Consider the following 55,815-nt stretch of genomic DNA (forward strand, 5'->3'; position numbering starts at 1 on the left):
CCGCCGCTGGCGACTTCGTCGCGGACGCGGCGGCCACTCGGACGCGAGCCGGGCCGCGAACGGCGGATGCTCGGTCTCGCTTCGCTCGAAAGACGGGGTGAGGTTCATCTGGTTGCGCAAGGTCGGCGGCACCGGATCCGTATGTAGGCCACTTTCCCGACCGGCTGCTCGTCGGCGGCCTACCGCAGCCGCTGCGCTCCGCACAGGTCGGCGTCGCGGGCACGCCCGCGGCGGCGGACAACACAGGTTTCGTCTCGCTTCGCTCGAAAGACGGAGCGAGGATTCGGCCGCGCGAGATCCGGACCACCGCGCCGGGGTGGAGGGTCCGCGGGACCTGCACGGCCCGCAGCAGCGCGGTGCTGCCGAATCGGCTGCGCTGGGGAATGATCACCGGATTCGTGTGTTCGCCGCTGATCGACGCGGCGCGGCGGAATGACCGGCGGCAGTGTTCGGCGCGGTGGCGGAACCGGGTTACCCGCTCCCGCTCGCGCATGCCTAGCGCACGCAAGGGCTCACCTCGCGAAGGTCGCGTACCCGCCGACGCGCACCCCTCGTCCCGCGTGGGCGGGAACAAGCGGGCGGCCACGGTCAGCCGCGCTGCTGGAGGCGTTCGACGTACTTGGCGATGACGTCGACTTCCAGGTTGACGGTGGTGCCGACGGTGGCGAAGCCGAGGTTGGTCAGCGAGAGGGTGGTGGGGATGAGGGAGACCTCGAACCAGTCCCTGCTGCCGGTCTCGGCCGGCTCGTCGGAGACGCCGAGGCCGGAGACGGTGAGCGAGATGCCGTCCACCGTGATCGAACCCTTCTCCACGACGTAGCGGGCGATGTTCTCGGGCAGCGAGATCCGTACCACGTCCCAGTTGTCCGACGGCGTGCGCGAGAGCACGGTGCCGGTGCCGTCGACGTGACCTTGGACCAGGTGGCCGCCGAGCCTGCTGTTCAGTGCGGCGGCGCGCTCGAGATTCACCTTGGCGCCGACGTCCAGCTTGCCGATGCTGGAGCGGTTGAGGGTCTCCGCCATGACATCGACGGTGAAGGAGTCGCCGCCGACCACCTCGACGACGGTCAGGCACACGCCGTTCACGGCGATCGAATCACCGTGCCCGGCATCGGAGGTCACCAACTCGCCCTTGATCGTCAGCCGCGCGGCGTCGGTCAGCTGCTCGCTGGCGACGATCTCGCCGAGTTCCTCGACGATGCCTGTGAACATGTGCTGTGACTCCTGTCGCGTCGTTGTCTTCCGGTTGCGCAAACAGCGCGAGACCCGGCCGCTATTCCCGCGCCTCCCCAGCCTAGTGACGCGGCGTGGCCGTAGACAGCCGCGTTCCGGGCTCGGCGAGGGACGCACCCTACGCGGGAACCGACCGCGGGGCGGGCCGAGACAGGCGGAACCGGCCGGTCCCATCGAAAATGGAACAAAAGCTGTCCACACGCGCCGCGATCGACGGGCTCGACGGGTATCGATTTCCCTTGGAAGCCATTAGGCATACCGCGTGAATTGATTAACCCCTCGGGGGTGATTGCCGATTCGTACCCGATACCCGAACGAAACACGGTTATAACGCAGAATCCGCGCTCGAACGGGGCAGGAAGCGATATCGTTACGCGGCCGACTTCTCGCGTTCAACTTTCCCGGCAACGCAGTCCGATGAGACGTTCTACCAGGGAACATGCCGGACGAACGGGGAAGCCTGCCACACGATGTTCACTCCTCGAGAAAACCGGAGAACACAGTGGAAGAAAGCAGGTCGAGCACAGCCGGGGGCGCGGTGTGACCACATTTCTCGATTCGACGCCGGAAATTCGCTGCTCACGGTATCGGCGCGAATTCCAGCTGCCCGCATCGATGGATCCCGGTTCGCACCGCATTCTCCTGCAGATCGGCGTCGACTACGGCGCGGTCACCATGCCCGCCGAACTCGGCGAGCAAGTGCTGCGGCAACTCCTCCAGGACGGAATCGCCGGGCCCGTCGTCGACCATCCGCGTGCCAAGCACTGGACCTTTCTCACCGGCCCCGCCGGACGCGACGACGTCAGCCCGGCGGTCTCGGCCGAATTGTTCCGCCTCTACGCTGCCGTGGCCTGCACGGGCAGCCAGGTGGTGCTGCCCTCACCGGACGACGAGCGCACCGGGTATCGGGTGTGGATCCGGTCACCGGAGGCCGGGGCCCGCCGCCCGCCGATCAACGCGGTGATCGAGACGATCCGCGCGGTCGCCGCGCGCCGGACGAGGACCGGCTAGCTCCGTTCAGCGGGCCCACGCCGAGGCCGCCTGATCGCGCAGCTTCTGCACGGTGGCCCCAGGGTCCGCGGTGCTGTAGACCGCGGACCCGGCGACGAAGCAGTCCACACCCGCTTCCGCGGCCGCCTCGATGGTGTCGGCGTTGATGCCGCCGTCGATCTCGACCAGCAGCCGCAGCTCACCGGCATCGACGAGGTTCCGCACGATGCGCGCCTTCTGCAGCACCTCGGGGATGAAGGACTGACCGCCGAAGCCGGGTTCGACGCTCATCACCAGCAGCGTGTCGAATTCGCGCAGGATCTCCAGGTACGGCTCGATCGGCGTGCCCGGCTTCACCGACAGCCCCGCCTTGGCGCCCGCGGCACGGATGTCGCGAGCCACCGCGATCGGATCGTCGGTCGCCTCCGCGTGGAAGGTCACGTTGTGCGCGCCCGCCTCGGCGTACGGCGGCGCCCAGCGGCCCGGATTCTCGATCATCAGGTGGCAGTCCAAGGGGATCTCGGTGGCCTTCAGCAGGCTCTCCACCACCGGGAGGCCGAGCGTGAGATTCGGCACGAAGTGCGCGTCCATCACGTCCACGTGCAGCCAGTCGGCGCCTGCGACGGCCTGCGCTTCGTCCGCGAGGTGCGCGAAGTCCGCGGACAGGATGGAGGGAGCGATCATCGGAGCGGCCGGACGCGGGTGAATCGGGTTGGACACAACGCCGGAGTCTAACGGTACCCAGGGTTGTCCAGCGCGGGAGTGGGTAGCCTGCATAGGGTGATCAATATTTCGGCGGAACAGGGGCTCTACAGCACCCCGGTGGAGATTCGGGTGGCGGCGTCGGTGACACAACTGCCCATCGTGCGTGGGCTCGCCGAAACTCTCGTCCTACTCAGCGATTTCACGCTGGACGAGGTGGCCGACATCCGGCTCGCCGTCGACGAGGTCTGCTCGACCCTGATCGCGGTCGCGGCCCCGGATACCAGCCTGAACTGCCGTTTCACCGTCGGCGACACCGAGTTGCTGGTCCGGGTCGACGGGCTGGCGGAGAAGCCGGGCCTGCCCGACCAGCGCAGCTTCGGCTGGCATGTGCTACGCACCCTCACCGACGCGGTGGAGGCAACCCAGGATTCGTTCGACCCGACGGTCTCCGGATATCCGACGACGGTCGAGTTCCGTCGGGTCCGGGGGAAGGCGTAGTGGCGGACGAAGACACCGTGTACGACTCCCAGCGCGACGACGACGCCGACACGCTGACCACCGAGGACGACGCCCTGGATGCCACGGAGACCCTGGAAGCCGCGGGCACGGTTCCCGGGTACGACGACGTCGGATTGCTCTTCGAGCAGCTCGCGACCAGTGAGGCGGGCACAGCGCGGCACAGCGCGCTGCGCGCGGAACTGATCAGCCGCTGCATTCCGCTCGCCGACCACATCGCCCGCAAGTTCAGCGGGCGCGGGGAACCCTTCGACGACCTCACCCAGGTCGCGCGGGTCGGGTTGGTGCACGCGGTGGATCGTTTCGACGTCGGGCGCGGCTCCAACTTCCTGTCTTTCGCGGTGCCGACCATCATGGGCGAGGTCCGGCGCTATTTCCGCGACAACACCTGGGCGATGCGGGTGCCGCGGCGGGTCAAGGAGACGCACCTACGCATCGGCGCGGCGATCGACAGTCTCTCCCAGACGCTCGGCCGCTCGCCGACGGCGAAGGAGATCGCCGCGGAGCTGGACGTCGACCCCGACGAGGTGACCCAGGCGGTCATCGCGGGCAACGCCTACCAGCCGAGTTCGATCGACGCGGCCACGCTCGGCCGCGACACCGACGCCTCGCTCCTGGACACCCTCGGCGAGGAGGAGTCCCAGTTCGATCGGGTCGAGGAATACGTCGCGATCCGTCCGCTGCTGGCGGGGTTGCCGGAGCGGGAGCGGCGCATTCTCACCATGCGGTTCTTCGAATCGATGACCCAGACCCAGATCGCCCAGCAGATGGGGATCTCCCAGATGCACGTCTCGCGCATCCTCGCCAAAACCCTTGCCCGCTTGCGGGAGCAATCCAGCCGGGAATGACCGCTTCGAGCGGGCGGCGCATTCGCGCACCTTCGCCGGAGCGGTGAGCCACCACGCGTCCACGTGGACCGGCCACTTGCGGTAGGGCGCTCGGCATCGCGACCACTTCCTGCCAGGTCATCGTCATGCGTCCGAGTGTGCGTCGAAGGCAGGCGCACGACTCGGACGCAGGGAACATCGCGAACCGCTCAGCGCGGTTTACGCAACGCGGCGAGGAACATGGCGTCGGTACCGTGCCGGTGCGGCCACAGCTGTGCCCCCGGTCCGTCCCCGATGTCGGTGACGCCGGGCAGCAGTTCCCGGGTGTCGAGTTGCTCGGCGCCGAGGCGGCGCACGGCGTCGGCGACGACGGACACCGTCTCGGGCAGGTGCGGCGAGCACGTCGAATACAGCACCACTCCGCCCGGGCGCACCAGTTCCCATGCGGCGGCAAGCAATTCGCGCTGCAGCACCACGAGTTCGCGGACGTCCGCCGGAGTGCGCCGCCAACGCGCCTCGGGTCTGCGGCGCAGCGCCCCGAGGCCCGTGCACGGGGCGTCGACGAGGATGCGGTCGTAGCCGGGGGTCAGCCCGCTGGCGCGGCCGTCGGCGACATGGACGTCCACCGGCAGGTCGTGCACGGCCTTGCGCACCAGTTCCGCGCGGTGGGCGGCCGGCTCGACGGCGTCCACCCGGAACCCGTCGATCGCGGCGATCGCGCCGAGCAGCGCGGCCTTGCCGCCCGGTCCGGCGCACAGATCGAGCCAGCGACCGGTGTCCGGGCCGTCGAGCGCGGCGTTGAGCAGCGCCAGCGCCACCAACTGGCTGCCTTCGTCCTGCACCGCCGCCATGCCCTCACGGACCGGCTCCAGCTTGCCCGGATCGCCGCCCTCCAAGTAGACCGCGTACGGCGACCAGCGGCCTTCCTCACCGCCGGTCACCAGCGCGAGTTCCTCCGCGGTGATGTCGCCGGGGCGGGCCACCAAGTGCACCAGCGGGCGGGCGTCGTCGGCGGCGAGCACATCGCGCAGTTCCGTCGCTCGCTCGCCGAGCGCGTCGGCGAAGGCTTGCGCGATCCAGACCGGATGGGCGTATTCGAACGCCAACCGGCCGACGGGATCGGCGGGCGCGAGCGCGTCGACCCACTGCTCGGGGGTCTTCTCCCCCGCGCGCCGGAGCACGGCATTGACGAAACCCGCCTTGCCCGCGCCGAATTCGGCGCGCGTCAGCGCGACGGAGGTGTCCACGGCGGCGTGCGCGCCGATGCGAGTGCGCAACAACTGGTAGACGCCCAGCCGCAGCACGTCCAGCAGAGGTCCGTCGATCTCCTCGATCGGCCGGCCCGCGCCTTCGGCGATCACCGCGTCCAGCAGTCCCAGCGACCGGCACGCGCCGTAGGCGAGTTCGGTGGCCAGTGCGGCGTCTCGACCCGACAATCCCCGTTCGCGCAGCAGGGCGGGCAGAACGAGGTTGGCGTAGGCGTCGCGCTCCCGGACCGCTCGCAGCACATCCCTGGCGACCGTCCGCGGCGGATCGGCGGATTCGCCACGGTGCGGTCGTCCGGCGGCCTTGGCCCCTTGGCGCGGCGCGGTTCGACCGCCGGTGGAACGGTCCGATCGACCCGCCGCGGGGCGTCGGCCGGTGGAACCGCGCCGTTCGTCACGATCGCGCCCGCCCGGCTCGGCGCGTCCGCCGCCGGAACGCCTGCCTGCCGCCTGTGACCGGCCCGCACCGTCGCGATCCTGCTGCTTGCCGCCCTGCGCACGCGCCCGGCCCGCCTCGCCGGAACTATGGCGTTCGTCGTGCCGCCGGTCGCGCGCGTTGCCGTCGCCGGACCGATCGCCGCGGGTCATTCGACCACCGCGCCGGGCTGCAGGCGGGCGCCGCGCGCCCAGTCGAGCGCGGCCATCACCCGCTTACCCTGCGGCTGAACCTGATCGAGCCGCACCGCGGTGGTCGCGGTGCCGACGAACACACCGGACTTGCGGACCTCGATCACCCGCTCCGGCAACTCCTCTTCGACCAACTCGACCGGCCCCAGCTTCAGCCGCGTGCCGCCGACCTCGGTCCACGCCCCGGGCGCGGGGGTGACCGCGCGGATGCGCCTGCTGATGGCCAGCGCGGGCTGATCCCAGCGCACGTGCCCGGCTTCGACACCGACCTTGGGCGCGTACGAGACGCCGTCGGTGGACTGCGGAATCGCCTGCAAGGTGCCGTCCTCCACCCCGTCGAGGGTCGCTTCCAGCAGCCGGGAGCCGCTGTCGGCCAACCGCTGCAGGAGGCTGCCCGCCGTGTCGGTGACGGCGATCTTCTCGGTCACCATGCCGAAGACCGGACCGGTGTCCAGCCCGGCCTCGATCCGGAAGGTGGAGGCGCCGGTGATCTCGTCACCGGCATCGATGGCCGCCTGCACCGGCGCCGCGCCGCGCCAGGCGGGCAACAGCGAGAAATGCAGGTTGATCCAACCGAAGCGCGGGATGTCGAGCACCTGCTGGGGAAGCAGCGCGCCGTAGGCGACGACGGGACAGCAGTCCGGCGCCAATTCGGCCAGCCGCGTGACGAATTCCGGCTCCGAGGGCCGCCGCGGGGTGAGGACCGGGATGCCGTGTTCGTCGGCCAACCGGCCGACCGGCGACCTGGTCACCTTCCGGCCGCGCCCCGCGACCGCGTCCGGCCGCGTCACCACGGCGATCACCTCGTGCCGAGCCGATTCCAGCAGCCGCCGCAGCGACGGAACCGCCGGTTCCGGGGTTCCCGCGAAAACGACGCGCATCAGCGGCCCGCTCCGAACGGGTTGGGCCGGCCCGCGCCGCTCATGGAGCGGGACGGACGCACCGTCACTCCCGCCCCGAACCAATCCGATTCGCGGATCACCCGCATCGCCTCCTTGCGCTGGGCCGGGTCGAGACGGTCGATGAACAGCACCCCGTCGAGATGATCGGTCTCGTGTTGCACGCACCGCGCCAGCAACCCTTCGGCCTCGAAGGCGACCGGCGCCCCGTCGACGTCCACACCGGAGGCCCGCACCCGCAGAGCGCGCCGCGTGTCGTAGCGCACACCGGGAATCGACAGGCAGCCCTCCGGCCCGACCTGCTCCTCGTCGCCGAGGACCTCCCACTGCGGGTTGACCAGGTGCCCCGCCGCCTCACCCGTGTCGTAGACGAAAACGCGCAGCCCGACCCCGATCTGCGGCGCGGCCATCCCGACACCGCCGTCGTCGTGCATCGTCTCGGTCAGATCGGTCACCAGCTGCCGCAGATCACGGTCGAACGCGGTGACCTCCGCGGCGCGGGCACGCAGAATGGGGTCGCCGAACAGGCGAACGGGCTGGATGGTCACGACTGACTCCCGGAAGCGGACGAATACGGTCGCCCCATTCTAGTGAGACGACCGGAAATCCCCGATTCGCCAGCCGGAAGCTGATACAACTCCTATGCGGTCCGGGCGGGGTGTCGATCCCTCCGCCCGGCCGCCCGGAAAACCCCTGGTCAGCGGCATCACGATGAAATCGAGCGCGGGTTGCCGATGACGCGTCACCCGGGCGGCCCGCCGCGACGTGAGGATGGGAAAGCCACCGCGGCGGGCGGACGAAGGCCCCCACTGCCCGGGAGCCGCTCGTCCACCGATACTATTTCGTGCTAGTCGCGTGCACGTCCTCACGCGAACTTCCAAAAGGAGTCGGCGACCTGCCGCGGCGACAGCGGGACATCGCTTCGCCTTTCGTTGTCCCCGAGCGCTGCCCAGTGGTAGAACGCGCGTCTCGTGGAAGATCCGTCGTCGCCGGAACCGACTTCCAGGACCGTGTGTGGGATTCGATTTCCGAACTTGCCTTGCCATAGGCCCTTCCAAGGACCGGCTCATGCAACGCTGGCCAGGCCGCCGCCAGCCGGACCGGCCGCTTCCGCTCAGTGGGACAGTCCTTGCCGGGAGTCCGTCGCTCGCGGCCACGACAATCGATCGACACGCACATGGTCTCCAGACCGAACTGCTTGTCGTGGGTCTGCAGGTTGTCGATCAGCGTGGTGGTGATGCGGGCGCCGGTCATGCCGAACGGGTGGCCCAGGGCGATCGCGCCGCCGGAAACGTTCAGCTTGTCCTCATCGATCTTCAGCTCCCGCGCCGAGCCGAGTACCTGCACCGCGAACGTTTCGTTGATCTCGACCAGGTCGATGTCGTCGATGGTCTTGCCCGCCAGCGCCAGCGCCGCTTGCGAAGCCGATGCGATACCTCGTAACTCAGGTCGACTCGCGGCGTACGACGTCGAAGTCAGGGGTGACCGGGCTCGGAGGCTTCTCGAGGTGGCCCACCCCGTAGAGCGCGAGGTCGGCTACATACCGAGCGAGTGCCCCTATCCCCATCCGCACCGTCGACAGCGCTGGAACGAACGCCCGCCCGAAGTCGGAATCGTCGTGACCGATCACAGCCAGCGGCGCCGGCACCCCGATTTCGGCGCGCAACGCGGCACCGACGACCAGAGCCGCGGTTAGATCGTTGTAGGCGACCACCCCGGTGACGCCGGCATCCCGCCAGTGCCGTACCGCCTCGGCCGCGGTTCCGTCATCGAGCCCCGCCGAGCGCACATCCAAAGACTCCAGCCCCAAGGCTGACGCTGTCCGCTGCGCCATGTCTCGACGAAGGGCTGCCAGGTCGGCCAGTCGGGGGTCGTCCGGCATCGCGTAGGCGAGCCTGCGGTGACCGCGCGAATGCAAATGCCGTACTTGTTGTTCGGCGCCTGGCGCTACGAGGGGCGAATCGGAGACCGACTGCGTGAGAACGATCTTCGCTCCACTGGCCTTCGCCGACAGGGTGTCGGCATCGCTGAGGTCGTCCAGGCCGAGGATGACTTCAGGCCGCAGCGTCTCCCAAAGCGGCTTCGCCCGGTCATCGATGCGACGCGTATAGGTGACCAAGGTATAACCCGCCTGATCGAGGCGGAAGGACACGTCATCGAGGAATTCCGCCCAGCCGGCCTCCATCGGCCATGCCGGAAGCAGCATCATCACCAGGCGGGTACTGCCGCGGCGCAGAGCCTGCGCGGCAGGATTGGGACGGTATCCGAGCCGCTCGGCCTCCGCGAGCACTCGTTGCCTTGTCTTGTCCGGAATCGTCTGACCAGGCGTGTTGTTCAGCACGAATCCGACGGTGGCACGCGAAAGGCCGAGAGATCTGGCCACGTCGGCAGCCGTCACCCGCTGTCCTGTCCCCCGCATCGCGCCACCCACCTCCCGCAGTGATCGCCACCGCACGTCTCGGTCCTGCCGTCAAACTAGCACGTGCCACGACTTGCATCCCGCCATGCTCACTCGCCCTGCGGTCCTAGCCGGCCACAGCACCGCAGCGAGCGGATCGCCCAGGTAGCCGGCGCCATTGCCCCTGCGAGACGAGTTTCCCGCTGTCGTACGTCCGCGGCCGGCGCCGGGGCGTCGTACCGCTGTGGAGTCACCGGGAAAACAGAGCCCGCCGCGCACCCCTTGGCGGCTCAGGCCTCGGTCGTCCGGTCGGTGGATGACCGACCAGAGCCGCGCCCATCCCAGTGAGTGAAATCACTACCCGATCGGCCGCACTGCGACTGCTACAACGAGGGCGCAGCGCAAGCAGCCGTGCATCGCGGCCCAACCAGCTCGCTTGCGTTCTTTCATCCGAGGAGGGTGGACATGAGTCCGGTTCAGCAGGATTCGCAGGAAGTCCGCAATATCGAAGCAGCGGCGGCCCCGACGCGTTTCGCGCGCGGCTGGCACTGTCTCGGACTGATCCGCGATTTCGCCGACGGCAAACCGCATGCCATCGAGGCATTCGGCACCAAGCTCGTGGTTTTCCGCGGCGAGAACGGCGAACTCAACGTTCTCGACGCGTATTGCAGGCATATGGGCGGCGACCTCAGTCAGGGCACCGTCAAGGGCAACGCCGTCGCCTGCCCGTTCCACGACTGGCGCTGGGGCGGCGACGGCCGCTGCAAGGAGATTCCCTATGGCCGCCGGGTGCCGCCGCTGGCCCGGACGCGGACCTGGCACGCGCTCGAGCAGGACGGGATGCTGTTCGTGTGGAACGACCCGGAAGGCAAGAAGCCGACGCCGGATGTCGCCATTCCCCGGATCGACGGCGCGACCAGCGACGAGTGGACCGACTGGCACTGGTACCGCACCGTCGTGAACACCAACTGCCGCGAGATCATCGACAACGTCGTGGACATGGCGCACTTCTTCTACATCCACGGGTCGCTGCCGACCTACTTCAAGAACGTGTTCGAAGGCCACATCGCCACGCAGTACTTCAAGAGCGGGGCGCGCGAGGACCTGCCCGGACCCGAGGGCGCGCCCAAGCTGCTGGGCACTTCGTCGGTCGCGTCGTACTACGGGCCGTCCTTCATGATCGACGACCTGACATACCACTACGAGCAAGGCGATCACCACACGGTCCTGCTCAACTGCCACTACCCGATCGATGCGAACTCTTTCGTGCTGCAGTACGGCATCATCGTCAAAAAGTCGCAGGGTCTTCCCGATGAGCAGGCGATGGCGACGGCGATCGCCCTCGGCGACTGGGTGAAGATCGGGTTCGAGCAGGACGTCGTGATCTGGAAGAACAAAGCGCGCATCGACAATCCACTGCTGTGCGAGGAGGACGGCCCGGTCTACCAGCTGCGCCGCTGGTACGAGCAGTTCTACGTCGACGCCGCCGAGGTGACCCCGGAAATGGTGGACCGCTTCGAATTCGAACTGGACACCACCCGCCCGGTAGAGGCATGGCAGGCCGAGATCCGGGCCGATCTCGCCGCGCGCGCCGATCTGGCCGCCCGGGCCGGCTCCGCCGAGGCTTCTGCCTGATGACGCCGCGCATCGACGAACGGCTGAACGAGGCGCCGATGGCGCCGGTCCAGTGCGACCACTGCGGTGCAGGAGTCCTTGTCCGCAAAGCCAGCTGGCAACAAACCAGCGTTCAGTGGAATGCCGACGCGGCCGTCCGCTGCCCTGAGCTTCGCGACACGGTGGGCAACGACCCTTCGCTACCAGGCTGCGGCCGGCTGCGCGACGCCATCGCCGCGGCAGCCACATCGGGACGACTCAGGATTCCCGCGGAGTGCGGTGCCGTGGAAAGCGATCACGGGCCCCGCCCGTGTGGTGGCGCACCACGAGAAGTCGCGTAGCCCGGCCACCGGGGCGGCGGACGCAATGCGCTGCGAGAACTGACAACCTGATGACGACCCGGCGGCGGGCCCATCGAGTGTCCGGTGACATGGATGCGCCGCGTATCGACGCAGAGGGTGCTCTCCGCGTGCGTGCTCGAGGCGTCCAGCCGAGCGATATCCGGGCTGCCGGGTAGCAGGTTCCGGGCGCCGGGCACTGCCGCCCGCACCGCAACGGTGCGGGCGGCACCCAGCGGCTGCGGCTCATGGATGCGTCCGCGCCGATTTCGCGATGTCGCAGGCCGCGCGATGGGCGAATTCCATCGAGGCACCGATCGGGTTGCCGCCCCCGGGTAGGTGGGTCCGCTGACGGCAGCCATGGAGTTCCCCGCCGCGTAGAGTCCAGCGATAGGAAGCCCCGCGGAGTCGAGGACCCGGCCGTCGATGCCGGTGCGTAGACCGCCCTTGGTGGCGAGCGGAGGTCAGCGCGCCGCCTCCGGAACCGACCACCAGCACTTCGCACTGTTCGTCCCACTACCTGCGGAATCGACCCAGCTCATCGCCCATTACCTCCCGTTCCCGTGGCAACTGGCGTCGCCGGGATGCTGAGGCCAGGCAGCCGCACGTCGACCGGACGGCGCCTTTCCGTTGACCGAGACGAAGCCGGGCACAGACTGCGGCGGCCTGCGGCTTGGTCTCTCGCCGGCAGTCCATTGAGCGGGATGCGGGCGTCCACCGGGCGTGCGAACGAGTCACCATCGAGGACTGGGCGGCGCCGTGTCTCGACGGCTCTGCCGATCATCGAGAGAAGGAGTACGTGCGCATGCCACACCTGCAGCGCTACGACAATCGCCGCGTCCTCGTCACCGGCGGCGGTTCCGGTATCGGCCAGGCCACCGTGCTGCGCCTTCTGGACGAGGGCGGTCGAGTGGCGGCCGCGGACATCAGCGAAGCCGGTTTGAAAGACACACTGGCCAAGGCCGGTGCGCACAGCGAGAACCTGACCACGGTGGTCATGGACATCGGTGAGGAAGCCTCGGTCAAGGCAGGTGTCGCGGAGGCAGTGGCGCACCTCGGTGGTCTCGACACGCTTGTCAACGCGGCGGGAGTGCTGCGGTCGGCGCACTTCGAGCAGACGACCGTCGCCGACTTCGAGCAGGTGCTGCGGATCAATCTGGTGGGCACATTCCTGGTCACCCGGGAGGCCATCTCGGCCTTGCGGGAGGGGACCAGCCCGGCTGTGGTGAACTTCAGCTCCACCTCGGCCGCGTTCGCGCACCCGTACATGTCGGCCTATGCCGCATCCAAGGCGGGCGTCCAGGCGATGACCCACGCACTGGCCATGGAGTTCAGCAAGCAGGGCATCCGGTTCAACGCCGTGCAGCCGGGCTCCATCTCCTCGGGTATGACCGACGGCAGTGGCGAGGCCAAGCAGAGCATCGGGCCGGGCCTGCCGGCCGACGCCGACTTCACGTTGTTCACCAAGGCGTCCCCCTCGCTCCCCCTGCCCGACGGCGCCATCTTCGCCCAGCCGGACGCCGTGGCGGCCGTGGTGGCGATGCTCGGCTCCGCCGACGCGTACTTCGTCACCGGCACCGAAGTGCGGGTCGACGGCGGCTCACATATGTGACACCGCGGTCCGCATCTGCGCGAGATAGACCACACTGATCCCGGCGGAAGCGGGCACCTTCGCTCGCGCGCTTCGACGCGGCTGCGAAAGGTGCCCGCCTCGTTTCGCTACTCGGATATCTCCCGCGCCGCAGCGTGCCGAGCCGCGATGTAACCGAAGACGAGTCCCTGGCCGATGGTCGCGCCTGCGCCGGGATAGGTGGCGCCGAAGGCGTTGGCCGCGGTATTGCCGATGGCATACAGCCCGTCGATGACCGTGCCGTCCTCGCGCAGCACCCGCGCATGCTGGTCGGCCACCACGCCGCCGCAGGTGCCGAGATCGCTGAGGATCATTTTCACCGCGTAGTACGGGGCTTTGGTCAAAGGCGCGAGATTGGGATTCGGCGCGACGGTGGGATCGCCGTAGTAGCGGTCGTATGCGCTCTCGCCGCGCGCGAACTCGGGGTCGGATCCGGCTTCGGCGTAACCGTTGAAGTTGTGGAAGGTCTCGGTGAACGCGGCCTCGGGAACTCCCATCGCGCGTGCCAACGCGGCGGGGTCGTCCGCGCGGTGCGCGATGCCCGCGTCGAACCACTCGCGGGGCAGCGGCTGACGGGGGACGTACTGGCCCGCCATGATGTAGTTGTTGCGGTACCGCTGGTCGAACACCAGCCACATCTGCTCGGCGGCGTCTCCGCGTCGTTCCCGCTCGAGCAACTGCTGCCCGAAGGACATGTAGTCCGTGGCCTCGTTGACGAATCGCCTACCGGTCTGATCGACGACGAACGAACCGGGCAGAGATCGTTCCGCGAGCATGACCAAGGGCGCGGAACCCGGCAGCGGCGCGAACGCGGGGAACCACCAGGCCTGATCCATCAGCGCGATGCCGGCGCCGAGGTCCTGCGCCGCGACGATTCCGTCGCCGGTGTTGCCCTCGCAGCCGAGGCTGGCCCCGGCGGCAAGGCGCGCGGACTGGAACTTGTGCCTGGCCTCCATGTCGTGCTCGAAACCTCCTGCGGCGAGCACCACCCCGCGGCGGACGGTCACGGTGACTTCACGTTCACCCTGACGCACCACGGCGCCCGTGACCCGGTCCGTGTCGTGGATCAGCCGCACCAGGCTGGTCTCGGTCCACACCGGGATGCCGGCTTCGAGCACACCGGCGAACAATCCGGCCGCCAGAGCTTGGCCCCCCGCGAGGTATTCGCGACCGATCAGCATGCCGCCGATTCCCAGAGCCGCGCGCCGCAGTATGCGCGAGAACGCCTTGACCGGTTTGCGCGCGACAAGATTCATCCACTTGTAGTCCGCACCGGTGACCGGCATCGGAACCGGTGCCTCCAGCACGCCCGAACGCAGCCGCGGGCGTTCGGCACCCAGCACCGAGGCGTCGAACGGGCGGCACTCGCAGGTGCGCCCCTCGGCACGCCCGCCCGGCTCCTCCGGGTGATAATCCGAGTACCCCTGCGCCCAGAAGAACCGCATCGGTGTCGTGCGTTCCATCATGGCGACGGTGGCGGCCCCGTTGTCGAGGAACGCCCTTCCCCGCTCGGCTGGAGCCGACTCCCCCACCACCGCCCGGATGTAGGTGTCGGCGTCTGCCAACGCCTCGGGTCCGGAGTCCGGCAGTATCGAGCTTCCCGGGATCCAGAAGGCGCCGCCGGAGCGCGCCGTGGAGCCGCCGACATGGCTGGTCTTCTCGATGATCACGCTCGACAGGCCCAGTTCGTGGGCGGCAAGCGCGGCGGCCATGCCGGTGCCGGATCCGATCACGAGAAGATCGACGGTCACCTCGTGAGCGGCCGCGAGCGGCGGCATCGACTTCTTCACCATGGTTCGGGACTCCACTTCGCACGGGATACAGATGAGGTAAAGGTAGGTTTCGGGAAGCGATCAATCGGCGCGGCTTTCCATTGAGCGGGACGCCTGTCTGTCCTCGGCTTCTGCGATGCGAATTCCACTGAACGGAAACAACTGCTGATCTTTGCGTCAGCTGCTGGTTAGCGTCGGGCCATGAACAACACTTGGAGCAGAGAAGAATTGGAATCGGCGTTTCAGACATGGCGCTCGACCGTGGCCCGAGCTGCCTCGGGTGAGGGCAGCTGGCGCGAATTCGTCGATCTTTTCACGCCGGACGCCGAATACCACGAACAAATGGTCGGCGTACTCAGGGGTCCCGAAGCCATCTGGGCATGGGCTGAGCCGACGCTGGCGAGGTTCCCGGGGTCCGCGATGACGTCGTTCCCCGACTATTGGCACCTGATCGATGACGTCAACGGCGTGATTGTGGTCAAGCTGAACAATCTGATGCGCGATCCCGGCGACGGTTCGCAGATGGGCGCCGACAATATCAGCATCCTCACCTACGCAGGCGATGGGAAGTTCTCCAAAGAGGAGGATGTCTACGACCCCGCCGAATTCGCCCGCTTGATCCCGGCCTGGTGCCGGCGCGCGATGGAACTCGGCACACTCAGCGAGGCCGAACGCGACTGGTGCGAGCAGTCGTTCGCGCAGGGTGCCTCCGAGCCCGCCTGACACCGGCGGCACTCCCCGGCGGCGAGTCACCGAGAACGCGGTGACTCGCCGCTCCTGCACAGGTACCGTCAGGCCGAAGACGCCGCGGCGGCATTCGCACCCAGGTAGGCGCGTTCCACCCGGCCCGGATCATCCCGGAGGGCCGCTGCGGCGGCCTCGTCGGCGATCCGTCCGTGCACCAGCACCGTGGCCTTGTCCGCGATGCCGAGTGCCAGGTGCACGTGCTGTTCCACCAGCAGCAGGCTGAGCCCTTCCTCGGCGGCGAGCTTTTTCAGAACCTCGAGGATCTCGGTGACGATCACCGGGGCCAAACCCATACTCAGCTCATCGATCAGGAGCACCTTCGGGCGTTGTAAGATCGCCCGGCCGATTGCCAGCATCTGCTGCTCGCCGCCGGACAGTCGTCCGGCGGCGACGCCCAGCCGCTTCTCCAACGAGGGAAAATACTCGAGTACCTGGTTCAGGCCCGCGCGGCGCCGGGAGCGGTCCGCTACCGCGAGCATCAGGTTCTGTTTGGTGCTCAGCTGCCGGAACAGGGCGCGATCGTCGGGAACGAGAACCATTCCGGCCCGCACCGCGTCCCGTGGACGGCCACCACGCACCGCCCGCCCTACCACCTCGACCTCTCCCCCTGCGCGAGGAAGCAACCCGGCCAGTGTCATCAGCAGTGTCGTCTTTCCGGCGCCGTTCGGTCCGAGCAGGCAGGTGATCTGCCCGGCTTCGAGCGCGAGGTCCACCTCACGCACACACGGGCGCTCCTTCAGATACCCGGCGGTGAGGCCCCGGCATTCCAGCGTGGTCACAGCGTCGCCTCCTGAGATGTCGCCCGGCGGACGTGCAATTCCGGCACGGCTTCGGCGTCGAGGTCGACGGTGTCCGCCGGTACCCCGAGATATGCCCGCAGTACCTCCGGATGGGTGCGGATCTGCTCGGGTGTTCCGCTGGCGATCACAGTGCCCAAATCCAGCACGATGACCCGATCGCACACCGTGAGCACCAGCTCCATGTCGTGATCGACCAGGAGGACGGCGGTTCCGTCGTCGCGAACAGAACGCAATCTCTCTCCCAGCCAACGGCTTTCGACGGTGTCCAGACCAGCAGCTGGCTCGTCGAGCAGCGCTACGACGGGTTCGGCCGCAAGGACCCGCCCCATCGAGACCAGCTGCCGCTGCCCTTGCGACAGAATTCCGGCCTCCTGATCGGCCAGATCGCTCAGGCCGAGGACTGCCAGCGTCCGGGCCACCCGTTGCGCGACGGGTAGTGGCGACTGTGAGCGGGCCGCGCCCACTCTGACGTTCTCCGCAACGGTGAGGTCGTCGTAGAGCTCCACATCCTGGAAACTGCGGCCGAGGCCGGCGCGGCTGCGTTGGTGCGGTGGCCGTCCGGCGAGCGGTTCGCCGGCCAGGGTCACCGCTCCGGTGGCCGCCGCGAAGCCGGTGATCGCGTCGATGACGGACGTTTTCCCCGCTCCGTTGGGTCCGATGAGGCCGACGATTTCTCCGGAACATACCTCGAAACCGACGTCCGAGACGGCCTTCACGGCACCGTAGCTGACGCTCACTCCTTGCACGCTGAGAATCGGTGTGGCCACATCGCGCGTACGCCCGGCGGCGTCCGAGGACTCGGCAGCTATCGGCGACACCTCGTCGGCGTGACGGGCACGGCGCCGCAGTGCCGGCCACGGAATCCGCGGGAGCTTGCCGGCGAGGCCGTCGGGATTGGTCATGACCGTCACCACGAGCAGCAGACCGCTGAGCACCGCATAGTAGTCACCGATATGCAGGAACCGGTCCACCAGCAGGTAGAGGATGCCACCGGGCGCCATCACACCGGCCAGAATCCCTCCGGTGATGGAGGTGACACCCGCGACATAGACAACGGCGAACAGCGAGATCCCGAGGAACACCGCGAACGGCTCCGGGGTAGCCAAGCTCTGCTGATACCCGAGCAACGCGCCGCCGAGGCCTGCGATGAACGCGCCGATCGCGAAGGTGATCAGCTTCGTCCTGGAGACATCGATGCCCGCTGCCGCCGCCGACCGCTCGTTGGCCCGCACGGCGAGCATGTCGGTACCGAGACTGCTGTGCCGCAGCCACGCGACGCCGAGGCCGACGACGGTGAGCACCGCCAAGCACAGCAGACCGAAGGCGATCCGTGGATATGCCTGGCCCGTACCGATGCCCAATTCGGTCCCGAAGAGCCGGGGGGCGTCGACAGGCGCGCCGTGGACGCCGCCGTTGAGCGACGGGTTGCGGAACCAGAAGGCTTCCACGAACACCGCGAGGGAGAGAGTCACCACTGTCAGCGGCAGCCCGCGCACCCGCAGCGCCGGCAGGCCGACGACCACACCGACCGCGGTGGCGCACAGGGCGGCGAGGATCGGCGCGAAAGGGAAGGGTATGCCGAGGTGCTGGTTCAGCACACTCAGCGCATATGCCGACACTCCCGCGAGGGTGAGCTGCGCCAGCGACACCTGACCGGCGTATCCGGTGACCACTACCTGGGAGAGCCCGAGAACCGCGAAGATGACGCTGCTGACGATCGCGGCACGGTAGCTGCCGGAGGTCGCCGACAATGCGACGACCGCGACGGCAAGGGATGCCAGCATGGGAGCGAGGACGCGGTCGGGACGCGGCGCGCGCCCGAGCGTCCGGCGGATCACCGAACCCCGGTCCGGCAGTGGACGACCCTTGATCACAAGGAAAACCAAGATCAGCAGGAGCGAAATGGCCTCCGCCGTACCGGCTCTCGGCCACCAGCTGTAGAGGCCCTGGAGATTGGTCGCCTCGGCTTGGAGCGCGCCGATGGCGATTCCGGCGGCCACGGTCGACCAGATCGAACTGAAATTGCCGACCAGAGTGGCGGCCAGCGCCGGGACGATGAACAACGAGTACGCCACAGGATTGAGCGCCACCAAAGGTGCGATGAGGATGCCGCCGAGGCCCGCGACCACCGATGACAGCGCCCAGTTGCTGAACGCGATCCGGTCGGGCGAAAGCCCGGTCAGATACGCGCCTTTCTCCGACTCCGCCGCGGCCTCGGTCGCCGCGCCGAACCGGGTGTAGCGGAAGATCAAGGTTGTTACCAAGGCAAGTCCGACGATGGACGCTGCTAGAAGGACTCGATCGGTGGGCACCTTGCGATCACCCAGCGAGAAGGTGTCGAGCGCGAAGATCGGCTTCACCGCGACCAGGTGTGTACCCACCCGCTGAGCGATCAGTGCCTGGACCACAACCATGAGTCCGATCGAGGCGACGGCCTTGGCGATTACCGAGGCGCTGCGCATGGGGCGGAAGACCAACGCGTAACACAGCACCCCGAGAACGGCGGCAGCGACCAGGGAGATCGCCATGGCGGGAACGACACCGAGCGGTCCGCCGAGATCGATGGTCTCGGGCAGTCCCGGTATCGGGACCATCAGCTCGCCCTTGCGCAGCAGGGCATAGGTGTAGGCAGCGTAGAGCGCGACCGCGCCGGTCGCGAAGTTCACCACCCCGGAACTCTTGAAAGTCAATACGAGCGCGAGCCCGAGCGCGGCGTACACCGCCCCGTTGCCGAGGCCGAGCACGAGATACGAAAGATGGTCAGTCATGGCTGATCTCCCTGGCCGAATATCATTGCCGTCCGGGACTATCCGGTCACTTTCAGGTTCACCGGCACACCTTGGTCGTTGATCGGGCCGATCAGCATCTGACGCGAGCAGATCGACGCCATCTGTGGCACGGCGGTGCCGTCACAGGTGAAGGTGACGCCGCCGCCCGCCGGCATCTCGATTCCCTTCGCGGTCCGCAGCGCCTCCTTGATGCTCGCCGGGGTGACCTCGCCCTGAATGCTGCGGGTGGCCAGAGCCAGCGCCGCGACGACCTGGTATCCGGAGGAGGCCGCGCCGGTCACTGTCGCCTCAGGCGCGTAGGTCTGCAGGACCGAGCGGTACAACACCGTGTCGGGACGATCCGACAGGTAGTCGGTCGCGGTGATGCCGGTGCTACCCCGCACCGCGTCCATGCCGATGATTTCGGTGACGTCGGGAGCCAGACAGACCGGGATGTAGACCTTCTGGACTGCGGGGTCGGTGGTCTGAATCGCTTTGTAGACCGAGGTGCAGGTCGCGGCATCGGCGATGACCCCGACCCCGTCCGGCTTGCCCGAGAGTCCGGAAGTGACCAGCGGCGTAGGGTCCGGCACGCCGAGGGGGATCGGCACCACCTTCAAGGTCACGCCCGCACTCTGGAACAGGGGCGCGCCCATGGCGTCGACCAAGGCGCCCAGGCCACCACCGTCACTGGCGAACAGGGTGAACGTGCGCATGCCCTTGTCCTTGGCCGCCGCGGCCATCGCGGTGATGGTGCCGGGCAGGCCGGCCGAGAGTGCCGCAGAGTCGGGGGAGGTCAGCTCCTGCGGGGACACACCGTTGAGGGTGACGTAGGGAATGCCCGCACCGGCGACGATCGGAAGGATGGTGCCGCCCTGGGAGGTGCCGGGGGACAGCACGGCGGCCACCTTCTGCTCGACGAACTGGTTCGCGCATTTCGTCGCCGAAGTCGGCTCTTCCTGCTGCTTGCACACGACCAGGTCGATGGGGTGGCCCGCGATGCCGCCCGCGTTCTTGTTCACGTATGCCACGGCCGCCTCGGCGCCCTGGCGCATCTCCGGCAACGACACCACGGCGCCGCCCTCGGTCGATACGAAGCCGATGCGCACCGGTGTACCCGTGGCCGGCTTGTCGGGCAGCGCCGTGGTCGGCGCACCGGCCACGGCGCTGTTGTTCGACTCGTCATCGCCGGCGCAGCCCGTCGCCGCGAGTGCGGTGATCAGGACTGCGGCGCCGATGCCGGCGATGGCTCGCCGGTGACGACTCAGACCATCAAGTCTCATGATCTGGTTCTCCTTCTCCGAAGGCGAGGCCGCACCGGGTCGTCCCGACGAAAAGGTCCTCGCGTGAGCCACATCACTGCCGATGTGGGCGGAGAATTATGTGCGTATTCCGCCACCGTCTCCGAGGGGCAGTTCCCGGTGACCGGGACAATCGGTGGCGGAAGCGCCGGAAACGCGGATCCGGGTCAGCGAGCGCCGGAACCGCCGAAGCGCCGCAGGTAGCCGACGAGCTTGCGCAGCGGGACAGCGCGCGGCCAGTCGTCGGCCCGGAAGTACGCGTCGCTGCCGCCATCGACGAACACCACGCTCCCGCAGAGGAACCGCGCGGATTCGGACAGCATGAACACGGCCCACTCCGCGAGATCCCGCGCGTCGCCGAATCCGCCGATCGGTACCGGGAAACGGCGGATCACCTCGGCTTCGGCCGGTGTGGCGAGCTGCTGCTCGAGCAAGGGGGTCAGCACGGCGCCGGGAGCCAGCACGTTGAGCCGGATCCCTTCGCCCGCCCACCGGGCGGTCACAGCATGACGCCGCACCCAGCGAGTGACCGCGATCTTCGAGGCCGCGTAGGCGATGCCCGGCGCGTTCTTGCCGAAGATGCGCACCGCTCGTAATGCTTTGGCGACATCGCCGGCCAGCAGCGCCCGTATCGCCCGGCTGGGTACCGCGGGCGTAGTGGTTGTCGCGTTGCTGCCGAAGACGACAACCTTGGCCTCGGCGGCCCCGGCCAGCGCCGACCGCCAGCCCTCGAGCAACTCGATCACGCCACGACAATTCACCTCGTAGATGAGCCGCGGTCGTTCGGCGCCGGGGGCGGGACCGACTCCCGCCGCGAGCACGGCGCCGTCCAAGCGCCCGTCCACCGCGGCGAGTACACCGTCGACGGCCGCGCGCCGCCCCTGCCCGGTGGACAGGTCGGCGATGATCTCGGCGTCTCGAAGATCGACTCCGACGACGGTGTGCCCGCCTTCGCGCAGCTTGTCCACCACGGCTCGCCCCATCCCGGAGGCCGACCCGGTCACGACATAAACACCCACCAGGGCACCTGCTTTCCGCTGTTTCCAGCATTGAGGATCGGATGCGGCGCAATATTGACACACTTCGCCAAAAATGGTGAGCTGTCGCGGTGACCGATCAGATCTCCGCTTCCCGTGGACGCGGCCGACCCTCGGTGCTCGACAGCGCGGCTGTCGCCGAAAGCGCGCTCCGTCTGTGGTCCGAACGCGGATACGCTTCGACGAGCTGGAGCGATCTCGCGCGCGCCACGGGAATCAGCACACGGACCTTGCTGCGTCACTTCTCGTCGCGGTCGGAAATCGCCTGGCTGGGAGTCCAACCGGCGACAGCGCGGCTACAAGACGCCCTCGACAACGCCCCCCGCACCGGCGAGCCGTCGGTCGTCATCCGCTCGGCCATCGTCGAGTCGGTCTCGCATGAGCCACGGGTCCGGCGCGTCGCGCCCGACTGGCTGCGCCTGATCTCCTCCGAGCCCGAACTCGCCGCCACCGCACCGCTCGCCTACCGCCCTTGGATCGAGACGCTGGCGCGCTATATCGCGAGCCGGCTCCCCGACGCTCCCGCAGCCATCTGCCGCGCGCTGGCCACCGCGTACCAGGCGGCGGCATTCGCCGCCCTGATCGAGTGGGCCGACGCCGGCGCCGACGGCGACTGCGCCGACGCGGTCGACGAGATGCTGCGATGGATGGACATCCATGCCCCCGTGACCATCCCGTCCGACCAGCTCGCGCGCCGTACACATCAATCCGCACAAGGAGTTTCGCCATGACCGCAGCGCCCGCCACGCCACCCGCCCGGCCGAATCCCCTCGCACCCGCCTCGCTCGGTCCGGTGCGGTTGCGCAACCGGATCATCAAGTCCGCGACTTTCGAGGGAGTCACGACCGACGCCTTGGTCACCGACGCGCTGATCGACTTCCACGTCGCGGTCGGCGAAGGCGGTGTCGGCATGACGACCGTCGCCTACCTCGCCGTGTCACCCGAAGGGCGCACCGAAAGGGACCAGATCTATTGGCGGCCGGAGGCGTTGCCCGGCCTGCGCAAGCTCACCGACGCCGTACACGCCACGGGCGCCGCGATCTCGGCTCAGATCGGGCACGCCGGGCCGGTTGCCAACTCGCGCTCCACCGGCCTGCCGTCCCTGGCTCCGTCCACCCGGCCCAACCCGCTGTCGATGAGCCTCGATCGGGCCGCCACCGAGGACGACATCCACCGGATCATCGACGCTCACGCCCAAGCGACCCGGCACGCGATCGAGGTGGGATTCGACGCGGTGGAGGTTCATCTCGGGCACAACTACCTCGCCAGCTCGTTCCTCAGCCCGAAGCTCAACCGCCGCAAGGACGATTGGGGCCGTTCGCTCGCCAATAGAGCCCGGTTGGCCCGGCTCATCCTGCAGGCGGTCGGCGAGGCCGCCGACGGGAGGATCGCGGTGCTGGCGAAGATGAACATGGCCGACGGCGTCCCCGGCGGTCTCTGGCTCGACGAGTCGCTCACCGTCGCACAGATGATCGAGCGCGACGGTTACGTCGACGCGCTCGAGCTGACCGGCGGCTCCTCACTGCTGAATCCGATGTACCTGTTCCGGGGTGATGTGCCGGTGCGGGAGATGGCCGAGACCCAGCGCGGTCTGGTCAAACTGGGCATGAAGATGTTCGGGAGCATGGTGTTCCGGCGCTATTCCTACGAACCGCTCTACTTTCGCGACTATGCCCGCCAGTTCCGCGACGAGCTGGATATGCCGCTGGTCCTGCTCGGCGGCGTCACCGATCTCGCGGGCATGAACGCCGCGATGGACGACGGATTCGAATTCGTCGCCATGGCCCGAGCCCTGCTGCGCGAGCCGGATCTGATCAACCGCATCCAGTCCGAGTCGGCGAAGAAATCGCTGTGTATCCACTGCAACCTGTGTGCGGCCAGCATCTTCACCGGCACGCGGTGTCCACTGGCCTCGACCGGCCGACCGGGCAGCGATACGGCACCGCATGCACTAGCCCTTCCTTCGTGATCCGCTTCACATACCGATGGAGATGTGGCACTATTTCCTAATAGAAATAGGCACGTCAGAGCCCTGGTTAGAGTGACAAAGGAGTCAGCGCATGACGATCGCGCAGGACATGCGGCCCGGTGAGGCGACCACCCCCAGCGCCCTTCTCGACCGGCTGTCGCTTGTCCTCGACGCGTTCGACGGGCGCGACAGCCTCGGCCTGACGGAGGTCGTCGCCCGCACCGGCCTGCCGCGCTCCTCCGCCCACCGGATGCTGGACCGGCTGGTCCAGCTACGGTGGCTACGGCGGGAGGGGCGCAATTACAGCCTCGGCATCCGTCTCGTCGAACTCGGCTCGCTCGCAGTGCATCAAGACCGCGTGCACGCGGCCTCCGGCGAGCACCTACAGCATCTCTACCGCGCCACCGGCATGGTCGTGCATCTGGCGGTCCTCGACGGCGACGACGTCGTGTACCTCGACAAGATCGGCGGACGCCTGGCCGCCCACGTCCCGACCCGCGTCGGAGGCAGATTGCCCGCGTCGAAGTCGGCACTCGGCAGGGCCCTGCTCGCCTTCGCGGGCCGAGCGGAGCCGGGCAGCGCGCGGATCCGGGAACTCGGCTATGCCGTCGAGCGCAATGGCGCGCTGCACGGGTTCGGCTGTATCGCCGCACCGATCGGACCGGTCGGCGAGGCGACGACCGCGGTGTCCATTTGCGGACCGCTGAGCCGGATGAGCTTCGACAGCCGAATGACCACCCCGGTCCAGCTGGCCGCACACGCCATCTGGCGCAGTATGACCGCAGGCGGCCGAGTCACTCCCACGCTGCAGCGCCGCAATATCCTGCGATCGCTGCCGACCGCCCCCAGCGTGCTCGCCGAAGGCTGAGCATCGGCAACCGCAGGCGTCGCGGGCCGTGAACTCAGCTGTCCGCGGAATCCTCCCCGACCGTGCGCCAAACCCCGGGATGACGAGGCACCGGGAGATCGTTCTCGTCGCGGACGGCCAGCTCACGATATCGCGCGGCGGCCTCATCAATGTCAGCCAGCAACTGCTCGGCCAACTCGATCTCCGCCTCGAAATGGCGTTGCGACCACCGCAGAGTCATCTCGGTGAACGCCCAGCCGGGCTCCGGCTCGGATCGGTCGGCGTGCAGTGCGGCCCGGCTCGCCTGCTCACGCAGGTTGTCGATGTGGGTACGCACGATCCTCTTCAGGTGCTCGGGATCGTGCAGATGACCCATCCACAGACGCAGCATCACACCGTGTTTCAGCACCGGCATGTCCACCCCGGCGTTCCGGGACCAGTTCCGCAGCGCGCGCAGCCCCGTATCGGTGATGCCGTACAGCCGTCGACCGCGCACCCCTTCGTCGGCCACCAGTCGGGACCGCACCAAAGCGAGTTCCTCGAGTTTCTTCAGCTCGGCGTAGACCTGGCTGACCGAAGGGCTCCAATAGAAAAAGCCGATGCTCCAATCCGCCCACTTCTTCAGGTCGTTGCCGGTCAGTTCCTCACCGAAGGACAGCATGCCCAGCACGGCCCAGCTGGTCGCAGGCAGAGGGGGGTAGGAATCGAGGTCGGCTGCCACGATCGTGCAGCTTACAAGCCCTGCAACGCGATTCGGCGCCAGCGGCTCCCGGCCACCGGGATGACGGGCCGTCGGCTCTCGCGACAGCGCCTACGTTCGATTCATGGACGACCCAACCCTCTACATCATCGACCGAGTCGTGCTCAGATCCGGCAGCGCACGGGCGTTCATCGATGCCTACCTCGACGAGTACGCACCCGCGGCACGGGAACGCGGGTTGACGCTGGAGCAGATCCTGGTGAGCCCGCCGGTCTGGATAGAGGGTGAGACGAACACCGTCACCGCTACCTGGACCGTGTCGGGCACGGCCGGTTGGTGGGCGGCGGCGGTCCGGGCGCGACACGACCCCGCGCCGGCGCGATGGTGGGAATCGATGGAACCGATGATCGTCGAACGCACCAGGTCGATGGCGAGCCGTTCCGCGGACGTGGAAGGACTCTGCGATGTATAAGGTGACCCGTTTGCTGCACCTGACGGACCCGGGCGAGGAGATGATCGCAGACGTGACGATCAAGCGCATCGCCGCCGCGGCGGAATCGGCCGGCGCAAAACAGTCACTGGTCGCTCGCACCTTGCCGGGTGTACGCAACGGCGGAGATGTGCTCGCCCACTTCCACTTCCGGTCCGAAGACGAGTGGTGCCGCAGCCGGGCCGCGATCGATGAGGCGACTTCCGTGCCCGCGATCGGGCACGTCGACGCGGTGGAGTACCTGGCAGCGTCGCCCGCGGATGCGCGCGGTGGACGGCGGTGGACCTCGCGCCCACCCCGGGTGTACCGGACGCTGCTGCTGCGTGTGGACGCAGCGGCCGACTCCGCGCAGGTCCGCCGGTTCGAGCACGCCACGCTGCAGATGCCGCGGCACATCCAGGCCATCCTGGCTTGGCAGCTGAGTCCGGTCCGGCACGCCGCCGGGACGTCGCAGTGGACGCACGTGTGGGAGCAGGAGTTCGCCGATGTCGAGGCCCTGCTCGGGCCGTATATGAATCACCCGATCCACTGGGGGCATGTGGACCGGTGGTTCGATCCGGAATGCCCGGAGCGGATCATCAAGGACCGGGTCTGCCACAGTTTCTGCGCGATCCCGGCGCCGGTCATCGACGCGGCGCCGGTGATGCCGCCGGCCGAGGGCGAAGGTTAACGACCGAGGAAGGCCAGGACGGTGGCCTCCCATGCCTGCTTCTGCTCGATCATCACCCAGTGCCCGCAGTTGGGGAAGATGTGCACCTCGCCGTTGCGCAGGGTGCGCATCGGCAGCAGGGACATGTCCACCGGGCTCACCCGGTCGTCCCGGCCCCAGGTGACCAGCACCGGGACCGTGATCTGGCCCAGCTTCGCCCACCCCGGGGTGGTGTCGGCGTTGCGGGCCGCCTCGGCCATCCGCGCCAAGGCGGCCTTGCCGTACATGCGGCGCGAGTTCTCCAAGGTCGCCGGATCGGTCGCCTGCTGCCAGCGCTGCTCGATCAGTTCCTCCGTCACCAGAGCGGAGTTGTACACCATCGAGTGCAGCCAAGCGATCAGCGCCTCGCGAGTGGGGTTCTCGACGAACTCGCTCAGCCGCACGATCCCCTCACCCGGCTGGGCGCTGAAGACGGGTGTTCCGATCCCGCCGATGGTGACCAGCCGATCGACCCGATCGGGGTTCGCGAGGGCGAAATCCGTGGCGACGAAGCCGCCCATGGAGTTTCCGACGACGCGCACGCGGTCCAGGCCCAGCCCGTCCAGGAAGGCGCCGACCGCCTGCTGCGCGGACATCATCGGGTGCGGAGCGCCGAAGTCGTCGCTGACCCCGAAGCCGGGGAACTCCAGCACCAGTGTGCGGTAGTGCTGAGCGAAGACCGGGACGTTGGCTCCGAAGTTGCGCCAGCCCGTCACTCCGGGGCCGGAGCCGTGCAGCAGGAGCAGGGGCGGACCGTCACCGGTCTCGCGGTAACGCAAGACGCCACGCTCGGTGGGCAGTTCACGCAATTCGGGAGCAACGCGGGATTCGACTGAGGTACTCATGGCCCGAGCCTTCCACCGCCGACACCGCCTGTCCGGCAAGCCTCCCGGTGAGCGGTACACCCTTTCGGGCCGTCATGCCCGAGCTCAGTGCAGCCGCGGAATGGCGTCACCGGTGGGGAGCTGTATCCGGGACTCGGGCAGCTCACGAGCACGCACCGCCCGGTCGATGCTGCGGTGCAACGCGTCACACCCGCGCTCCTCGTGACCGACACTCCGGTTCCGGGCCGCGATCACCGGGCAACGGCCTGCGTCGCCGACCCACTGGACCGAAGTGTGCGCGGGGCTGAACTTCTCGATCAGAACGCGCTGGCCGCAGCGCTCACAGTCCAGTGGGCGCATCGTCATCGGGATGCCTCCGCGCTGGGGCCGACGCTGCCGTAACTGCCGCGGAAGAAGATCAGCGGCGCCAGGTCGGAGGCATACAGGTGCCGAACCCGGGAGACCACGATCGTGTGGTCGCCCGCGGCGTGCTCGGCCTCCAGCTCGGCTTCGATCCAGGCCAGGCAATCCGCGATGATCGGCGCCCCCGCCGGCGATGGCCGCCATTCGATGCCCTGGAACTTCTCGACACCGCGGGTGGCCAGCTGCCGGCACACCGGCTCCTGAGCGTCGGACAGGATGTTGACCGCATAGCGGCCCGCCGCCCGCACGCGGGGCCACGAAGTGCTGGTCGCGCCCACGCAGAAGGCGATGAGCGGCGGATCCAGCGACACCGAGGTGAACGAGTTCGCGGCCAGACCCGTCGGCGCCGCGGTCTGTGGATCGATCCCCGTGATCGCGACGACGCCGGTGGCGAAGTGTCCCAGAACAGTGCGCAGCAGAGCCGGATCCAGCTCCGGAAGGTCGGTCCCCGCCGCGTGGCGGGCCGTCTCGCGGTCGATGTCGATGGATGTCATCCCCTGCTCCTCATGAGTCGATGGACACACGCCGTGAAGGTGTCGGCGGCGCTATACCGAGGCGGGGCCTCGGTGCGGGAGGAAAGTCAGATCCTCGGGATGCGGCTCGCGCAGCATCGTCCAGTAGTCGACGAGACGCCATGGGCACGGCACGATCGCCCGGCCGGAGCTGTTGCGGTAGTACCCGTTGACCTGCGCACCCGGATGCACCCACACGGTTTCGTCGAGCGCTTCGTCGACGCGGCGGTTGTACTCGTCCAGCGCTCCCTGTTGGACGTCCATGGCGGCGTGGTCGTTCTCCAACAGGTACTGCAAGCACTCGATGATGTAGTGCACCTGTTCCTCGCCGGTGATGTTGTGCCCGGCGCCGTGGTTCGGCGCGGCGTTTGGCCCGGCGGTGACGAACAGATTCGGGAACCCCGACACCTGCACGCCCAGGTAGGCGCGCGGGTCCTCGCCGCCCTTCCACACCTCCGCCAGTGTCCGGCCGTCCCGGCCGGTGATGTCGATCGTGGTGGTGAACTGGAGTTCGAACCCGGTGGCGAGAATGATCACCTCGGCGGGGATGAACTCGCCCTCCGTAGTGACCACGCCTTCGGGCGTCACCCGCTGGAACGAGGCGCGGTGCAGGGTCACGTGCTCGCGGTTGAGTGCCGCGAAGAAGCCGGGGTCCTTCACGATTCGTTTGGCGTAGGGCCGGAAGTCCGGTGTCAGCTTCTCGATCAGGTCGGGACGGTCCGGGAAGCTCTTGTCCAAGTACTCCAGCGCGGTGCGCAGCACCATGTCGTTGGCGGGGGACGCGGACAGGTGGGTGGCCGCCCACTCCTTATCGATGCGCGGCAGCGGGTAGAGATTGTCCGAGGCGAACCAGTAGGTGCGCAGCCGGAACCATTTGTCGTAGAAGGGGAGATTCGCCATCGCCCACTTCTCGCCCGCGGGCACCTCCCCTCCGACGGTCTTCTCGGGCACCAGCCAGTGCGGGCTGCGAACCACGACATCGAGCGTGTCGACCTCGTCGACGATGCTCGCCACCACTTGCACCGACGTGCAGCCGGTGCCCAGCACCACGACCCGCTTGCCACGCAGGTCGATGCCGGTGTCCCAGTTCGCGGTGTGCACGACGGTGCCCGCGAAGGTCTCCATACCCGGCACCTCGGGAATGTTGGGCGCATTGAGCATGCCCAGCGCGGTGACCACGGCGCGGGCGCGGTGACGGGTGACCACGCCGTCGCGGTCCTCGGTCACCACCTCCCAGCGATTCTCCCCCGCCAGCCAGGTCGCGGACCGCACCCGCGTGCCGAACCGGATGTGCTCGCGCAACCGGTACTTCTCGACCACACCGAGCAGGTAGCTCTGGTATTCCGGCCCGGTCGGATAGTAACGCGACCAGTTCGGGTTGAGCTCGAACGAGTAGGAGTAGTAATGGCTCGGGGTATCCACCGCCGCACCGGGATAGGTATTGCGGTGCCAGGTGCCGCCGATATCATCGCGTTCCTCGAAGATGGTGAAGGGGAAACCCGCCTCCCCCAGCTTGATTCCCGCGTTGATGCCGACGATGCCCGCACCGATCACGATCACTTCGAAGTCGGCCGGCGGTGTCACGGTCACCGGGACGTGGCGTCGGTCCTTGGTGAATCCGGCCTGCTCCAGCAGGATCGGCACGAACTCCGCATCGACCCGCTCAGCGGTGCAGAGGGTCGCCATGCGGCGGAACAGCTCGTCGTCGGGGACACCGAGCGCGGCAACGGAATCCGGGGTGAGCACCTCGCGGGCGCGGGCGCGGATGTCGGCGGCGACGTCGTCGGGGTAGGTGCCGGGCGGTACCGTCGGGCGTGTGCCGGTGCGGTAATGGTTACCCGGCTCCTCGATCGACAGGCGCGCGCCGAACTCGTCGAGCAGTCCGAGATCACCGGTCACGTGCACCATCGACATCAGAAGCGGCGCCGCCTCGCATTCCGCGATCGCCTGATGGAGCGCGGCTTCTCGATCTGCGGCGGAGACGCCGGCGACGATGGTCTCGGTCATGAGCTACCTTCCGGGAGTGGCACGCCCATCCGGGCGAGCATGTCTCGTGGGTTGGAGGGCGGGCTGAGCGACAGCAGTTGCTCACCGCGCCGGGTCGCCGAGGCGGTGCACATGGCGTCGTCGGAGAAGACCCAGAAGTCGCCGCGGGCGATCTGTTCGACCATGTGCTCGGCGGCCTCGAGCGGGTCGAGCCCCTTCTCCACGTTGTCCCGCTGCATCGCGGCGAACACCGCGTTGGCGGTCGGGTCGGTGGTGGGCGCGTCGCGCTGAGCCGCGAGGAAGATCTCGCTGCGGATCGAATGCGGTACCACGGCGCTGACCTGTATCGGAGCGCCGACGACCGCCAGGTCCTGCCACAGGCACTCGGTCATCGCCTGCACCGCGAACTTGCTGACGATGTAGGGCGACTGCACGGCGACGGTGTTCAGACCCCCGACCGAGGACAGGTTGGCGATGCAGGCCGGGGTACCCGCCTCGATCATGCGCGGCACGAAGGACTTCAAGCAGTAGAAGACCCCGTCCACGTTGATCTGCATGAGTCGGCGCCACCGGGCGGGATCTATTTCCCACAGCAGTCCCGCCGACTCGACTCCCGCGTTGTTGATCAGTAGTTCGACGCTGCCGTGCCGGGCGAAGATCGTCGCGGCCATGTCCTCGACCGCGCCCGCGTCGGCGACATCGACCCCGAAGCCATGGGCGTTGCCGCCGTGCTCGATGATCTCCGCGGCCACACCGGCGGCGCGGTCCTCGTCGATGTCGGCGACGACGACGGTCATGCCGAGGACGCCGAGGTGGCGAGCCAGGCCGCGGCCGATTCCTGCCGCCGCACCGGTGACGACCGCAGTGCCGTCGGAGAACCGTTCTCGTGCGGTCGTGGCCATCACACTCCCTCCGGGAGGATGTGCGGGTTGGCCCATGCCGGTGGTTGTCGCCGTGGCAGTTCGGTGCGCCCGTCGAGCGACATCACCGGGGTGTTCGTCGCCCACGGGAAGTGCAAGCTGAAAGCCACCAGGCCGGTGCGGTGGACGGCGGGCATCGTGCACATCTCCAGCACTGTTTGCGCGAGGTATTCGACCGGCTCGGTGTCGTAACCCTCCGGAAGCAGCGTCGCCGCTCCCGGAGTCATGATGGCGGTCGAGGGTCCCACGGCGTTGACCGCGATACCCTCGTCGACCAACTCCGCGGCCAGCCCCTGGGTGAAGCGGTGCAGCGCGGCCTTGACCGAGGCGTACACGACGTCGCCGGAGGTTTTGTTGTACTCGCGGAACGGCCGGATGGGGCTCAGACCGGTCGACGATCCGATATTGACGATCCAGCCGCTGCCCTGCTTGCGCAGGTGCGGAATCGCGGCACGGCAGAGCGCGAACGGCACCTCGAGGTAGTGCTGGACGGTCCGGTGGAACGTCGCGTCGCTCATCTTCTCGATCACGCTGTAGTCCGCGAAACCCGCGTTGTTGACCAGGATGTCGATGCCGCCGAGTTCCTCGACGACCTTCTCGACCAAGCCGGCGCGTTGTTCGGCGTCCTCGAGATCGGCCGGGACGGCGATCGCCCGACCGCCCGCGGCTTCGATCAACTGCACGGTCTCCCCGAGGGAGCCGGACAGCACATGCGTGGCGCCGTCGCGAATCGACGGTGTCGGGGAGTTCGACCGGGCCGTGACGACGACGGTCGCGCCTTCTGCGGCCAAACGCTGCGCGATGGCCCGGCCTATCCCCCGGCTGCTGCCGGTGACCAGGGCGATCTTGGTCGTGAGTCGCTGTGTCATGACACCTCCAGCACGTCGCGCATCAGCTGCCAGAGCACCTCACGCGCCGGCCCGGTCAGCGACAGGCTCGGGAAGGTCAGGAATCCGTGGAACAGCCCGTCGAAGCGGTGCGCGGTGACCGGGACGCCCGCCTCCGCGAGCCGCCGGGCGTAGTCCTCCCCCGCCGAGCACGGCGGATCCAGCTCGGCGGTCGCCACCACCGCCGCGGGTAGCCCGGCCAGCGAGTCGGCCCGGCTCGGCACCAGATACGGGTTGTCGGTGCCGTGCGGCGCGTACTGCTGCCAATACCAGCGCATGGCCTTGGTGGTGTTGTAGTAGCCCTCGCCGTAGAGCCGGTAGGACTCGGTGGTGAAATCGTCGTCGATCACCGGATACAGCAGGATCTGAGCGGCGATCCGCGGCCCGCCGCGGTCGCGGGCGGCAAGGCTCACGGTGGCCGCCAGGTTGCCGCCCGCGCTGTCGCCGGCCACAGCGAGCCGACCCGCGTCGCCGCCGAACTCGGCGGCATGCGCGGCCGCCCAGCTCAGCGCCGCGTACATGTCCTCCATCGCCGCGGGGCCGGGATGCTCGGGCGCGCGCCGATAGTCCACCGAGACGACCGCGACGCCGACCGCCTCGGCCATCGATCGGCAGAATTCGTCATGGCTGTCCAGATCGCAGAAGACGAATCCGCCGCCGTGCGCGAAAACCACCACCGGCAGCGGCGCTTTCGCGTCGCGCTCGGGCACGTACACGCGCACCGCCAGATCACCGCCAGGGCCTTCGATCACCCGGTCCTCGGCGATGCGCATCCGGGGCAGGCGCGTCAGCGGCGCCCGCCGGGACACGATGATCTCGCGCAGTTCGGCGGCCTCGTGCCGCGTCACATCCGGGAACGACTCCAGGGCCGCGAGCATCGCCTCGACATCAGGATGCAGGTCCGGCCGCCGCCGCGAGCCCGTGGCGCCACCGAGGTCGAATCCCTTGTATCCGGCGGCGGCCACCTCCGAGCAGATGCTGTTGTAGTTGCCGAACCCGCCGATGTAAGGCATGAAGACCCGCGGCTTGCCCGGGATATTCGCGCCCATGTACCAAGAGTTGGCGGAGGGGAACAACGTGGCCGCCGCCTTCGCGTTGCACTCGGCCACCCATTCCTCGACCGACTCCTCGGTCGCCTCGATGGTGGTGTGCCCGTGTTCGTCGAAATAGTCCAGGCAGCCCGCGATCCAGTCCACGTGCTGCTCGGCCATCAGCACCATGTTGGCCAGCACGCTGGGGCTGCCGGGGCCGGCCAGGATGAACATGTTGGGGTACCCGGCGACCGCGAGCCCGAGGTAGGTCCGCGGGCCCGCCGACCAGTCCTCGCGTAGTTCCCGGCCGCCGCGGCCGCGGATGTCGATGCGCGACAGCGACCCGGTCATGGCGTCGAAGCCGGTGGCGAAGATCAGCACGTCGAGGTCGTAGGTCTCCGCCGTGGTCCGCACCCCGGTCTCGGTGACCGCCTCGATCGGCGTGCGCCGCAGGTTCACCAGGGTGACGTTGTCGCGGTTGTAGGTCTCGAAGTAACCGCTGTCGGTGACGATGCGCTTGGTGCCGATCGGGTGATCGTTCGGGATCAGCTGATCGGCGAGCTCCTGATCGCGCACCATCTCGCGGATCTTGGCCTCGACGTACTCGCGCGCTGTGTCATTGGCGGCCGGGTTCGTCGTCTGATCCGGGAAAGCCTTGGCGAACAGGTAGCCGCCGCGCTGCCACCACTGGTCGTAGATCCGGGTCCGCTCCTCGGGGTCGATCTCCAGCGCGCCCTTGGGGTACGGGCTGTTCGGGGTGCCGCCGCCGCTGATCCTCGACAGCCTGCGCCGCTCGGCGTAGTTCGCCTTGACCTCGGCCACGAACTCCGGGTCCAGGGGGCGATTGCCCGCCGGGATCGAGTAGTTCGGCGTGCGTTGGAACACATACAGGTGCTCGGCGTGCTCGGCGATCACCGGGACGGCCTGGATCGCCGATGACCCGGTGCCGATGACGCCGATCCGCTTGCCGCTCAGATCAACCGGCTCGTGCGGCCATTCCCCGGTGTGGTAGACCTCGCCGGTGAAGGTGTCGCGGCCCGGGATGTCCGGCATGTTGGTCGCGGACAGCACACCGGTGGCGAGGATGCAGAAGCGCGCGGTCACCGTACGGCCGGTGTCGGTGGAGATCGTCCACCGCTCGGTCTTCTCGTCATAGACCGCGGCGGTCACCCGGGTCAGGAAGTCGTAGGCAGAGCGCAGATCGTGCCGGTCGGCGACGTGCTCGAGATAGCGCAGGATCTCCTCCTGCGTCGCGAACCGCTCCGACCAGGTCCACTCCTGCTGCAACTCCTCATCGAAGGAGTAGGAGTAGTCGATGCTCTCGACATCGCAGCGCGCACCGGGGTACCGGTTGTGATACCACGTGCCGCCCACTCCGTCGGCGGATTCGAAACCGTGCACGCGCATACCGCGGCCGCGCAGCTTGTACACCGCGTACAGGCCGGATATCCCCGCCCCGACGACGACGGCGTCGAAATCGCTGTCCTGAGTTGTCACTACATTCACTTCCCTCGATGAGGTGATCGTCGGTTGGAGCCACACCGTGAGTGGCATAACGGCTTCCGGAACGGTGCGCTCCCGCCCATCGGTCCTCGAGATCCGCGGTTCTTCGCACCACGTGTGCGTGCCGGGAACGGGCGGTATGGGTCCGTCCCGGCACGCGAGACACTTCCGACAGCCGTCAGGAGCCGACTGTCTCGGCGGCCGCGGTCTTTTGTGCTTCCTTCATTTCCCGCATCCACATCCACTCGTGGCCCCAGTAGCTGTCCGCGGTGATCTCTTCGGCGGTGTAGTAGCTCTCGTCGACGAGCTTGCCGCCGTAGCCGTACTCGATGTCCCAGCCGCCGGGCACCCGGACGTAGAAGGAGATCATCTTGTCGTTGGTGTGCCTGCCCAGAGTCGAGGACACCGGGAACTCGCGGGCCAGCACCTGGTCGTAGGCGCGGCCGACCGCGTCGAGCTCGTCCACCTCGACCATCACGTGGATCAGCCCCGGATCCCGGCCCTCCAGACTCGGCATGATCGCCAAGCTGTGGTGACGCTGGTTGACCCCCATGAACCGGATCCGCATCGGCGGCGTCCCCGGCGGGGTCGGCATCCGAAACGCGCCGCGGGACAGAAAGCCCAGCGTCTCGTTGTAGAAGGCGAAGGACTCGTCGAAATTGGTCGTCGGCATCACCACATGGCCCATGCCTTGCTGTCCCGTGACGAAACGCTGACCGTACTTGGTCAGCACGGGGCTGTGCTCGAGCACCGGGCCGTGGAAGAACTCGAGCGGCGTGCCACCGGGATCCTTCATGCTGAATCCGGCCTCGACCTTGCGCAGGTCCGCCAGTTCCTGCGACATCGGGGTGGTCTGGAATCCGGCGGCTTGCAGATGCTCGGCCAGCCGCCGCAGCGCGAGGCCGTCCCGGACCTCCCAGCCGACCGCGGTCACCCGGTCGACGTCACCGCGTTCGACGGTGATGCGGGCTGGTCGCTCGTCCATCCGGAAGTGCAGGGCGTCCTCTTCCGGGCCGAAGCCCGGCGCGAATCCCAGTACCTCGAAACCGAGTTCGCGCCAGCGCTCCATATCGGTGGCGAGAACCCGGACGTAGCCGAGCCCCTTGATTTCGGTCATCGTTGCTCGCGTTCCTTTCCGAACCGGTCAGATCATCACGCGCAGCGGTCCCGGCGGGACCTCCACGCCCAGCGACGCCAAGGCGGCGGCGTGGTAGGTGGTGCTCGTGACGTGGATGGCGTGGTGCAGGCCCGCGTGGCCGTCGCGCCAGAACCGTTGCAGCGCGTTGTCCATGCGCAGCGCGTTGCCGCCGGCCCGGTCGAAGATCTCGTCGGCCGCACGCACCGCGCGCCACGCGGCGCGGGCCTGGTCCCGGCGTACCTTGGCGCGCGTCTCGAAGTCGATCTCCTCGCCGCGGTCGACCATGTCGTAGATGCGATCGACGTTCGCCAGCAACTGCTGACGGGCGGCGTCGATCTCCGAGGCGGACTCACCCAGCGCGTGCAAGACGTAGGGGTCGTCCTTGACGACGGTGCCGGTGGCGCCGACGCGATTGCGCTGGTATGCGATTCCGGCGGCGAGCACGCCTTCGCAGATGCCGATGGTCGCCGAGGTGATGCCCAGCGGGAACATGGTGGACCAGGGCATCTTGTAGAGCGTCTCGGTGACGCCGTACTCCTTTGCCGCGGTGCCGTCCATGACCTTCGCCGAGTCCATCACCCGGTAACTCGGGATGAAGGCGTCCTTGACGACGATGTCCTTGCTGCCGGTGCCGCGCAGGCCGACCACGTCCCAGGAATCCGCCACGATCTCGTAATCCGAACGGGGCAGGATCACGTGCAGGCCCTGCGGCGGCATCAGCGGCTTGCCGTCCGGGCCGCCGACCATGGCGCCGAGGAAGATCCAGTCGCAGTGGTCGGTACCGGAGGAGAACTGCCAGCGCCCGTTCATCACGTAGCCGCCGTCGGTAGGCACCGCGATCCCGCCCGGCATATAGGGCGAGGCCTGCCAGGTATCGCCATCCGTGCCGAGCACCTCGTCCTGGACCTTGGGGTCGGCGAAGGCGAGCTGCCAGGGATGCACGCCGACGATGCCGCCGACCCAGCCGGCCGAGCCGTAGATGCTGGCGGTCTTCATGACGGTCTCGGCGAACTCTCGCGGGTGCGCCTCGTAGCCGTTGTACTTCTTGCGCTGCAGCAGCCGGATGAGGCCGGCCTCCTTGAGCTGCGCGGCCATGCCATCGGTCAGCCGGCCGAGCGAATCGGATTCCTCCGCGGCTGCGCGGATCTCATCGGCGATGGCGACGATGTTGTCGAGGACGGTATGGGGCATCAGAACTCCTGGTCCGTGAAGTCTCGGGAAGGATTGGTTGTCAGGAACCGGTGGGCGCGGCCTCGCGGTTCGCTGCCAGGTTGGGGGCGATGGCGCTGCGGCCAGCGGCCAAGTTGGCGTCCACCTCGGCCTGCCAGTTCTGCAGAGCGCGCTCGGTGTCGATCTCGAACTCGAACCGGTTGACCATCTCTGGCTTGACGTCTTCCACATCGACGTAGAACTGCTCGTACCAGCGGCGCAGCTGGTAGACCGGCCCGTCTTCCTCGCACAGCAGCGGATTGTCGATGCGCGCCTTGTTCTTCCAGATCTCGACGTCCTGCTCGAAGCCGATGGCGATGCCTCGCCCCACCGCGGCGGCCATCGCGTTCGCGGCGTCGTCGTCCATGCCTGCCGGTTTCTCCACGATCACGCCGTATTGCAGGCGGAAGGAGGTCGGGGTGATCGGGTAGTGGCAGTTGATGAGGTAGATGTTCGGCTCTGGCCGGTCGGCGTACTGCGCGCTCCAGAGCGCGTCCACCATGTAGGACGGTCCGTAATACGTAGCATCGGAACGGCTTTCGAGACCGGAATCGGTGTTCTGGCTGACGCCCACCGCGTCCGCGCGTGGACGCGACCGCATGAATTGGGTGGCGGTGTGGCCCTCGAAGACGTTGCGGAAGTATGTCGGCATGCCGTAGTGGACGTAGAAGAAGTGCGCCATGTCCACGACGTTGTCGACGATCTCGCGGCAGTGCGAGCCCTCGACGACGATGGAGTTCCACACCCAGTCCGTCCAGCCCGGATCACCGTAAGCGGGAATCTCCGGAATCGTCAGTTCGGCGGGGGCCTTGCGCCCCTGCGGATCGTGCCAGATGAACAACTGACCGCTGATCTCCATCGTCTGCCACGACTTAGTCCGCGCGAGCGGCGGAACTCGCCGGGCGTAGGGGATCTCGGCGCATTTGCCGTCACCGCGCCAGCGCCAGTCGTGGAAGGGGCACGCGATCGTGTCGCCCTTCACCGTCCCGTGCGCCAGGTTGCCACCCATGTGGGGGCAGAAGGCGTTGAGCACGTTCAGCTTTCCGTCTTCGCCTGCGAACACGACGAGCTCGGTGCCGAACGCGCGGACCTGATGCGGACGGCCGTCCGCGAAGTCGCGGACCAGTCCGAGGCAGTGCCAGCCGCGGGCGTATCGCTCGGGCGGCAGGCCGGTGTCGATGACACGGACCCGGTCTCCGGTTTGCGAGGTGGAAGTCACAATACCTCCTGGTCAGATGGCTGCGACCGCGAATCTCGTCGCACTGTGATCAGCTTGTCAGCGGAACTCCCGGTGTGACGCGCGTCTCCTGCTGAGTGGGACAGGTTTCCGGGGCGCCGATCTGCCGCTCAGTACTCGATCGCGATCTCGTCGGTGACCGGTTCGGCCTGGCAGGCCAGGATGTAGCCTTCGGCGAGGTCGTCCTCGGTGAGAATCTCGTTGCGCGCCATGGTCACCCGCCCCTCCGTCAGGGAGCACACACAGGCGCTGCATGCGCCTTCGCGGCAGGAGTACGGCGCCTCGACACCGGCGGCCAGCAAGGCGTCGAGCAACTTGCGGCCCGCCGTCCACGGCACCTGGCGTTCCGTGCCGTCGATGCTCACCCGGATCCGGCACACCACTTCGCCCGAAGCATCTCGGTCGTCACCGGGTTCCGCGTCGGTGAACGGGTCGGCCTGTAGGGACAGGAAGCGTTCGGAGTGCACCCGGGACGCGGGGAAGCCTTCCGCCGCGCACACCTGCGCGGCGAGATCCATCAAGGGCGTCGGGCCGCAGATGTAGACCGCGCGGTCGCGCAAGGGGCGCACGAGCATCGACAACGTGCGCCGCGTCGGATAGCCCTGCACCGACTCGAGCACGTGAATCACCGAGAGCCGGTCGGCGAAGCGGCGCTCGAGCTGTTGCAGCTCGCGCGCGAAGATGACCGATTCCTGATCCCGGTTGGCGTAGATCAACACGACGTCACCGCTGCCGGCGAACAGGATCGACTTGGCGATCGCGATGACCGGGGTGATACCGCTGCCCCCCGCCACGAGGACCACCGACTCGTCGAGCGAGGCAGGCGTGAAGGTGCCCGCAGGCGGCAGCACCTCGAGTTCGTCTCCGGCGCCGACCGTGTCACAGAGCCAGTTGGATCCGTGGCCGCCCGCCACCCGCTTGACGGTGAACTTCATCGCGGCGTCGCTGTAGGGCGAACTCGACAGCGAGTAGCAGCGCGCGGAACCGGTGCCGACGTCGGGCACCCGGACAGTGAGGAACTGACCGGCCCGATAGCCGTTGTCGCCGTCACCTCCGAGCGGTTCCACGACGAAGGAACGCGCGTCGGCGGTCTCCTCGATCACCTCGATCACACGGACACGACTGCCGCGCGGCGCCGTCGTCGCCGGATCCGCGAGGACATCCGGACCGGCACTTGTCTCCGTGGACATCCGCCCTCCTGCTCGTCGATGGTGCGTTCCCCGTTCCGGTCGGATCCGGGCCTCGCGAGGCTATGGCGCGCGGGAGCGCGGCAGACGGGAATGTCTCGCTGATCGGGAAGCGCGTTCGGTTGTGATCCAGGACTCGTGCGATGGTGGTGCGCACGCTTGTCACGGGCCGTTTGATGCCCACATGCACGTGGTAGTACCGTGACCCATGTCACAGCGATGTGATGAGCGCTGGGAGGTCGAGTGAGAACATCAAGTCCCGCCGGGGTGCCGGTTTCGGTGGTCGAGCGGATATCCCTGGTGCTGGAGACGTTCAATGGTGTCGGGCCGCTGACCTTGGCTCAGGTGACGTCCCGGACCGGTCTGCCCCGGTCGTCGGTGCACCGCCTGCTGGAGCAGCTCGCGAGCGCGGGCTGGCTCGCGCGCTCGCCCGAGCAGACCTACGAACTCGGCGTCAAGGCGTACGAGATGGGTCAGGCCGCTCTCAATCAGAATCGGCTGCTGCAGGGAGCGCGCCCGGTCATGCAGGCATTCGCCCATCAGACGGGCCTCACCATCCAACTCGCCGTGGTCGACCACGGCGACGCCGTCTACCTCGCGAAGGTCAACGGCCGCTCGTCGGGGCCGACGCCGACAGCGGTCGGTCAGCGGGTGCCCGCACACCTGACCGCCGTGGGCAAGGTGCAGCTGGCCTTCGCCGAGGCGACTCGCGATCCGCATGTCGTGCGCGCGCTGCAGCACACCGACGGCGGTGAGCTGTTACGGCGTACTACGCAGAGCATCGCCACCGACGCCAAGCTGGAGGAGGAACTCGCCGCCATCCGGGATCGTGGCGCCGCGTTCGATCGTGGTGAGGCGTTCTCCGGCATCGGCTGTGTCGGCGTCTCCATCGGTCCGCCGGACCACATCTACGGCAACTTGGCCGGCATCTCGATCTGCGCGCCGGTCACCACGCTCGACTACCGCAAGCTGGTCGGTCCCGTCCGGATGGCAGCCCGCGAGATCTGGGAACGTTGCGTGGCGGCCGACCTGGCGTCGCATTAGACGGTACTGCGCCGGATCGTGCTCGCGTGCGTGTTCACCTCTCCTGGGCCGCCGATACCGGTTGTCCGTCCGGGCTACTTCTGTCCCAGCCCAGAGCCCATGGAACCGCCGATCCGCCGCAGGGCCTCCGGCTGGTCCGCCGCCTGGGCGTCCGGTTCCTCGCCGTCGATGCCGGTCGGCGTCAGGTCCATTCCTGCTCGGGCGGACTGCCAGGCGAAAACGAAACGAAGCCGACGTCACGGGCACTACCTGTTACCGGCCCACTCACCGCGACGTCGACTCGGAGTAAGCGTTCGATCACGCTTCTGGTGAAGTGACCGGCGGCTGCTGTGCGCAGGCGAACTTGGGGCGCGCAACAGTGCGCCGGTCTCGGCCACAGCGAGCATCCCCCGGGCCGAGTTCTCCGGCCGCATCAGGAAACCGTGCAACACGCCGGGATAGCGGGTCAACGTGGTCTGCACGCGAGCGTCGCGCAGCCGGGAGGCGTAGCGTTCGCCCCAATCGCGGATGGGATCGCATTCGGCGGTGGCCACGATCGCCTGGGGCAGCCCGGACAAGTCGGCGGCGTAGGCGGGAACCCGGTAACAGTCGGGCGGATCCGCGGCGCCGGTATCGGCGAGTTCGTGCAGATAGCTAATGTCGTCACGCAGGAGAGTCGGCGCGTCGGGCATCTCCACCACGGACGCCGCGCCCATGTCCCGGTCCAGTCCCGGATACAGCAGTACCTGGGCGAACAACGCGGGGCCACCGCGATCGCGGGCCAAAAGGGCGACTCCGGCTGCCAGTCCCCCGCCGGCGCTGTCGCCGAGCACCGCCAGCCGAGCGGCGTCGACCCGGAACGCGGCCGCGTTCTCGGCGACCCAGGCGGTAGCCGCGTATGCCTCCTCGACCTGCACGGGAGCGGGCCATTCCGGGGCCAGCCGGTAGTCGACGCCGACCACCGTCGCCGCGCTCGCGGCGGCCAACTGCCGTGCGAGCGGTTCGAAGGAGGCGTTGGAACCCATGGCCAGCCCGCCCCCGTGCAAGTGCACGACGACCGGCGCGGCGGAGTCCATCGCGGGTCGGTACACCCGCAACGGGATGTCACCGTACGGGCCGGGAACAGCGAGGTCCTCGATCTGCGCCATCGACGGCATGCCCGCGGGCAGCGGCATGGCTTCGACGCCGGTTCGGACTGCCTCGATGCCGCGCGAGCGCATCGACGGTATCGGCCCGAGGCGGGCGATACGCGCCGCGACGTCGGGATCCAGCGAAGGTACAGGCATGGCGACTCCTACGACGTATCGGTAGCCGGGTCAGGCACCAGTGGCGGCCGGATTCGCCTGCGCCGTGACCCGCTCCACCCGCTCGACCCACAGCGGGGGCCAGTCGGGGTGCGGGGAGGATGTGGGTCTTGCGCTCCGCCATGCCGCGCACGACGAATTCGGCGATGGCCGAGACCGGCAGACTCCCCCTGCCCGCTGGCGACGGGTCGGCGTCGGCCCGGCGGACGTGTCCGAAGAAACGGCGTGCCGTGGGCGCGAGGTGCGCGCCCACGGCACGCGGCCGGTCAGGATGCGGCGGCGTCAGCTCCGCTGAGCCGACCGGCCATGTCGGCCACGGCGCGGTAGGCCATCACCATGCCGGAGCCCAGCGGCACGCCGGGGCCTGGATAGACCGGCCCCGCTACCGAGGCCGCGGAGTTGCCCGCGGCGTAGAGGCCGGGAATCACCGAGCCGTCGCCCCGCTCGACCGCGCCTTCGGGGCCGATCACCGCGCCGCCCTTGGTGCCGAGATCGCCGAGGACCAGCCGGACCGCGTGGAAGCGGGAGCCGTCGAGCGGGCGCAGGCACGGCTGCGCCGAGGTCGCACCCACGAAGAAGCGGCCGAACGGGTCCTCGCCGCGGTCGAAGTCCGCGTCCCGGCCGCGCTCGGCGAACTCGTTGAACCGGCGCACCGTCGCGACCAGTCGCTGGGGATCGACGCCGATCGCGCCGGCGAGTTCGGCGATGTCGCCTGCGGTGTGCCACAACCCGGCCGCCGAGAGTTCCTCGCGGTCGGGCGAGGGGACGCAGATGGCGGGCAGATCGTCACCGGATCGGTCGTCGAAAACGAACCAGAACGCGTCGCCGTGGCCGAGCCGCATCCGTTCGCGCATCGCGCGGCCCATCCGGTCGTAAGGAAGCATCTCGTTCGCGAAGCGCTGCCCGGTGCCGTCGACGAAGATTCCGGCCCGCACGCCGAGCGTGAACGCGGCATGGCCGTTGGGGAACAGGGTGGCCGGACACCACCACGACTGGTCCAGAAGGTCCAGTTCGGCGCCCGCCGACTGCGCCAAGGCGACGGCGTCGCCGGAGCCGGTGTCGGGGTGCGACGAACTCCAGTCGGCGGTCGGCATGTCCTGCCACTTCGCGCGCAGTTCCGCCGAACGCTCGAAACCGCCCGCGGCAAGCAATACTCCCGCGCGCGCCCGGATGCGGGTCTGCGTGCCGTCCGGTCCGGTGACGACGACGCCGGTGACCCGCCCCTCCTCGTCCTGCACCAGGCCGGTGGCCGGGGTGGACAGTTTCAGCTCGGCGCGACCCGAGGCGTCCAGAGCGAGGATCATCCGGGCGATCCAGGCCTGGCCGCCGTCGAGCATCGACCGGTCCATTTCGATCCCGAACTGGTCGACCGGCACGACCGGCCGGATGTCGCCCAGCCGGTCACCGACCTCCTCCGCCGAGATCGGGCGGGCGAAGATGCTGCGCCCGTTGGCGCTTCGTCCCGGCGCGTCGAAATAGTCCGGGAAAGGCCGGTGCTCGAGTGGGATGCCGATCGTGTTCTCCAGGAAGTCGGCGACGACCGGACCGGTCTCCAGGTAGGCACGCTGCACCTCGGGGCGGGTGCGGTCACCGACGAGCGCGGAGAAGTAGGCGAGTCCCTTCTCGACGGAATCGTCGACACCGTCCCGCTTCAGCACGTGATTGCCGGGCAACCAGACGCTGCCACCGGAATAGGCCGACGTGCCGCCGAAACGATCCGTCTTCTCGATCACGCAGGTCGACAGACCCCGGTGGGTCGCTGCCAGCGCTCCCGCCAGGGCCGCGCCACCCGAGCCCACCACTACAACGTCAAAGGTACTGCCCCAGCTCATCGTCGACTGCACTCCATCTCTCCGGTCCGGGTGTGAACGGCGTCACGCTAGACCTCGCGCGGCACCGTCACGCCCGGTCATCCCGCTCAGCGGTCGTTCGGCTGCGCGGTGGAACTCACGACCTCGATCAAATAGCCGTCGGGGTCACGCACCTTGCCGATGGTGCGGCCGCCGAACCGGGCCAGCGTGGTCGCGGGCATTTCCCCGGTGCCGCCGTGCGCGCAAGCAGTGTCCAGCAGCCCGGCCACGTCCTCGGTGTTCAGGACCAATTTCACGAGCATGGTGCCGTGGTCGGGTGCCGCGGGAGCGCCATGCGGTGCGATGAGTTCCACTCCGGCCGTTCCGGCCCGCAGGATCACCGCGTCGAAGGTGTCGGTGGTGAAGGACCGCTCTTCGGAGAATCCGCATCCTGCGGTGTAGAACTTGGCCGACCGCGCCAGGTCGGTGACGCGGATCGCGGTGAGCGAGAGACTCACTCCCGGCGTCGGGGTCCCGCTCATCGGGTCTGCGACCCGCCGTTGAAGTCGAGCGTCTGTCCGGTCATTCCCCCGGCTTCGTTCGAGGCCAGGTACGCGCAGAACGCGCCGACCTCGATCGGGTCGCCCAAGCGCCCGATCGGGATACCGGCGATCAGCCGCTCGATCTGTTCCGGCGGCATCTTGTGCACCAGGTTGGCCTGCAGGCCGAGAGCGACGATATTGGCGGTCACGCCGTACTGCCCGGTTTCGGCGGCGAGATGACGGATGAAGCCTTCGATGCCGCTCTTGCCGGTGGCGTACATGGAGACATTGATGTTCTGGCCGGTGCGCGCCGACCCCGACGAGATCTGCACGACACGGCCCCAGCCGTTGTCGCACATGCCGTCGATGACCGCCTTGATGCAGTTCATCGCGCCGTAGATGTTGAGGTCGATCGACGGCGGCCACTGCTCGGGCGTCAGCTCCCGGAACGGCTTGCTGACCCGATCCTCGGCTACGCCGGCGTTGTTCACCAGGATGTTCACGTGGCCCCCCAGCTCGGCCTCGGCCGAGCGAACCGCGTCGACCGTCGCCTGGTAGTCCGTGACGTCGAACGCCCTGGCGATGGCCTTGTTGCCCTCGGCGACGATGTCCGTCGCCACCCGCTCCGCGCGATCGGCGAACAAATCGTTCACCACGACTGTCGCCCCTTGACGCGCCAGCACCGTCGCGATGCCCTCCCCCACGCTCTGGCCCGCACCGGTGACCAGGGCGATTCGCCCATTCAATTCGAACACGAGTTCACCTTTCGTCGATTCGTCACCAGATCGCAGGGGTGACGTCCTGCCTCTGCACACTCTCCGAGCCGGACGTCAGGATTGTCAATCATCATTGGATTTTATTTTGGATCCAATCTGCTACCGTGGCCCCATGACGCCTGACAATCCGGTCGGCGCCCCGTCCGAGCCGCCGGTCCTGACCGACTTCACGGACGGTGTCGCGCAATTGACACTCAACAATCCGCGCCGCAAGAACGCGATCACCTTGGAGATGGCCGCGCTGATCGGTGACTTCTGCACCCGGGTGGAGACCGACCCCGGCATCGGCGCGGTGGTGGTGCGCGCGGCGGGCTCCTACTTCTGCAGCGGCGCCGACACCCGCGACCTGGCGACATCCTCGGCCGACCCCGCCTCCCCCGAAGCGGTGAGCCGCACGTCAGCGGTCTACGGCGCCTTCGTCCGGGTCGGCATGCTGCCCGTTCCCACCATCTCACGAGTGGTCGGCGGCGCGGTCGGCGCCGGACTCAACCTCGCCATGGCCACCGACCTCTTGGTGGTCACGCCCGAGGCGCGGCTGGAGAGCGGATTCCTCGCTCGCGGCATCCACCCCGGCGGCGGGCACCTGGCACTGCTCGGCCGTGCCGTCGGCTGGTCGAGCACCATCGCGCTTGCCGCCTGCGGTCTGTCGCTGACCGGTACCGACGCGGTCGCCCGCGGCCTGGCACACCTGGCCGCCGCGGAGTCCGACCTCGACGCGCGCATCGCGGAGCTCACCGCCCCGGCCGCCGCCGATCCCGAACTCACCCGCCGCATCATGAACAGCGCCCGGCTCGAACTGGGCCCGCCCGCGGTGAGCTGGTCGTCGGCCCTCGAGATCGAGCGCGGTGTGCAGATGTGGTCGATGTCGCGCAAGGGCGAGAGGTCTTGGTCGTCGCGGGGGCCTGGACGATGACCGCCGTGTCCACTCCGCCGGGCGGCTCCCCCGCCGCGGACGCCGAGCTACGGCAGGTCCGCGGCGAGGTGCGCGCCTTCTTGCGCGCGGAACTCGACGCCGGTTCCTTCTCCCCCGCGCCGGACAACTGGATGAGCGGGTTCGATCCGGCGTTCAGCGCCCGGCTGGGGGCGCGCGGTTGGCTCGGCATGACGGTGCCGAAACGCTATGGCGGGCACGAGCGGCCCCTCCTCGAACGCTTCGTGGTCACCGAGGAACTCCTCGCTCACGGTGCACCGGTCGCCGCGCACTGGATCGCCGACCGGCAGATGGCGCCGAGCATCTCGGCCAACGGCACGGAGCAGCAGAAGCAGCGCTACCTGCCCGGCATCGCGGCCGGTGAGCTGTTCTTCGCCATCGGGATGAGCGAGCCCGACGCCGGCTCCGACCTCGCCGCGGTGCGCACGAAGGCGGTGGAGCGCTCCGACGGCTCGTGGACGATCAGCGGCACCAAGGTCTGGACCACCGGAGCGCACGTGGCACACGCCATGGTGTTGCTGGCCCGCACCGACGGCGGTCCTGGTGACCGGCACACCGGGCTGTCGCAGTTCGTGGTCGACCTGTCGCACGCGGATATCGAGGTACGCCCGCTGCGCAGCATCGACGGCGGCGCGCACTTCAACGAGGTCGTCTTCCACGACGCGCACGTCGGCGCCGACGCCCTGCTCGGTCGGCGCGGTGCGGGCTGGACTCAGGTGATGAGCGAGCTCGCCTTCGAACGGTCCGGCCCCGAGCGCTACCTGTCGACCATGCCGCTGCTGCGCGCGTGGGCCGAGCAGCTGCGCCGCACCGGCGCCACCGAGCAGCAGCGCGTCACACTCGGTTGGCTGACCGCGCACGCCTGGGCGCTGCGCCGGATGTCACTCGCGGTCACCGCCGAACTCGCCGCGGGCCGCAAGCCCGACGTCCTCGCGGCGATGGTGAAAGATCTCGGCTCCACCTTCGAGGGCGACCTCGTGGAGGCCATTCGCGCCTGCGCCGAGACCGAGCCCCGGCGCCATGGCGGCGATGCGTTCGCCCGCCTGCTCGCCGCCGGGGTACTGCACACACCGGCGTTCACCCTGCGGGGCGGCACGAACGAGATCTTGCGCGGAATCGTCGCGCGCGGAATGGGATTGCGATGACCTACCTCAACCTCGAGTTGGTCTCGGCGGTCGCCTCGATGGCCGAGCGCGTCGGGATCGACACCACTACGCCCGCCGGGGGAACCGACGGCGCGCTGTGGGCCGCGCTCACCGAGGCAGGCTTCACCGAGATCGGGATCCCGGAGGCGCAGGGCGGCAGCGGCGGAAGCACGGCCGACGCGCTGTCGGTGCTGCACGCGGTCGCCCGGCACGGCGCTCTCACCATGCTGCTCGAGCACACCGTGCTGGCGAGCCGTCTGGTCGCCGAGTGCACCGGCAACCCGGCGAATCAGCCCGCCACCCTCGCCATCGCTCGCGAGGGCTGCACTGCACGCGACACCGGCGACGGTGTCGTGCTCGACGGCATCGTCACCGGCGTCGTCCACGGGTCCGACGCCCAACTGCTGGTGGTGTTGTTGCCCGCGTCCGGCGCGGGTGAGCGACCATCGGTCGCGATCGTGGCGGCCGACGCGGCCGGCATCAGCTCGGAGAGAGGCAGCGACCTGCTGGGTGCCGCACTCGACGACTACCGCTTCGACGGCACGCCCGTCCGGCTGTACCGATCCCCAGTGGACACAACCGAAGTCGAGGAACGCGGAGCACTCGCGTACGCGGTGGCGCTGACCGCGGCAGCGGGTGCGGTCCGCGATCGGACGCTGCGCTATGCCGCCGAGCGAGTCCAGTTCGGTCGCCCCCTCGCCAAGTTCCAGGCCATCCAGCAACGACTCGCCGGCCTCGCCGCGTCGACCGCGTTGATGGAGACGGCGACCGAGGCCGCCGCGACCGCCGACCACACGGCTCGCCGCACCGCGATCGCGGCCGCCAAGGTGGTGACCTCCGCGTCGGCCCGGGAGGTGGCCGCCGCCGGGCACCAGATCCACGGCGCCATCGGATTCACCTCCGAGCACATGCTCGGGCGCTCGACCACCGCGCTGTGGAGCTGGCGCAACCGCTACGGCTCGGAGCGGTACTGGTCGGAGGTCCTGGCCGGGCAAATCCTGGACGAGGGCGCCGATCCATGGGATCTGATCATCGGTGCGGAGTCAACCGACGCTGTTGCCGCAGAAAGGTATTCGCGATGACTATCGTCACCACCGACGAGACGGGCGTCGACGGCCGCGCCGCCTGGCGCGCCGCGGACACCGCGACCGGCGCCGGCGTATTGAGCGGGCTGCGCGTGCTGGATCTGAGCCGTGTGCTGGCTGGCCCGTACACCGCGCAGATGCTGGCCGATCAGGGCGCCGAGGTCATCAAGGTGGAGGGGCCAGGCGGTGATGAAACCCGCGGCTGGGGCCCGCCGTTCGTGGACGAGGGCGCCAGCAGCGCGTACTACGCCAGTCTCAACCACAGCAAGGAGAACATCGGTCTCGACCTGCGCACCGACGAGGGCCGCGAGATCCTCGCGCACCTGCTCGCCGGCGCCGACGTCGTGATCGAGAACTTCAAGGCGGGCACCATGGCGCGCTGGGGATTCGATTTCGAGACGGTGCTGGCGCAGCGGCATCCGCGCCTGATCTACTGCCGCATCACCGGTTTCGGCGTGGACGGGCCGATGGGCGGGCTGCCCGGTTACGACGCGGTGCTGCAGTCCTTCGGCGGGCTGATGAGCATCAACGGCTACCCGGACGGGAACCCGCTGCGGGTCGGAGTGCCGATCGTCGACATCGTCACGGCCAACTTCGCGGTCAACGGAATCCTGCTGGCGCTGTTCGAGCGCGAGCGCAGCGGCCGGGGGCAGTTGGTCGACCTGGCGCTGCTGGACTCGGTCATCTCCCTCCTGCATCCGCACGCGGCCAACTGGGTCGCCAGCGGCAAGGTGCCGCAGCGGACCGGGGACTTCCATCCGACGGTGGTGCCCTACCAAGTATTCCGTGCCGCCGACGGCGACTTCTTCGTCAGCGCGGCCAACGACCGACAGTTCCGTTCGCTCGCCGAGACTCTCGGGGTGCCCGAACTCGCCGACGACGCACGCTTCACCACCAACGGCCGGCGCCACGCCCACCGTGAAGAGCTCGTCGCGATCCTCGCCGAGCGGATCGCGCCGTGGTCGCGGCAGGAGCTGGCGCTGCGCCTGGAACAGGTCGGAGTGGCCGCCGCACCGGTCAACACCGTGGACGAGGCGTTGCGGGCCGCGCAGACGCGGCATCGCGGCCTGTTTCTCGAGACGGAGGACTATCGGGGCGTCGGGGTGCCGATCAAGCTGAGTCGGTCCCCGTACCGCACCCCGCGCCCTGCGGTGCCGCGTGGCGCCGACACCGCAGCCGTGCTGAGCGCCATGGGCTACAGCGCCGAGCGGATCGCGGCGCTGCGGGCGGCTGGTATCTTCGGGAATCCGTGAGCAAGCGAACCGGCAGTGCAGCGGCGGCGGAGGGCGGTCGCGACGTCGGCCGGGCCACCGGACGGGTGGTCGAGGAGATCGAGCGGCTGATCGTGAGCGGTGAACTGCTGCCGGGTCAGCCGATCCGCCAGGTCCTGATGGCTGAGCGACTCGGCGTCAGCCGACTGCCGATCCGCGAAGCCTTGCGCCACCTCACCGCCGAAGGCCTGGTCGAGCACGAGCCCAATGTCGGCTATACGGTAGCCCGTCTGCAACAGTCCGACTTCGACCAGATCTACCTCATGCGCGCCGCGCTCGAGCCCGAGGTGCTGCGGTCGCTTCCGCTGTTTCCCGAAGACGCCCTCGCCGAGGTCACCCGGGCCGCCGAACTGGTGGTCGCCGCCGCTGAGCACGGTGACGTACTCGCCATGCGGCTGCACAACCACGCCTTCCACTTCGCGATCTTCGACCGATCACCACTGAACCTGGTGGTCGCCGAAGTGCGCCGGCTGTGGACGCTGGCCATGCCGTACCACGCCGCCTATCTCTACGACCCGGCCGCCCGTGCGCGCGTGGTGGCCGAACACGACCAGATGATCGAAGCGCTCGCCCGCCACGACAACGAGCGGCTCGTCGAGTTGATGAACGAGCACCGCCGGGGTGGGGAGACGAGCACCGGGATCATGTTGCGCGCCACGCGCACAGCCGCGGATCACCCGGCAGTTCCCGCCGTTCCCCAGGAGTAGACCAGTGACCGTTCCGACCGGGCATCCGCCGTACCGTTTCGTCTGGGATCCCGATGTCGCCGTGCTCGTCGAGCGGATGGCGAGCATCGGAGCGGCCCCTCTGCGGACCGTCGGCGTCGAGGCGGCCCGCCGTTCGCTCGAGTCCATCGTCCGCCCGCCCGGCCCTGAGATGGCGGCGGTACGCGACGCGACGATCGCCGGCCCGCACGGCACGATCCCGCTGCGCGTCTACCGGCCGCACGCGGCACCGGAGACGAGCGCGCCCGCACTCGTCTGGTTCCACGGCGGCGGCATGATCATGGGCACGCTGCAGTCGTTCGACCGGCTGGCCCGTGATGTCGCCCACGCCACCGGTGCGGTGGTGTTCAACGTCGAGTACCGGCTCGCACCCGAGCACCGCTACCCCGTCGCCAACGACGAGGCGTACGCGGCCCTGTGCTGGGTGAGCGAGAACGCCGCGGCATGGGGCGTCGACGCTGCCCGCATCGGCGTGGGCGGAGACAGCGCGGGCGGCAGTCTGGCCGCGGCGACCGCGCTGCGCGGCCGGGACCTGGCCGGGCCCGCCATCGCCCAGCAGGTGCTGTTCTATCCCGGGATCGAACGGCGCACAGATAGGCCGTCGATGCGCGAGTTCGGCGATTCCCCTTTTCTCACCGCCCCGGATATCGACTGGATGAAGGGCTTGTACCTCGGTGAGGATCCGGCCGTCGACGACGCCTACGGCGTTCCGGCGCTGGCGGATTCACTCGCGGGTCTGCCGCAGGCCGTCATCGCCGTCGGCTACGGCGATCCCCTCCGCGACGCCGTCGAGGCCTACGGCGACCGGATGCGGGACGCCGGCGTACCCACCGCACAGCTGCGCTACCCGGGCGTCGGCCACGGCTTCGCCATGCAGACCGCCTCGGTCGCCCGCGCTCGGGCGGCGATGGCCGAGGTCGGCGCCTTGGTGGCGGCGCGTTTCCGGCAGGCGTAGCCGCGCGAACACACGACACGGGCCCCGGAGCCGATGCTCGGAGGCCCGGGTTCGTGCGGCTCGATGCTCAGCCGCGCCCCGGCGCCAGCAGCTTCTTGAGCGGGACCGCGTTGTCGGACAGAACTTCTGGACCTGGACGATGGCCCTTGCCGAGCGCCGACCGCAACGCCACGAAGTCGGCCGGCGAATTCAGGCACTCGGCGGCGACCAGCGCGTCGTCGGTGAAGTAGAGGGCGACCCGCCGGCGCGGACGCTGCGGATCGACCCGCACGAGCATCGCGGTGTGGCCACCGATGAGACCCGCGATTTGCAGCTTCTGATCGCCCTGATCGGACCAGAACCACGGGGCGGCCCGATCGGGGACCGGTCGGCCCAGCAGCACCGCGGCAGCGGTATCGGCCTGTTCCACCGCGTTGTCCACCGACTCGAGCCGGTAGCGGCTGCCGGTGCTCGACACGTGGGTGGTGCAGTCGCCGACCGCCAGTGTCCACCCGTCGGAGGCCAGGCACCGCTCGTCGACGACGATTCCGCCGTCGCACTCCAGCCCGAACTGCTCGGCCAGCTCGGTGCGCGCTTCGGCTCCGATACCGACCAGCACCGTCGCCGCCGGTATCTCGCGGCCGTCATCGAGCCGCACCGCCCGGACTCCGTCGCCGTCGTGCAGTATTTCCACCGGCGCCGCGCCGAGCACGACCTCGGTTCCCATCGCACGATGGGCGACGAGCAGGGCGGTGGCGGTGTCCGCGCCCACCGCGCGGGCGAGCAATCGCTCGCCCGCCTCGATCACGGTTACCTCGGCCCCGAGTGCACGCGCGGTGGCGGCGACCTCCAGGCCGACGAACCCGCCGCCGATCACCACCAGGGGGCCGGCCTGCACCCGGGCGGCGAGCGACCGGGCGTGGTCCAGATCGCGCAACACGAGCACGTCGGAGTGGTCCGCGCCCGGCAGCGTCAACCGCCGCGCCCGCGCTCCGGTCGCCAGCACCAGCCGGTCGAACCGTCGCACGAGGCGCTCGCCGTCCCGCGAGAACCGCACCTCGACTCCCGCCGAGGTCCGCTCGAGCTCCTCCACGCGCGCCCCGGTGAGCAGTTCGATCTTCTGGTTCGCGTAGTGGGCGGGACCGCGCAACAGCACCGAGTCGCTACTGGCTTCGCCTTTGAGCCATGCCTTGGACAGCGGTGGCCGCTGGTACGGAAGGTGTGGTTCGTGGGAGATCAGTGTGATCTCTCCGGTGTAGCCCTCGGTACGGAGGCGATCGGCGAGTTGTACACCGGCGTGCGAGGCCCCGACGACCACGACGCTGTGCGGCATCGACACCTCCGGGCCAAGCGTGTCCTGCGCTCCGGTCATCGGTCAGACCTGTTCGTCGGGGACGGTCACGTGCAGATCGATTCCGTCCGACAAGGTCAGCTGGCAGGACAGGCGTGAGTTGTCCTGCCGGTCCGATGCGGTGCAGTCCAGCATGTCGTCCTCGTCCTCGGTGGGCTCCGGAAAGAACCCCAGCTCCTTTTGATCGAGGTAGACGTGGCAGGTGGCACATGACAACGTGCCACCGCACTGGCCCACGATGCCGTTCACGCCGTTGCGCACAGCGGTCGACATGACCGAGTCCCCGGCGACGCCGTCGACGACCTTCACCACGCCGTCGGGCTGGGTGTAGAACACTTTCGGCATCGCTGCTCCTACCAGCTGACCGGCAGATCGGTGATCGCCTGGGTGAGGTTGTCTTTGTCGATGACCGCCTCCCCGTCGAGCTTCAGTCCTGGCAGTCGCTTGAACAGCTCGGCCAGGCCGACCTGCATCTCCATCCGGGCCAGGGGCGCACCCAAGCAGTGGTGCAAGCCGTAGCTCAAGGTCAGGTGCGGGTTGTTGCTGCGCCGGATGTCGAAGACCTCGTCGTTCTCGACGGCCACGCCGTCGTGGTTGACCGAGGCGGGATCGACCAGCACGGCCTCGCCGCGCGCGATCACCTGGCCGTCGAGTTCCACGTCCTCGGTGGCGACGAAGGGAACGAGCCCGCCGCCACCGGTGATCGTGTCGCCCAGCGCCATCCGGCCGTGCCGCAGGATCTCCTCTACCGCGGTGGGGGCCATCCCGTCCGGATCCCGCAGGAAGAGCTCGAGCTGATCGGGATTGCGCAGCAGCGACAGCACACCGGCGCAGATGAAGTTCGCGGTGTTGTCGAACCCGCCGATGATCAGAACCAGGGCGATCGGCAGGATTTCGGCGTCGGTGAGGCTGTCGTCCTTGTCGCGAGCGTTGGCCAGGTCACTCAGCAGATCCTCGCGCGGGTTCTTCCTGCGCTCCTCGATGAGGGCCATCATGTACACGACCAGCTCGGTCATGTTGGCGACGACCTCTTCCTCCGGCATGTTCGCCACGGCCAGGGTGGACGAGCTCCACTTCTGGAACTTGGGCCGATCCTCCGGCGGCACGCCGAGCAAGTTGGCCAGCATCTGGATCGGCAGCGCCACCGCGTAGTCGTGCACCAGGTTGGTCGGCGCGCCCTTCGCGATCATCTCGTCGATCAGATGATCGGCGAACTCCACCGCCGAATCACGCATGGCCTTGACCCGCTTCGGCGAGATCGAGCGCTGCACCAGCTTGCGCAGCTTGGTGTGATGCGGCGGATCCTCGAACTGCAAGGTGGTCCGCAAGAAGTCCGGGAACTCCACGAAGTAAGGGGTCACGCGTTCACCGGTGCGGAACGGCTCCCGCACGAATCGGGGATCGCTCAACATCTGCCGAGCCGCGGCATTGCGGTGGATGACCCACGCGTCGCCGCCGAAGGGCATCGTCATCTTCGTCATCGGCCGGTCCGCGGCGATCGCCCGGTACCGCGCGGCCGCTTCGTCGGGACCGACCGCGCCGAAGGGGTATTCGGTGCCGGTCGCCGTCTCGGTTGTGCTCATGTGATGGCTCCTGGAAGGGACGTCGGGATTCAGGACACCGGCATCTGGGCCGGGGCGACGACCTGCGGCACAGCCTGCGGCGTGATCGCCATGATCTGCTCGAACTGCTCGGCGACGGTCTCGACGGTGAGCGAGGGGTCGTGGATGCCGACGGTATTGACCAGCGCCAACCGGTTCACGATGCCGCCCGCCACGTTGAACACCTCACCGGTGACCTGGCAGTCGGGATGCACCAGATAGGCCACCACCGGAGCCACGTGCTCCGGCAGCAGCGCCGTGCGCATGTACTCCATGATCTCCGGCGACAAGGTGTCGGCCGCTGCCTCGGCCATCCGGGTGCCCGCGCCCGGCGCGATGGCATTGACCTTGATGCCCGCGGCCAAGCCTTCGAGCGCCAAGTTGCGGGTCAGACCGAACAACGCGCCTTTGGAACCGCCGTAGTGCGACATACCCGGGTTGCCCAGCATCGCTTGCGAAATGGTGTTGACCACACGCGGGGCGTCGGCCTCGAGCAGGTGCGGCCAAGCCGCCCGGCACAACCGCATCGCGCCGAAGTAGTGCACGTCGAGATGACGCTGGTACTCCTCGTCCGGCACCTCCGTGAAGGGCGCGGTACGGACGATGCCCGCGTTGTTGACGACGGCCGAGAGCTTGCCGAACGACGAGATGGCGGCGTCGACCAGTGCGCGCGCCCCCTGCTCGGTCGAGACGTCGGCGTTGCAGGCGACGGCTTTGCCGCCGGCGGCGGTGATCTCGGCGACCACACCCGCGGCCGGGTCGTCACCCTCTACGCCGGAGCCGTCGATGCGGGCACCGAGGTCACCCACCACCACGGCGGCGCCACGCGAGGCGAGCAGCAGCGCGTTCGCCCGCCCGATGCCACGACCCGCGCCGGTCACGATGACGACGCGATCGCTGAAATCCAGTGTTGCCATTGTCTTTTCCTCGTATTCCTGGCTGTCTCGGTGTGATCAGGGGCGAGTGTCGCCGCCGCGGTGGGCCACATCGGCCACCCAGACGCTGCCCAGCGCCTCCCGGGCCGACTTCTCGAAGTCGTAGACCTCGTACCCGACCGTCATGTAGAGCCGGTCCCGGTCCGGGCCACCCAGCAGGCACGCGGAGGCGATGCCGTTCTCCAGCGGCATCGGGATCGCGTCGGTGATGCCCTGCTCGGTGAAGCGCGCGACGTAGCCGCCGCCGGGCATGGCCGCCCACACCCCGCCCTCCGCGTCGAGCCCGATGCCGTCGGGCATGAACGGGCAGGAGGCGAAGTCACGGGGGTTCGACAGCGTGCCGTCCGGAGCGCGGTCGAGCACGGTGATCTTGAACGCCATGACCTCGGCGGTGTAGACCTTGGTGCCGTCGGCGCTGACGGCGATCCCGTTCGCGCACAGCAGCGGACCCACCTTCTCCGGGGTGGAGACAGCGCCGTCCGGCTCGACCACGATCAGCGGAGAGGCGACCGGTTGCTCACCCTTGAAGATGTCGAAGCCGAGCTGGGTGATGTAGGCGCGACCGTCGGCGTCGACCACCATGTCGTTGGCGGCGGCCGAACAGTACTGCGAGATATCGGCATACACCGACAGGTCGCCGGGTCCGCCGCCACCGTGCACCAGCACCAGCTCCTCATGCATGGACACCACGATCAGGCGGCCGTCGGGCAGCCAGCCGAACCCGCCCAGCACGATCGGAGCATCGGTGTTCGCGGCGCGGCCGGTCGCGTCCACGACGACGGTTGCGTTGCCGTCGGCGTCGAGCGTTTTGAGAGTTCCGGTGTACATGTCCGAGAACCAGAAGGCGCCCGCGTGCCACCGCGGGCACTCCGGCCAGGAGTATCCACTCGAGACCTTGCGGGCCTCGAAAGTCGAGGCGCCGGCGGCGCTGACGGCGGCAGCGACGGTGTCAACGGGATTGGTCATGGTCTGGACCTTCCGGGAAACGGTGACCGATGTCGCCGGCCCCGCCTGCGGCGGGAACCGGTGTGCGGAAGCGCGAAACTCACGCGTGAACTGGGTCACAAGGACTTGGCATGTCAGGACGATAGGGCGCGCCTCACTCACCGGACGGTGCGCTCCCATTCAGCGGGAGCCCCCACCGGACGGAGCCGGTGCGCTTCCCGGCGAGCGGAACGGGTGGCCTCCGCACGGCGGCCGGTCTGCTGCTATGAGCGGACCGCGGCGGCGAACGGCACCGCCGGGAGAGGACCTGTCACCATGCCCGATCAGTCCGACCATCGGGCCATCGTCGGCGTGCTGAACCGATACGGTTACGCGCTCGACGGCCGCGACTGGACGATCCTCGAAGACGTCTTCCACCCCGACGCCTCCGGTGACTACG

At 68.6% G+C, this 55,815-nt stretch carries 52 protein-coding genes and 3 pseudogenes (1 of these 55 only partly in view); 20 read left to right on the plus strand and 35 right to left on the minus strand.

Features of this window, described 5'->3' with window-relative positions; translation table 11 throughout:
* Positions 1-588 precede the first annotated feature (588 nt).
* Positions 589-1,212, minus strand: coding sequence for a riboflavin synthase (locus tag ACWDMM_RS29415; protein ID WP_195080234.1), 624 nt, complete (start codon positions 1,210-1,212; stop codon positions 589-591).
* Positions 1,213-1,773: 561 nt separating this feature from the next.
* On the opposite strand from ACWDMM_RS29415, the gene ACWDMM_RS29420 reads away from it, so the two are divergent.
* A complete protein-coding gene (locus ACWDMM_RS29420; protein WP_195080235.1) occupies positions 1,774-2,244 on the plus strand; it encodes a hypothetical protein in 471 nt (156 codons plus the stop codon).
* Between the two features lie 6 nt (positions 2,245-2,250).
* On the opposite strand, the gene rpe is transcribed toward ACWDMM_RS29420, so the two are convergent.
* Positions 2,251-2,907, minus strand: coding sequence for a ribulose-phosphate 3-epimerase (rpe, locus tag ACWDMM_RS29425; RefSeq protein WP_195080318.1), 657 nt, complete (start codon positions 2,905-2,907; stop codon positions 2,251-2,253).
* Positions 2,908-3,003: 96 nt separating this feature from the next.
* Here rpe and ACWDMM_RS29430 point away from each other — a divergent pair, with 96 nt between their 5' ends.
* Both ACWDMM_RS29430 and ACWDMM_RS29435 read left to right on the plus strand, forming a co-directional pair.
* The gene (locus ACWDMM_RS29430; protein ID WP_195080236.1) at positions 3,004-3,426 is read left to right on the plus strand and encodes an ATP-binding protein; all 423 of its coding nucleotides are present in this window, start codon (positions 3,004-3,006) and stop codon (positions 3,424-3,426) included.
* Positions 3,426-4,292 carry an RNA polymerase sigma factor SigF gene (locus ACWDMM_RS29435; protein WP_195080237.1) on the plus strand — a complete coding sequence of 289 codons (867 nt, stop codon included), beginning with the start codon at positions 3,426-3,428 and terminating at the stop codon, positions 4,290-4,292. Before ACWDMM_RS29430 ends, ACWDMM_RS29435 begins: the two co-directional genes overlap by 1 nt.
* Positions 4,293-4,480: 188 nt before the next feature.
* Here ACWDMM_RS29435 and ACWDMM_RS29440 read toward each other — a convergent pair whose 3' ends face one another.
* The 5 genes and pseudogenes from ACWDMM_RS29440 to ACWDMM_RS29460 all read right to left on the minus strand — a co-directional run bounded on the left by ACWDMM_RS29440 (position 4,481) and on the right by ACWDMM_RS29460 (position 9,460).
* Positions 4,481-6,124, minus strand: a complete 1,644-nt coding sequence (locus tag ACWDMM_RS29440; RefSeq protein WP_357111571.1) for an RsmB/NOP family class I SAM-dependent RNA methyltransferase — start codon at positions 6,122-6,124, stop codon at positions 4,481-4,483.
* Positions 6,121-7,044 carry a methionyl-tRNA formyltransferase gene (gene fmt, locus ACWDMM_RS29445; RefSeq protein WP_195080239.1) on the minus strand — a complete coding sequence of 308 codons (924 nt, stop codon included), beginning with the start codon at positions 7,042-7,044 and terminating at the stop codon, positions 6,121-6,123. The genes ACWDMM_RS29440 and fmt overlap by 4 nt, the downstream gene beginning before the upstream one ends.
* Positions 7,044-7,610, minus strand: a complete 567-nt coding sequence (gene def, locus ACWDMM_RS29450; RefSeq protein WP_195080240.1) for a peptide deformylase — start codon at positions 7,608-7,610, stop codon at positions 7,044-7,046. Before def ends, fmt begins: the two co-directional genes overlap by 1 nt.
* Positions 7,611-8,232: 622 nt before the next feature.
* A pseudogene (locus ACWDMM_RS29455) lies at positions 8,233-8,487 on the minus strand (acetyl-CoA C-acyltransferase); the annotation flags it as partial.
* Positions 8,488-8,506: 19 nt separating this feature from the next.
* On the minus strand, positions 8,507-9,460 hold the full coding sequence (locus tag ACWDMM_RS29460; RefSeq protein WP_323123975.1) for a LacI family DNA-binding transcriptional regulator: 954 nt from the start codon (positions 9,458-9,460) through the stop codon (positions 8,507-8,509).
* A 465-nt stretch (positions 9,461-9,925) separates the two neighbouring features.
* Between ACWDMM_RS29460 and ACWDMM_RS29465 the strand changes: the two genes are divergently transcribed.
* Both ACWDMM_RS29465 and ACWDMM_RS29470 read left to right on the plus strand, forming a co-directional pair.
* The gene (locus ACWDMM_RS29465) at positions 9,926-11,095 is read left to right on the plus strand and encodes a Rieske 2Fe-2S domain-containing protein (protein WP_195080241.1); all 1,170 of its coding nucleotides are present in this window, start codon (positions 9,926-9,928) and stop codon (positions 11,093-11,095) included.
* On the plus strand, positions 11,095-11,415 hold the full coding sequence (locus tag ACWDMM_RS29470; protein ID WP_357209266.1) for a ferredoxin: 321 nt from the start codon (positions 11,095-11,097) through the stop codon (positions 11,413-11,415). The genes ACWDMM_RS29465 and ACWDMM_RS29470 overlap by 1 nt, the downstream gene beginning before the upstream one ends.
* 243 nt (positions 11,416-11,658) lie before the next feature.
* Here ACWDMM_RS29470 and ACWDMM_RS29475 read toward each other — a convergent pair.
* Positions 11,659-11,870 (minus strand): annotated as a pseudogene (locus ACWDMM_RS29475) (FAD-binding protein); the annotation flags it as partial.
* Positions 11,871-12,217: 347 nt separating this feature from the next.
* Here ACWDMM_RS29475 and ACWDMM_RS29480 point away from each other — a divergent pair.
* Entirely contained in the window at positions 12,218-13,024 is an 807-nt protein-coding gene (locus ACWDMM_RS29480; protein ID WP_357111564.1) for an SDR family NAD(P)-dependent oxidoreductase, read from the plus strand.
* 107 nt (positions 13,025-13,131) lie between these two features.
* Here the strand turns inward: ACWDMM_RS29480 and ACWDMM_RS29485 are convergent, their stop codons facing one another.
* A complete protein-coding gene (locus ACWDMM_RS29485; RefSeq protein WP_449940543.1) occupies positions 13,132-14,835 on the minus strand; it encodes a 3-ketosteroid-delta-1-dehydrogenase in 1,704 nt (567 codons plus the stop codon).
* Positions 14,836-15,015: 180 nt separating this feature from the next.
* On the opposite strand from ACWDMM_RS29485, the gene ACWDMM_RS29490 reads away from it, so the two are divergent.
* Positions 15,016-15,537 carry a nuclear transport factor 2 family protein gene (locus ACWDMM_RS29490; RefSeq protein WP_449940545.1) on the plus strand — a complete coding sequence of 174 codons (522 nt, stop codon included), beginning with the start codon at positions 15,016-15,018 and terminating at the stop codon, positions 15,535-15,537.
* Positions 15,538-15,605: 68 nt separating this feature from the next.
* Here ACWDMM_RS29490 and ACWDMM_RS29495 read toward each other — a convergent pair whose 3' ends face one another.
* The 4 genes from ACWDMM_RS29495 to ACWDMM_RS29510 form a co-directional block, all read right to left on the minus strand.
* A complete protein-coding gene (locus tag ACWDMM_RS29495) occupies positions 15,606-16,340 on the minus strand; it encodes an ABC transporter ATP-binding protein (RefSeq protein WP_449940547.1) in 735 nt (244 codons plus the stop codon).
* A complete protein-coding gene (locus ACWDMM_RS29500; RefSeq protein ID WP_449940548.1) occupies positions 16,337-19,129 on the minus strand; it encodes an ABC transporter permease subunit in 2,793 nt (930 codons plus the stop codon). Before ACWDMM_RS29500 ends, ACWDMM_RS29495 begins: the two co-directional genes overlap by 4 nt.
* Positions 19,130-19,167: 38 nt before the next feature.
* Entirely contained in the window at positions 19,168-20,412 is a 1,245-nt protein-coding gene (locus ACWDMM_RS29505) for an ABC transporter substrate-binding protein (protein WP_357209259.1), read from the minus strand.
* 185 nt (positions 20,413-20,597) lie between these two features.
* Positions 20,598-21,449 carry an SDR family oxidoreductase gene (locus ACWDMM_RS29510; protein WP_449940549.1) on the minus strand — a complete coding sequence of 284 codons (852 nt, stop codon included), beginning with the start codon at positions 21,447-21,449 and terminating at the stop codon, positions 20,598-20,600.
* A gap of 89 nt (positions 21,450-21,538) precedes the next feature.
* Here ACWDMM_RS29510 and ACWDMM_RS29515 point away from each other — a divergent pair, with 89 nt between their 5' ends.
* From ACWDMM_RS29515 to ACWDMM_RS29525, 3 genes are all read left to right on the plus strand, one after another.
* Positions 21,539-22,198: a TetR/AcrR family transcriptional regulator gene (locus ACWDMM_RS29515; protein ID WP_357111551.1), complete on the plus strand. Its 660-nt coding sequence runs from the start codon at positions 21,539-21,541 to the stop codon at positions 22,196-22,198.
* Positions 22,195-23,436, plus strand: a complete 1,242-nt coding sequence (locus ACWDMM_RS29520) for an NADH:flavin oxidoreductase (protein ID WP_449940551.1) — start codon at positions 22,195-22,197, stop codon at positions 23,434-23,436. The genes ACWDMM_RS29515 and ACWDMM_RS29520 overlap by 4 nt, the downstream gene beginning before the upstream one ends.
* Positions 23,437-23,527: 91 nt before the next feature.
* Positions 23,528-24,304, plus strand: a complete 777-nt coding sequence (locus ACWDMM_RS29525; RefSeq protein WP_449940554.1) for an IclR family transcriptional regulator — start codon at positions 23,528-23,530, stop codon at positions 24,302-24,304.
* A 34-nt stretch (positions 24,305-24,338) separates the two neighbouring features.
* Here the strand turns inward: ACWDMM_RS29525 and ACWDMM_RS29530 are convergent, their stop codons facing one another.
* Positions 24,339-24,944: a PadR family transcriptional regulator gene (locus ACWDMM_RS29530; protein WP_195080320.1), complete on the minus strand. Its 606-nt coding sequence runs from the start codon at positions 24,942-24,944 to the stop codon at positions 24,339-24,341.
* Between the two features lie 163 nt (positions 24,945-25,107).
* On the opposite strand from ACWDMM_RS29530, the gene ACWDMM_RS29535 reads away from it, so the two are divergent.
* Positions 25,108-25,455 (plus strand): hypothetical protein, encoded by a 348-nt coding sequence (locus ACWDMM_RS29535; protein ID WP_449940557.1) that lies wholly within the window; start codon positions 25,108-25,110, stop codon positions 25,453-25,455.
* Entirely contained in the window at positions 25,448-26,143 is a 696-nt protein-coding gene (locus ACWDMM_RS29540) for a Dabb family protein (protein ID WP_449940560.1), read from the plus strand. The genes ACWDMM_RS29535 and ACWDMM_RS29540 overlap by 8 nt, the downstream gene beginning before the upstream one ends.
* Here the strand turns inward: ACWDMM_RS29540 and ACWDMM_RS29545 are convergent.
* From ACWDMM_RS29545 to ACWDMM_RS29600, 12 genes and pseudogenes are all read right to left on the minus strand, one after another.
* Positions 26,140-27,006, minus strand: a complete 867-nt coding sequence (locus ACWDMM_RS29545; protein ID WP_195080254.1) for an alpha/beta fold hydrolase — start codon at positions 27,004-27,006, stop codon at positions 26,140-26,142. The genes ACWDMM_RS29540 and ACWDMM_RS29545 overlap by 4 nt on opposite strands.
* Before the next feature lie 84 nt (positions 27,007-27,090).
* The gene (locus ACWDMM_RS29550; RefSeq protein ID WP_195080255.1) at positions 27,091-27,351 is read right to left on the minus strand and encodes a hypothetical protein; all 261 of its coding nucleotides are present in this window, start codon (positions 27,349-27,351) and stop codon (positions 27,091-27,093) included.
* A complete protein-coding gene (locus tag ACWDMM_RS29555) occupies positions 27,348-27,902 on the minus strand; it encodes a flavin reductase family protein (protein ID WP_195080256.1) in 555 nt (184 codons plus the stop codon). Before ACWDMM_RS29555 ends, ACWDMM_RS29550 begins: the two co-directional genes overlap by 4 nt.
* A gap of 51 nt (positions 27,903-27,953) precedes the next feature.
* Complete coding sequence (locus ACWDMM_RS29560; RefSeq protein WP_357111538.1) at positions 27,954-29,927, minus strand: flavin-containing monooxygenase; 1,974 nt, start codon at positions 29,925-29,927, stop codon at positions 27,954-27,956.
* Positions 29,924-30,808, minus strand: a complete 885-nt coding sequence (locus ACWDMM_RS29565; protein ID WP_195080258.1) for an SDR family NAD(P)-dependent oxidoreductase — start codon at positions 30,806-30,808, stop codon at positions 29,924-29,926. The genes ACWDMM_RS29560 and ACWDMM_RS29565 overlap by 4 nt, the downstream gene beginning before the upstream one ends.
* Positions 30,808-31,695, minus strand: coding sequence for an SDR family NAD(P)-dependent oxidoreductase (locus ACWDMM_RS29570; protein WP_195080259.1), 888 nt, complete (start codon positions 31,693-31,695; stop codon positions 30,808-30,810). The genes ACWDMM_RS29565 and ACWDMM_RS29570 overlap by 1 nt, the downstream gene beginning before the upstream one ends.
* Positions 31,692-32,591 carry an alpha/beta hydrolase gene (locus ACWDMM_RS29575; protein ID WP_357296701.1) on the minus strand — a complete coding sequence of 300 codons (900 nt, stop codon included), beginning with the start codon at positions 32,589-32,591 and terminating at the stop codon, positions 31,692-31,694. The genes ACWDMM_RS29570 and ACWDMM_RS29575 overlap by 4 nt, the downstream gene beginning before the upstream one ends.
* Positions 32,592-32,642: 51 nt before the next feature.
* Positions 32,643-34,298 (minus strand): annotated as a pseudogene (locus ACWDMM_RS29580) (flavin-containing monooxygenase); the annotation flags it as partial.
* Positions 34,299-34,425: 127 nt separating this feature from the next.
* Entirely contained in the window at positions 34,426-35,364 is a 939-nt protein-coding gene (locus tag ACWDMM_RS29585; protein ID WP_195080261.1) for a VOC family protein, read from the minus strand.
* A gap of 27 nt (positions 35,365-35,391) precedes the next feature.
* Positions 35,392-36,576, minus strand: a complete 1,185-nt coding sequence (locus tag ACWDMM_RS29590; protein WP_357209249.1) for an acyl-CoA dehydrogenase family protein — start codon at positions 36,574-36,576, stop codon at positions 35,392-35,394.
* A gap of 40 nt (positions 36,577-36,616) precedes the next feature.
* Positions 36,617-37,813 carry a Rieske 2Fe-2S domain-containing protein gene (locus ACWDMM_RS29595; protein ID WP_195080263.1) on the minus strand — a complete coding sequence of 399 codons (1,197 nt, stop codon included), beginning with the start codon at positions 37,811-37,813 and terminating at the stop codon, positions 36,617-36,619.
* A 128-nt stretch (positions 37,814-37,941) separates the two neighbouring features.
* Complete coding sequence (locus tag ACWDMM_RS29600; protein ID WP_357111526.1) at positions 37,942-39,021, minus strand: ferredoxin--NADP reductase; 1,080 nt, start codon at positions 39,019-39,021, stop codon at positions 37,942-37,944.
* 240 nt (positions 39,022-39,261) lie between these two features.
* On the opposite strand from ACWDMM_RS29600, the gene ACWDMM_RS29605 reads away from it, so the two are divergent.
* Entirely contained in the window at positions 39,262-40,062 is an 801-nt protein-coding gene (locus ACWDMM_RS29605; RefSeq protein WP_195080265.1) for an IclR family transcriptional regulator, read from the plus strand.
* Positions 40,063-40,307: 245 nt separating this feature from the next.
* Here ACWDMM_RS29605 and ACWDMM_RS29610 read toward each other — a convergent pair whose 3' ends face one another.
* The 4 genes from ACWDMM_RS29610 to ACWDMM_RS29625 all read right to left on the minus strand — a co-directional run bounded on the left by ACWDMM_RS29610 (position 40,308) and on the right by ACWDMM_RS29625 (position 44,432).
* A complete protein-coding gene (locus ACWDMM_RS29610; protein WP_449940568.1) occupies positions 40,308-41,327 on the minus strand; it encodes an alpha/beta hydrolase in 1,020 nt (339 codons plus the stop codon).
* 284 nt (positions 41,328-41,611) lie between these two features.
* On the minus strand, positions 41,612-43,177 hold the full coding sequence (locus tag ACWDMM_RS29615) for an FAD-dependent oxidoreductase (protein ID WP_449940571.1): 1,566 nt from the start codon (positions 43,175-43,177) through the stop codon (positions 41,612-41,614).
* 86 nt (positions 43,178-43,263) lie between these two features.
* On the minus strand, positions 43,264-43,677 hold the full coding sequence (locus tag ACWDMM_RS29620) for a VOC family protein (protein ID WP_195080268.1): 414 nt from the start codon (positions 43,675-43,677) through the stop codon (positions 43,264-43,266).
* Complete coding sequence (locus ACWDMM_RS29625; protein ID WP_195080269.1) at positions 43,674-44,432, minus strand: SDR family NAD(P)-dependent oxidoreductase; 759 nt, start codon at positions 44,430-44,432, stop codon at positions 43,674-43,676. Before ACWDMM_RS29625 ends, ACWDMM_RS29620 begins: the two co-directional genes overlap by 4 nt.
* Before the next feature lie 133 nt (positions 44,433-44,565).
* Here ACWDMM_RS29625 and ACWDMM_RS29630 point away from each other — a divergent pair, with 133 nt between their 5' ends.
* Genes ACWDMM_RS29630 through ACWDMM_RS29655 form a run of 6 tightly spaced genes read left to right on the plus strand, consistent with a single transcriptional unit; the run spans position 44,566 to position 50,565 of the window.
* Positions 44,566-45,366, plus strand: a complete 801-nt coding sequence (locus ACWDMM_RS29630) for an enoyl-CoA hydratase-related protein (RefSeq protein WP_449940574.1) — start codon at positions 44,566-44,568, stop codon at positions 45,364-45,366.
* Positions 45,363-46,529 (plus strand): acyl-CoA dehydrogenase family protein, encoded by a 1,167-nt coding sequence (locus ACWDMM_RS29635; protein WP_449940605.1) that lies wholly within the window; start codon positions 45,363-45,365, stop codon positions 46,527-46,529. The genes ACWDMM_RS29630 and ACWDMM_RS29635 overlap by 4 nt, the downstream gene beginning before the upstream one ends.
* On the plus strand, positions 46,526-47,611 hold the full coding sequence (locus tag ACWDMM_RS29640) for an acyl-CoA dehydrogenase family protein (RefSeq protein ID WP_449940578.1): 1,086 nt from the start codon (positions 46,526-46,528) through the stop codon (positions 47,609-47,611). The genes ACWDMM_RS29635 and ACWDMM_RS29640 overlap by 4 nt, the downstream gene beginning before the upstream one ends.
* Positions 47,608-48,867, plus strand: a complete 1,260-nt coding sequence (locus tag ACWDMM_RS29645; protein WP_357111515.1) for a CaiB/BaiF CoA transferase family protein — start codon at positions 47,608-47,610, stop codon at positions 48,865-48,867. Before ACWDMM_RS29640 ends, ACWDMM_RS29645 begins: the two co-directional genes overlap by 4 nt.
* Positions 48,864-49,592 (plus strand): GntR family transcriptional regulator, encoded by a 729-nt coding sequence (locus ACWDMM_RS29650; protein WP_195080273.1) that lies wholly within the window; start codon positions 48,864-48,866, stop codon positions 49,590-49,592. Before ACWDMM_RS29645 ends, ACWDMM_RS29650 begins: the two co-directional genes overlap by 4 nt.
* Positions 49,593-49,596: 4 nt before the next feature.
* Entirely contained in the window at positions 49,597-50,565 is a 969-nt protein-coding gene (locus tag ACWDMM_RS29655; protein ID WP_357209243.1) for an alpha/beta hydrolase, read from the plus strand.
* Between the two features lie 67 nt (positions 50,566-50,632).
* On the opposite strand, the gene ACWDMM_RS29660 is transcribed toward ACWDMM_RS29655, so the two are convergent.
* The 5 genes from ACWDMM_RS29660 to ACWDMM_RS29680 are packed head-to-tail and all read right to left on the minus strand — an operon-like array spanning position 50,633 to position 55,397.
* The gene (locus ACWDMM_RS29660) at positions 50,633-51,916 is read right to left on the minus strand and encodes an NAD(P)/FAD-dependent oxidoreductase (protein WP_449940583.1); all 1,284 of its coding nucleotides are present in this window, start codon (positions 51,914-51,916) and stop codon (positions 50,633-50,635) included.
* A gap of 3 nt (positions 51,917-51,919) precedes the next feature.
* A complete protein-coding gene (locus tag ACWDMM_RS29665) occupies positions 51,920-52,240 on the minus strand; it encodes a 2Fe-2S iron-sulfur cluster-binding protein (RefSeq protein ID WP_195080275.1) in 321 nt (106 codons plus the stop codon).
* Between the two features lie 8 nt (positions 52,241-52,248).
* Positions 52,249-53,478 (minus strand): cytochrome P450, encoded by a 1,230-nt coding sequence (locus tag ACWDMM_RS29670; protein WP_195080276.1) that lies wholly within the window; start codon positions 53,476-53,478, stop codon positions 52,249-52,251.
* A 29-nt stretch (positions 53,479-53,507) separates the two neighbouring features.
* Positions 53,508-54,413: an SDR family NAD(P)-dependent oxidoreductase gene (locus tag ACWDMM_RS29675; protein ID WP_195080277.1), complete on the minus strand. Its 906-nt coding sequence runs from the start codon at positions 54,411-54,413 to the stop codon at positions 53,508-53,510.
* A 36-nt stretch (positions 54,414-54,449) separates the two neighbouring features.
* The gene (locus tag ACWDMM_RS29680) at positions 54,450-55,397 is read right to left on the minus strand and encodes an SMP-30/gluconolactonase/LRE family protein (RefSeq protein ID WP_449940588.1); all 948 of its coding nucleotides are present in this window, start codon (positions 55,395-55,397) and stop codon (positions 54,450-54,452) included.
* Positions 55,398-55,691: 294 nt separating this feature from the next.
* On the opposite strand from ACWDMM_RS29680, the gene ACWDMM_RS29685 reads away from it, so the two are divergent.
* On the plus strand, positions 55,692-55,815 hold the start of the coding sequence (locus ACWDMM_RS29685) for a nuclear transport factor 2 family protein (RefSeq protein ID WP_195080279.1). 137 nt of this gene lie beyond the right edge of the window; the window shows 124 of its 261 coding nt (coding positions 1-124); the start codon lies at positions 55,692-55,694; the stop codon falls past the right edge of the window.

Source organism: Nocardia sp. NPDC003726, assembly GCF_053586955.1.

What these genes read in the sequence shown, in the direction of transcription:
- ACWDMM_RS29490 (WP_449940545.1), top strand. Translation starts at nt 15,016, where the DNA reads ATGAACAACACTTGGAGCAGAGAAGAATTGGAATCGGCGTTTCAGACA.
- ACWDMM_RS29590 (WP_357209249.1), bottom strand. Translation starts at nt 36,576, where the DNA reads ATGCCCCATACCGTCCTCGACAACATCGTCGCCATCGCCGATGAGATC.
- ACWDMM_RS29645 (WP_357111515.1), top strand. Translation starts at nt 47,608, where the DNA reads ATGACTATCGTCACCACCGACGAGACGGGCGTCGACGGCCGCGCCGCC.
- ACWDMM_RS29675 (WP_195080277.1), bottom strand. Translation starts at nt 54,413, where the DNA reads ATGGCAACACTGGATTTCAGCGATCGCGTCGTCATCGTGACCGGCGCG.
- ACWDMM_RS29465 (WP_195080241.1), top strand. Translation starts at nt 9,926, where the DNA reads ATGAGTCCGGTTCAGCAGGATTCGCAGGAAGTCCGCAATATCGAAGCA.
- ACWDMM_RS29600 (WP_357111526.1), bottom strand. Translation starts at nt 39,021, where the DNA reads ATGTCCACGGAGACAAGTGCCGGTCCGGATGTCCTCGCGGATCCGGCG.
- ACWDMM_RS29540 (WP_449940560.1), top strand. Translation starts at nt 25,448, where the DNA reads ATGTATAAGGTGACCCGTTTGCTGCACCTGACGGACCCGGGCGAGGAG.
- ACWDMM_RS29480 (WP_357111564.1), top strand. Translation starts at nt 12,218, where the DNA reads ATGCCACACCTGCAGCGCTACGACAATCGCCGCGTCCTCGTCACCGGC.
- rpe (WP_195080318.1), bottom strand. Translation starts at nt 2,907, where the DNA reads ATGATCGCTCCCTCCATCCTGTCCGCGGACTTCGCGCACCTCGCGGAC.
- ACWDMM_RS29635 (WP_449940605.1), top strand. Translation starts at nt 45,363, where the DNA reads ATGACCGCCGTGTCCACTCCGCCGGGCGGCTCCCCCGCCGCGGACGCC.
- ACWDMM_RS29440 (WP_357111571.1), bottom strand. Translation starts at nt 6,124, where the DNA reads ATGACCCGCGGCGATCGGTCCGGCGACGGCAACGCGCGCGACCGGCGG.
- fmt (WP_195080239.1), bottom strand. Translation starts at nt 7,044, where the DNA reads ATGCGCGTCGTTTTCGCGGGAACCCCGGAACCGGCGGTTCCGTCGCTG.
- ACWDMM_RS29505 (WP_357209259.1), bottom strand. Translation starts at nt 20,412, where the DNA reads ATGAGACTTGATGGTCTGAGTCGTCACCGGCGAGCCATCGCCGGCATC.
- ACWDMM_RS29620 (WP_195080268.1), bottom strand. Translation starts at nt 43,677, where the DNA reads ATGAGCGGGACCCCGACGCCGGGAGTGAGTCTCTCGCTCACCGCGATC.
- ACWDMM_RS29565 (WP_195080258.1), bottom strand. Translation starts at nt 30,808, where the DNA reads ATGGCCACGACCGCACGAGAACGGTTCTCCGACGGCACTGCGGTCGTC.
- ACWDMM_RS29530 (WP_195080320.1), bottom strand. Translation starts at nt 24,944, where the DNA reads ATGCTGTCCTTCGGTGAGGAACTGACCGGCAACGACCTGAAGAAGTGG.
- ACWDMM_RS29550 (WP_195080255.1), bottom strand. Translation starts at nt 27,351, where the DNA reads ATGACGATGCGCCCACTGGACTGTGAGCGCTGCGGCCAGCGCGTTCTG.
- ACWDMM_RS29585 (WP_195080261.1), bottom strand. Translation starts at nt 35,364, where the DNA reads ATGACCGAAATCAAGGGGCTCGGCTACGTCCGGGTTCTCGCCACCGAT.
- ACWDMM_RS29640 (WP_449940578.1), top strand. Translation starts at nt 46,526, where the DNA reads ATGACCTACCTCAACCTCGAGTTGGTCTCGGCGGTCGCCTCGATGGCC.
- ACWDMM_RS29575 (WP_357296701.1), bottom strand. Translation starts at nt 32,591, where the DNA reads ATGCTCGCGGCCCTGGAGTCGTTCCCGGATGTGACGCGGCACGAGGCC.
- ACWDMM_RS29415 (WP_195080234.1), bottom strand. Translation starts at nt 1,212, where the DNA reads ATGTTCACAGGCATCGTCGAGGAACTCGGCGAGATCGTCGCCAGCGAG.
- ACWDMM_RS29545 (WP_195080254.1), bottom strand. Translation starts at nt 27,006, where the DNA reads ATGAGTACCTCAGTCGAATCCCGCGTTGCTCCCGAATTGCGTGAACTG.
- ACWDMM_RS29560 (WP_357111538.1), bottom strand. Translation starts at nt 29,927, where the DNA reads ATGACCGAGACCATCGTCGCCGGCGTCTCCGCCGCAGATCGAGAAGCC.
- ACWDMM_RS29670 (WP_195080276.1), bottom strand. Translation starts at nt 53,478, where the DNA reads ATGAGCACAACCGAGACGGCGACCGGCACCGAATACCCCTTCGGCGCG.
- ACWDMM_RS29535 (WP_449940557.1), top strand. Translation starts at nt 25,108, where the DNA reads ATGGACGACCCAACCCTCTACATCATCGACCGAGTCGTGCTCAGATCC.
- ACWDMM_RS29485 (WP_449940543.1), bottom strand. Translation starts at nt 14,835, where the DNA reads ATGGTGAAGAAGTCGATGCCGCCGCTCGCGGCCGCTCACGAGGTGACC.
- ACWDMM_RS29630 (WP_449940574.1), top strand. Translation starts at nt 44,566, where the DNA reads ATGACGCCTGACAATCCGGTCGGCGCCCCGTCCGAGCCGCCGGTCCTG.
- ACWDMM_RS29615 (WP_449940571.1), bottom strand. Translation starts at nt 43,177, where the DNA reads ATGAGCTGGGGCAGTACCTTTGACGTTGTAGTGGTGGGCTCGGGTGGC.
- ACWDMM_RS29520 (WP_449940551.1), top strand. Translation starts at nt 22,195, where the DNA reads ATGACCGCAGCGCCCGCCACGCCACCCGCCCGGCCGAATCCCCTCGCA.
- ACWDMM_RS29570 (WP_195080259.1), bottom strand. Translation starts at nt 31,695, where the DNA reads ATGACACAGCGACTCACGACCAAGATCGCCCTGGTCACCGGCAGCAGC.
- ACWDMM_RS29500 (WP_449940548.1), bottom strand. Translation starts at nt 19,129, where the DNA reads ATGACTGACCATCTTTCGTATCTCGTGCTCGGCCTCGGCAACGGGGCG.
- ACWDMM_RS29660 (WP_449940583.1), bottom strand. Translation starts at nt 51,916, where the DNA reads ATGACCGGAGCGCAGGACACGCTTGGCCCGGAGGTGTCGATGCCGCAC.
- ACWDMM_RS29680 (WP_449940588.1), bottom strand. Translation starts at nt 55,397, where the DNA reads ATGACCAATCCCGTTGACACCGTCGCTGCCGCCGTCAGCGCCGCCGGC.
- ACWDMM_RS29525 (WP_449940554.1), top strand. Translation starts at nt 23,528, where the DNA reads ATGACGATCGCGCAGGACATGCGGCCCGGTGAGGCGACCACCCCCAGC.
- ACWDMM_RS29555 (WP_195080256.1), bottom strand. Translation starts at nt 27,902, where the DNA reads ATGACATCCATCGACATCGACCGCGAGACGGCCCGCCACGCGGCGGGG.
- ACWDMM_RS29470 (WP_357209266.1), top strand. Translation starts at nt 11,095, where the DNA reads ATGACGCCGCGCATCGACGAACGGCTGAACGAGGCGCCGATGGCGCCG.
- ACWDMM_RS29610 (WP_449940568.1), bottom strand. Translation starts at nt 41,327, where the DNA reads ATGCCTGTACCTTCGCTGGATCCCGACGTCGCGGCGCGTATCGCCCGC.
- ACWDMM_RS29665 (WP_195080275.1), bottom strand. Translation starts at nt 52,240, where the DNA reads ATGCCGAAAGTGTTCTACACCCAGCCCGACGGCGTGGTGAAGGTCGTC.